Origin of the sequence: Microcoleus sp. PH2017_08_TRC_O_A (genome assembly GCF_020738665.1) — a bacterium.
Lineage (GTDB): Bacteria > Cyanobacteriota > Cyanobacteriia > Cyanobacteriales > Microcoleaceae > Microcoleus.
On sequence record NZ_JAEQCE010000035.1, the window covers coordinates 1 to 47724 of the forward strand.

General features: G+C 45.5%; 39 protein-coding genes. 24 read left to right on the forward strand and 15 right to left on the reverse strand.

The genetic code is table 11. The features are described 5' to 3' along the window. Positions 1-211 precede the first annotated feature (211 nt). Positions 212-859, reverse strand: a complete 648-nt coding sequence (locus JGK22_RS14325) for a response regulator transcription factor (protein WP_293125294.1) — start codon at positions 857-859, stop codon at positions 212-214. Positions 860-1509: 650 nt separating this feature from the next. Further along, on the reverse strand, positions 1510-1947 hold the full coding sequence (locus tag JGK22_RS14330; RefSeq protein WP_293178992.1) for a ferredoxin: 438 nt from the start codon (positions 1945-1947) through the stop codon (positions 1510-1512). A 296-nt stretch (positions 1948-2243) separates the two neighbouring features. Between JGK22_RS14330 and groES the strand changes: the two genes are divergently transcribed. The 5 genes from groES (at position 2244) to JGK22_RS14355 (ending at position 5823) form a co-directional block, all read left to right on the forward strand. Next, the gene (gene groES, locus JGK22_RS14335; protein ID WP_194008182.1) at positions 2244-2555 is read left to right on the forward strand and encodes a co-chaperone GroES; all 312 of its coding nucleotides are present in this window, start codon (positions 2244-2246) and stop codon (positions 2553-2555) included. 143 nt (positions 2556-2698) lie between these two features. Beyond that, positions 2699-4339, forward strand: coding sequence for a chaperonin GroEL (groL, locus tag JGK22_RS14340; RefSeq protein ID WP_293178995.1), 1641 nt, complete (start codon positions 2699-2701; stop codon positions 4337-4339). 152 nt (positions 4340-4491) lie between these two features. Further along, positions 4492-4986, forward strand: a complete 495-nt coding sequence (locus JGK22_RS14345) for a hypothetical protein (protein ID WP_293178998.1) — start codon at positions 4492-4494, stop codon at positions 4984-4986. Next, complete coding sequence (locus JGK22_RS14350) at positions 4940-5440, forward strand: hypothetical protein (protein WP_293179001.1); 501 nt, start codon at positions 4940-4942, stop codon at positions 5438-5440. Before JGK22_RS14345 ends, JGK22_RS14350 begins: the two co-directional genes overlap by 47 nt. Positions 5441-5445: 5 nt before the next feature. Next, positions 5446-5823, forward strand: coding sequence for a hypothetical protein (locus tag JGK22_RS14355; RefSeq protein WP_293179004.1), 378 nt, complete (start codon positions 5446-5448; stop codon positions 5821-5823). A gap of 28 nt (positions 5824-5851) precedes the next feature. On the opposite strand, the gene JGK22_RS14360 is transcribed toward JGK22_RS14355, so the two are convergent. After that, on the reverse strand, positions 5852-6328 hold the full coding sequence (locus JGK22_RS14360) for a GNAT family N-acetyltransferase (protein WP_293179007.1): 477 nt from the start codon (positions 6326-6328) through the stop codon (positions 5852-5854). 237 nt (positions 6329-6565) lie between these two features. Between JGK22_RS14360 and JGK22_RS14365 the strand changes: the two genes are divergently transcribed. Next, on the forward strand, positions 6566-7225 hold the full coding sequence (locus tag JGK22_RS14365; RefSeq protein WP_293179010.1) for a glutathione S-transferase family protein: 660 nt from the start codon (positions 6566-6568) through the stop codon (positions 7223-7225). Positions 7226-7390: 165 nt separating this feature from the next. On the opposite strand, the gene JGK22_RS14370 is transcribed toward JGK22_RS14365, so the two are convergent. Together JGK22_RS14370 and JGK22_RS14375 are read right to left on the reverse strand one after the other, a co-directional pair. Then, entirely contained in the window at positions 7391-8029 is a 639-nt protein-coding gene (locus JGK22_RS14370; RefSeq protein WP_293179013.1) for a GNAT family N-acetyltransferase, read from the reverse strand. Between the two features lie 576 nt (positions 8030-8605). Further along, on the reverse strand, positions 8606-8812 hold the full coding sequence (locus JGK22_RS14375; protein ID WP_293179016.1) for a hypothetical protein: 207 nt from the start codon (positions 8810-8812) through the stop codon (positions 8606-8608). Positions 8813-9636: 824 nt separating this feature from the next. On the opposite strand from JGK22_RS14375, the gene JGK22_RS14380 reads away from it, so the two are divergent. The 5 genes from JGK22_RS14380 (at position 9637) to JGK22_RS14400 (ending at position 14400) form a co-directional block, all read left to right on the forward strand. After that, positions 9637-13155, forward strand: coding sequence for a response regulator (locus tag JGK22_RS14380; RefSeq protein ID WP_293313072.1), 3519 nt, complete (start codon positions 9637-9639; stop codon positions 13153-13155). A gap of 159 nt (positions 13156-13314) precedes the next feature. After that, positions 13315-13455: a hypothetical protein gene (locus JGK22_RS14385; protein ID WP_293313074.1), complete on the forward strand. Its 141-nt coding sequence runs from the start codon at positions 13315-13317 to the stop codon at positions 13453-13455. Between the two features lie 12 nt (positions 13456-13467). Then, positions 13468-13710 (forward strand): type II toxin-antitoxin system prevent-host-death family antitoxin, encoded by a 243-nt coding sequence (locus JGK22_RS14390; RefSeq protein WP_293313076.1) that lies wholly within the window; start codon positions 13468-13470, stop codon positions 13708-13710. 73 nt (positions 13711-13783) lie between these two features. Next, on the forward strand, positions 13784-14014 hold the full coding sequence (locus JGK22_RS14395) for a type II toxin-antitoxin system Phd/YefM family antitoxin (RefSeq protein WP_293179028.1): 231 nt from the start codon (positions 13784-13786) through the stop codon (positions 14012-14014). Then, positions 14011-14400 carry a PIN domain-containing protein gene (locus JGK22_RS14400; protein WP_293313078.1) on the forward strand — a complete coding sequence of 130 codons (390 nt, stop codon included), beginning with the start codon at positions 14011-14013 and terminating at the stop codon, positions 14398-14400. The genes JGK22_RS14395 and JGK22_RS14400 overlap by 4 nt, the downstream gene beginning before the upstream one ends. Positions 14401-14563: 163 nt before the next feature. Here JGK22_RS14400 and JGK22_RS14405 read toward each other — a convergent pair whose 3' ends face one another. Together JGK22_RS14405 and JGK22_RS14410 are read right to left on the reverse strand one after the other, a co-directional pair. Continuing rightward, a complete protein-coding gene (locus JGK22_RS14405) occupies positions 14564-14857 on the reverse strand; it encodes a hypothetical protein (RefSeq protein WP_293313080.1) in 294 nt (97 codons plus the stop codon). Between the two features lie 13 nt (positions 14858-14870). Then, the gene (locus tag JGK22_RS14410; RefSeq protein ID WP_293313081.1) at positions 14871-15200 is read right to left on the reverse strand and encodes a flavoredoxin; all 330 of its coding nucleotides are present in this window, start codon (positions 15198-15200) and stop codon (positions 14871-14873) included. Positions 15201-15610: 410 nt separating this feature from the next. Here JGK22_RS14410 and JGK22_RS14415 point away from each other — a divergent pair, with 410 nt between their 5' ends. Continuing rightward, entirely contained in the window at positions 15611-15877 is a 267-nt protein-coding gene (locus tag JGK22_RS14415; RefSeq protein WP_293313082.1) for a hypothetical protein, read from the forward strand. A 201-nt stretch (positions 15878-16078) separates the two neighbouring features. Here the strand turns inward: JGK22_RS14415 and JGK22_RS14420 are convergent, their stop codons facing one another. Next, complete coding sequence (locus JGK22_RS14420) at positions 16079-17080, reverse strand: hypothetical protein (RefSeq protein ID WP_293313083.1); 1002 nt, start codon at positions 17078-17080, stop codon at positions 16079-16081. A gap of 244 nt (positions 17081-17324) precedes the next feature. Here JGK22_RS14420 and JGK22_RS14425 point away from each other — a divergent pair, with 244 nt between their 5' ends. Further along, positions 17325-18680 (forward strand): NB-ARC domain-containing protein, encoded by a 1356-nt coding sequence (locus JGK22_RS14425; RefSeq protein ID WP_293313085.1) that lies wholly within the window; start codon positions 17325-17327, stop codon positions 18678-18680. 207 nt (positions 18681-18887) lie between these two features. Further along, entirely contained in the window at positions 18888-19742 is an 855-nt protein-coding gene (locus tag JGK22_RS14430) for a glycerol acyltransferase (RefSeq protein WP_293313087.1), read from the forward strand. A 16-nt stretch (positions 19743-19758) separates the two neighbouring features. Here the strand turns inward: JGK22_RS14430 and JGK22_RS14435 are convergent, their stop codons facing one another. Then, a complete protein-coding gene (locus tag JGK22_RS14435) occupies positions 19759-21132 on the reverse strand; it encodes a 2-polyprenyl-6-methoxyphenol hydroxylase-like oxidoreductase (RefSeq protein ID WP_293190486.1) in 1374 nt (457 codons plus the stop codon). Between the two features lie 440 nt (positions 21133-21572). Between JGK22_RS14435 and JGK22_RS14440 the strand changes: the two genes are divergently transcribed. From JGK22_RS14440 to JGK22_RS14450, 3 genes are all read left to right on the forward strand, one after another. Next, positions 21573-24674, forward strand: coding sequence for an MFS transporter (locus JGK22_RS14440; RefSeq protein WP_293313089.1), 3102 nt, complete (start codon positions 21573-21575; stop codon positions 24672-24674). 340 nt (positions 24675-25014) lie between these two features. Next, complete coding sequence (locus tag JGK22_RS14445; protein ID WP_293271203.1) at positions 25015-25272, forward strand: hypothetical protein; 258 nt, start codon at positions 25015-25017, stop codon at positions 25270-25272. A 246-nt stretch (positions 25273-25518) separates the two neighbouring features. Beyond that, positions 25519-30078 (forward strand): response regulator, encoded by a 4560-nt coding sequence (locus JGK22_RS14450; RefSeq protein ID WP_293196916.1) that lies wholly within the window; start codon positions 25519-25521, stop codon positions 30076-30078. A gap of 396 nt (positions 30079-30474) precedes the next feature. Here JGK22_RS14450 and JGK22_RS14455 read toward each other — a convergent pair whose 3' ends face one another. Then, positions 30475-32085, reverse strand: a complete 1611-nt coding sequence (locus JGK22_RS14455) for an NB-ARC domain-containing protein (protein ID WP_293313091.1) — start codon at positions 32083-32085, stop codon at positions 30475-30477. A gap of 376 nt (positions 32086-32461) precedes the next feature. On the opposite strand from JGK22_RS14455, the gene JGK22_RS14460 reads away from it, so the two are divergent. The 3 genes from JGK22_RS14460 (at position 32462) to JGK22_RS14470 (ending at position 37763) form a co-directional block, all read left to right on the forward strand. Continuing rightward, positions 32462-36364 (forward strand): VWA domain-containing protein, encoded by a 3903-nt coding sequence (locus JGK22_RS14460; protein WP_293179067.1) that lies wholly within the window; start codon positions 32462-32464, stop codon positions 36362-36364. Between the two features lie 692 nt (positions 36365-37056). Continuing rightward, on the forward strand, positions 37057-37467 hold the full coding sequence (locus JGK22_RS14465) for a hypothetical protein (RefSeq protein WP_293313093.1): 411 nt from the start codon (positions 37057-37059) through the stop codon (positions 37465-37467). Beyond that, on the forward strand, positions 37467-37763 hold the full coding sequence (locus JGK22_RS14470; RefSeq protein ID WP_293179073.1) for a hypothetical protein: 297 nt from the start codon (positions 37467-37469) through the stop codon (positions 37761-37763). The genes JGK22_RS14465 and JGK22_RS14470 overlap by 1 nt, the downstream gene beginning before the upstream one ends. A 91-nt stretch (positions 37764-37854) precedes the next feature. On the opposite strand, the gene JGK22_RS14475 is transcribed toward JGK22_RS14470, so the two are convergent. From JGK22_RS14475 to JGK22_RS14495, 5 genes are all read right to left on the reverse strand, one after another. Then, the gene (locus JGK22_RS14475) at positions 37855-38259 is read right to left on the reverse strand and encodes a transcriptional regulator (protein WP_293179086.1); all 405 of its coding nucleotides are present in this window, start codon (positions 38257-38259) and stop codon (positions 37855-37857) included. Next, positions 38243-38518 (reverse strand): type II toxin-antitoxin system HigB family toxin, encoded by a 276-nt coding sequence (locus JGK22_RS14480; RefSeq protein WP_293211741.1) that lies wholly within the window; start codon positions 38516-38518, stop codon positions 38243-38245. Before JGK22_RS14480 ends, JGK22_RS14475 begins: the two co-directional genes overlap by 17 nt. Before the next feature lie 102 nt (positions 38519-38620). Further along, positions 38621-38821: a hypothetical protein gene (locus tag JGK22_RS14485; RefSeq protein ID WP_106148181.1), complete on the reverse strand. Its 201-nt coding sequence runs from the start codon at positions 38819-38821 to the stop codon at positions 38621-38623. Between the two features lie 170 nt (positions 38822-38991). Continuing rightward, positions 38992-39603: a Uma2 family endonuclease gene (locus tag JGK22_RS14490; RefSeq protein ID WP_293179094.1), complete on the reverse strand. Its 612-nt coding sequence runs from the start codon at positions 39601-39603 to the stop codon at positions 38992-38994. A gap of 516 nt (positions 39604-40119) precedes the next feature. Further along, positions 40120-41781 (reverse strand): glycosyltransferase family 39 protein, encoded by a 1662-nt coding sequence (locus tag JGK22_RS14495; RefSeq protein WP_293224560.1) that lies wholly within the window; start codon positions 41779-41781, stop codon positions 40120-40122. Positions 41782-41855: 74 nt separating this feature from the next. Between JGK22_RS14495 and JGK22_RS14500 the strand changes: the two genes are divergently transcribed. The 4 genes from JGK22_RS14500 to JGK22_RS14515 form a co-directional block, all read left to right on the forward strand. Next, positions 41856-43352 (forward strand): hypothetical protein, encoded by a 1497-nt coding sequence (locus JGK22_RS14500; RefSeq protein ID WP_293224562.1) that lies wholly within the window; start codon positions 41856-41858, stop codon positions 43350-43352. A 216-nt stretch (positions 43353-43568) separates the two neighbouring features. Beyond that, positions 43569-43739 carry a hypothetical protein gene (locus JGK22_RS14505; protein WP_293179102.1) on the forward strand — a complete coding sequence of 57 codons (171 nt, stop codon included), beginning with the start codon at positions 43569-43571 and terminating at the stop codon, positions 43737-43739. Positions 43740-43752: 13 nt separating this feature from the next. Then, positions 43753-44292, forward strand: coding sequence for a hypothetical protein (locus tag JGK22_RS14510; protein ID WP_293190475.1), 540 nt, complete (start codon positions 43753-43755; stop codon positions 44290-44292). A 999-nt stretch (positions 44293-45291) separates the two neighbouring features. Beyond that, positions 45292-47724 (forward strand): DUF4347 domain-containing protein (locus tag JGK22_RS14515; RefSeq protein WP_293313095.1); only part of this gene is annotated, 2433 nt, incomplete at its 3' end.

The window sequence follows — 47724 nt, forward strand, 5'->3', positions numbered from 1 at the left end:
TGTGGCTGAAGCCGCGCACTCGCTCCAAGGCGACTGAAGTCGCTAATCGGCTAGACCCCAGCCTTAAAAGGACGGGGCTTGCGCCTCGTTTTTCGGTCAAGCTTAATGGGGATCGAAACTACCACGCCAACCACCCTATCGCCCAGCAAGCATACCGAATCGGATTGCAGTATCTTTTTCTCCCCTAATTTCACAGCGCTAGAGCCTAAACTCAAGCCTTTTTGCTTTCCAGGGCCCAGCGAGCTAGCTCTGTCCGGTTGTGCAGACCTGTTTTGCCCAGCATATTGCTAACGTGGCTCTCTATAGTGCGCTGGCTGACATTCATCACGTCTGCGATCTGGCGGTTTGCCATACCCTGCGCTAGCAACTGTACCACCTTTAACTCAGTAGGAGTCAATTCGACATTGCGGCGCGCCTTAATTTTGGGGCCGCTCTCTATACCTGGATTTGAGTGACGAATCAAGCGGGATGCTGCTTTTAGAGAAGATTCTACTTGGGCTACCAGTTCTTCGGGCTCAAAAGGCTTAACTATATAAACATCAGCTCCAGTGCTCAAGCCTTTTACTCGATCGGAACTTTGACCTTTGGCGGACAAGAAAAGAACCGGAATCCAGCTCGTGCGCGGGTCTTCTCTGATGTGTTTGACTAAAGTGTACCCGTCCATTTCTGGCATCATCACATCACAGATGATCAAATCGGGGACTTCTTGTTCGAGTTTTTCTAGAGCGTGTCTGCCGTTTTCTGCTGTGATGACGTTGTAGCCCCGAAACTCTAAGTAATCCTTGACTAGCAAGATCAAGTTCGGGTCGTCGTCAACCAGCATCAGCCGTTTTTGCTCTCCTGAATTATTGTCCTTCATGTTTCTTCCCGCTAGAGTATCCCGCACAATTCCTTGTTTTTCACTCCTGTTTTTTCCGTCAGTCCAGTGTCAGCCCGGGAAAGTTGGGGGTTGAGGACGGCGGTGGGGTGAAGGGATGGCGGTGAGGGGAAAGCGGGGCGGGTATTACCGCTTCCTCTCCCAGTGTTCGATGCCCGTTTGTGAATGTCTTGCGACGTGGAACGGAGCCAAAACCTGTAATGGACGATCGCCTGTCACGATCGGCCTTGATTGATGGAAGACTCACGCTCCCTAGCCCAAGTTAAATATTTAATCTCGATCGGTTCAATTGCAAGTTGATGCCCCGGTTTTAAATGATACTTCTGATATAGAGAAATTTAAGCAGGCTCCCTACTTACGTATTTAACTATTTCTAGTGTAGTTTGGCAAACTGCCGGATGTCTGCTACTGAGAAACTTTTCGGCAAACTCTCGCCAGAGGGCGATCGAACTGCTTCGATACACCTCTTAAAAAAACACACAGCGACAAGCAAGACTACCAGAAACAGGTAGGAGAGTACAGTTGTTCGATCGATCCGCAGGTGCGATCGCCCAACGCGCTCACGCTCTCTACTTTACCGTCTTAAACCTAACACCTTACTTATCCTGCTGTGCTTTTTCACCGCGCTATAGTTAAATATCTGCTTTCGCCTCAGCAGGCTCCGGCAAAGGATGAGTCAAAAAAGCGTATTCTTCAACCACCTGTGAGCCGATCAGATGTTCCTGAATAATTCTCTCCATGACGAGGGGAGTAACATCGCGATACCACACTCCGTCTGGGTAGACTACCATAATCGGGCCAGACGCGCACACTTGCAGGCAGTTAGCTTTAGTCCGAAAAATGCAGGTTTGCCGATCGGCTTTTGGCTTGTCCAACCCCAATTCTTGCAAGCGTTTTTTTAAGTAATTCCAAGCCACCAGACTGCTTTCTCGATCGCAACACTTGGGCACGGTTTGGTCGGCACAGATAAAAATATGCCGTTCAATTCGCTCTATTCCCAGGCTTTGGACGCAAGCGCTCAAGCCTTGGCTGCAAGATTCATCGTTGTTATTTTCAGATATTTTATTCATTCGTTAATAATAATTAATTAGCGATCGAAACTCATCACCACTCTCCCACTCTCCCACTCTCCCACTCTCCCACTCTCCCACTCTCCCACTCTCCCACTCTCCCACTCTCCCATTCCCCCACTCATCCTCGGTTCGGGAACCCGTACAGACAGATAAGTTGCGATCGCCCCTTACTAAAGCTAAATTAGCACTCAGGAGTCGAGAGTGCTAATATGTCAGTGTAAGCAGTCAGCCGTTGCTTTCATCGCGACCACTGACGGCTAACTGACTAGGATCTGTAATCTGGAGATTTATTTATGGCAGCAGTATCACTGAGTGTTTCTACCGTTAAACCGCTAGGCGAGCGCGTGTTCGTGAAAGTAAGCGCTAGCGAAGAAAAAACCGCCGGCGGCATCCTTCTACCCGACACAGCTAAGGAAAAGCCCCAAGTAGGCGAAGTCGCGGCCGTGGGCCCCGGCAAGCGCAACGACGACGGCAAGCGCGTTGAAATGGAAGTCAAAGTCGGCGACAAAGTTCTCTACTCGAAGTATGCCGGTACCGACATCAAACTCGGCACTGACGAATACGTCTTGTTGGCCGAAAAAGATATTCTGGCGATCGTCAACTAATTAATCATTAGTCATCAGTCATCAGTCATCAGTCATTAGTCATTAGTTTAAAGCGAACGCCGCCAAAAAACTAATGACACAAGACAAATGACTCGCCATCCATCCCCAATCTAAAATCTCAAACCCTCTCATCCCCAAAAACTATGGCTAAGCGTATAATCTACAACGAAAATGCACGTCGCGCCCTCGAACGCGGTATGGACATTCTCGCCGAAGCAGTCGCCGTTACCCTCGGCCCCAAAGGTCGTAACGTCGTTCTCGAAAAGAAATTCGGAGCTCCTCAAATCGTCAATGACGGCGTAACCATCGCCAAAGAAATCGAACTCGAAGACCACGTAGAAAATACAGGCGTTGCCTTGATCCGTCAAGCTGCTTCCAAAACCAACGACGCAGCAGGCGACGGCACCACAACTGCTACCGTTCTGGCTCACGCAATGGTCAAAGAAGGTCTGCGTAACGTAGCTGCTGGTGCAAATGCGATCGCCCTCAAGCGCGGTGTTGACAAAGCAACCGGCTTCTTGGTCGAAAAGATTGCCGAACACGCCAAACAAGTAGAAGATTCCAAATCCATCGCTCAAGTCGGCTCAATCTCTGCTGGTAACGACGATGAAGTCGGCCAAATGATTGCCAATGCAATGGACAAAGTGGGCAAGGAAGGCGTAATTTCCCTGGAAGAAGGGAAGTCTATGACCACCGAACTCGAAATCACCGAAGGGATGCGCTTCGACAAAGGCTACATTTCTCCCTACTTCGTCACCGACACCGAACGGATGGAAGCGATTCTAGAAGAACCCTTCATCTTGCTGACAGACAAGAAAATCGGCTTGGTACAAGACTTAGTACCAGTGCTCGAACAAGTAGCTCGTTCCGGCCGCCCGCTGTTGATCATTGCAGAAGACATTGAGAAAGAAGCTTTAGCTACTCTCGTTGTCAACAAACTGCGCGGTGTGTTGAATGTAACTGCTGTTAAAGCACCTGGTTTTGGCGATCGACGCAAAGCCATGTTAGAAGATATCGCCGTATTGACCGGCGGTCAACTAATCACCGAAGACGCCGGTTTGAAACTGGAAAACACCAAGCTGGACATGATCGGCAAAGCCCGCCGCATCACCATCACCAAAGACAGCACGACAATTGTTGCCGAAGGTAACGAAGTCGCAGTCAAATCTCGCTGCGAACAAATTCGCCGTCAAATGGACGAAACCGAATCTTCCTACGACAAAGAAAAGCTGCAAGAACGTTTGGCTAAATTGGCCGGCGGCGTCGCAGTCATCAAAGTCGGCGCTGCGACTGAAACCGAAATGAAGGATCGCAAACTGCGTCTTGAAGATGCGATCAACGCAACCAAAGCTGCTGTCGAAGAAGGCATCGTTCCTGGTGGCGGTACAACTTTGGCTCACCTAACTCCTCAATTGGAAGAGTGGGCGAATGCCAATCTGAAGGGCGAAGAGTTAACCGGTGCTTTGATTGTGGCACGGGCTCTGGCTGCTCCCCTGAAGCGGATTGCTGAAAATGCTGGTTTGAATGGCGCTGTCATCGCTGAGCGCGTCAAAGAAAAGCCGTTTAACGTTGGTTTCAATGCAGCGACAAATGAGTTTGTCGATATGTTTGAAGCTGGTATCGTTGACCCTGCGAAGGTAACTCGTTCTGCTCTGCAAAATGCCGCATCTATTGCCGGCATGGTGCTGACAACCGAGTGCATCGTCGTTGACAAGCCTGAACCCAAAGAAGGCGCTGCTTCTGGCGGCGGCGGCGGCATGGGCGGCGGCGACTTCGATTATTAATCGATAGTTTGAGAGGGCGGGCTTTCGGGTCCGCCTTTTTCATAGAAATAGCTGTCGCTCCCAGGGGACAGCTAAATTTTTGTATGGCCTGACTGATATACTAAGAATGATTGAGTATCCGTAAAGCGATCGCATCGCAAGAGGTCAGGCCAATGTCAGCCACTATTACAATTAGCCCCAGCGAAATTCGGCAGATATTTCAGCCGCGCACATCCAGCGCTTCAAGGTTTTGGGAACTGGCTCAAAAAGCAAACAATTTAGCTGTCATAATTGACGCTCGTTGGGAGCAGATTCCCCCTGAGACTAGAGAATTACTCAAAATTTTTGCCTATGCCTTAATTGAACCCCCTCAAGGAATTAAGGGAGTTTTTAGTGAATTTTTAGGGCGTTTTTATTTGGCTTTTTCTTTATTTTCAATTGCAATCAAAGGTGAGCAAGACGCTTTTATAGCTTACGGTGCAGCATTTCAACGTCTTCTTAATGCGATCTTGAGTGGAGTAGAACGGGAAGATATTGCTTATCAAAAAGCACTATCTGAAGCCCTGGAACAGACTTTTGAAGAGTTAGAAACTATCGAGGCGATGACAGCGGAGGAGGCCTGTGAACGAATCAGAGCAATTTCATATCAAGCTCTCGAAGAACTTTGATAAAACTCAGCAAAAACTAATCCGCGATCACTATCGTAAAAATCAGGTAGGATTAGTGAAATTTGTCGAATTAATCCAAAAATTCCTCAGAATTTTGAGTGTTGACCCCCGTCCCCGTCCACCGTTGGGACATTTAGAACCTTGGCCCAAAGGCTGTAGCCGTGAGGGGTTGGAATTTTGGAAGCTTGAGTTTAAAATGCCTCAGCTTCGGGGAGCCGCTGAACAGGGGCGACTTATCTATTTGTTAGATATTACAAAAAAAGAAGTTGTGTTAATTTGGATTTACACACACGCAGAATTTGAGAAACGACCACCGGATAAGAATTTAAAGCATTTATTGCTTGAAATTATGGATAATTATGAAGTTTCAGATGAAAGTAACAATTTAGCCGATAGTGGAGACGGTGAAACGGTCGAGGATAAACTTGGAGAAAATAAATCAAATGACAGCTAAGCAATATGAATTTATCATTTAAAGATTTAAGGTTTATTATAGAAGCGATCGAACATCAAATCAATGCCTATCAAGAACGTTTGCAGGTAATTGAAGATATAGAAGAGGATGAGGCTGCGGATCTAGGGAACGATATTAAATTTTTAGAGCTTCTACTCGCAGATATGAAGAAAAGTTTAGAGCATAATACTTCAGTCAAGCCTTTAAGTTCTGATGAGGTTTTTTCGCCAGATCGGAATGATAATTCTTCCGAATATGCAAAAGAAGAATTATCTTTTCAAGAATTAATGAAATTAACGCTTAATTTGTCACTTAGCGAGCGATTATTTCTAGTAGAGGCGATTACCTCGTCTGTGCGCCAGGAAGTCACTATCAATCAATAATCAGCCCATCAAGAGTGTGAGAACATTCTTAATTGCCCAAATCCTTGTCTTCAGAGACTGCCAAATTTTTAGTCATCAGAAAACGGTTATGACTTTGATAACCTACTCTGTGATAAAGACGCTGTGCATCGGGATTTTCAAAATCTACTTCCAGATGAAGAGCTTGGACTCCCAAAACTCGGCAGGTATCCTCTGCAAATGCTAAAGTCTGAGTTCCAATGCCTTGTCCGCGATAGTTGGGTCGGATATAAAACTCGTCAATAAAGGCATCCCTGCCTCGGTATTCTAAACTGTAACCCAGCGTCAAAATAATATAGCCGATCGCCTCATCTTCTTGCTGAATCAGCCACACTTGTCCCAAAGACGCATCAGCCAAAAGATTTGCTAAAACATCACGATCGACTTTTTCGTCGAATTCCAATTGTTCTTTTTTATGAAACTCTTTAACAAGTTCTAAAAGAAGCGTAATATCAGCGATCGCTGCAACTCGGTAGTTAACGGTCATAATACAGCCTCGAAACTTGACAAGCGATCAACCGCTGTGTGCTGTACCAGTTTAGCAGCGTAAGTTATCAAATGCTATCCAAGCTCGATCGCACTACAGGTAATGATGTCCGATTGTGCCAGAAGTACGATCGCCCCCTGTGCGTGTAAAATTGACTAAAATCTAAATATTTTCAGTAGCCCGATCGGCAACTCAATCCTCAAAAGCTGACTCTCTCAACAAACAGGCACAAAATTTATGAAACTTTACCATACTCCCATTTCCACCAACTCCAGCCGCGTGTGGGTTGCCCTCATCGAAAAAAACCTCGACTTTGAATTAATAACAATCTACTTGGACGGCGATCATTTAGAGCCTGAATTTGTCGCAATGAATCCTTTTCATCGCGTCCCTGTTTTGGTCGATGATGGTTTCACCGTCGTCGAGTCTCTGGCAATTCTTGACTATCTAGAAGCGAAGTATCCCGAACCGGCCATGCTACCCAAAGATGCGAAAGATTTGGCAATTGTGAAAATGGTACAATTGGTCACGATTAACGAACTTGGGCCGGCACTTTACCCCCTCAGCAGTGAAAAAATGGGCTGGGGAATTCCTGAAGCGCAGGTAATCGCAAAGGCTAAGGAAAAAGTCGATACTGTGCTGACATTTTTTGAAGGTTTGTTGGACGATCGCCCTTTTTTCGGTAGCAACACCTTAACATATGCTGAATGCGTTGCTGGTACGGTCGTCCCTCTGCTATCTTGGGTTGATGTATCCACAGACGGATATCCCAAAATTCAAGCTTGGTGCGATCGGCTAATGTCTCGTCCCTCATGGCAAAAAACCCGATTCACCGAGGCAGATTTGGCAGTTTACGCCTCTCGGAGACAAAAATTTCTCGAACAATCTCAAGCCTGATGAACCAATTCATTATCAAGGAATCGCTATTTGTTGAGGCTCAAGTTCAACTAGAAGTGAAGCAGGAGGTAGAAATTGGGTAGTGCTGCTTTCTTGAATGATGCAATTGATACAAGCCTTTCTCCATAACGATTGAGCGTGCGAAAAGCAGGCGCTTATGCACCACTACCCATACTTAGTTGATGAGAGGGAAATCTGCTTGCGTAAAAATAGCCGGCGCGGCTGGCCGAACAGCCAATAAGTCCAATGCCAATCCACTTGTTGCAAGCGGTAGCCTGCTTGATAGTACAATTGTCGCGCCCCGTGATTGTTTTCCAAAACGTGGAGGTAAATCTCCGAAAATCCCCATTCTCGGGCTGTATTCTCGCAGTTGTCGAGCAGTTGTTGAGCAATTCCCTGCCGCCGATACTCCGGGTGAACTGCTAAATTTGACAAGTAAGGATAGTCGGAATTCGGTATTTGCCAAGGGAATCGAGAACGCAGAGCCATTTCTATTGTTCCTGCTATAGACTGAGTTTGGTGCGATCGATAATTCTGCATTCCTGACTCCCGCGAGACTAGCTCAGCAACGAGACAAATATAGTGTTCTGCTTTAGAACGGAGTCGATTTTTTAAATCTTCGTAAATGCCTAAACGCAACACTGGATACACCCATTCTACAAACCCCTCGCGGGAGTGAAAGCTCATGGCCAAAATATCCGCTAGTTGCGTCAAGTCATTTGATGCAGCCACCCGGATCGAAAAGCCAGAAAGTCCGGGAGTTTGTTGTTGGTGAGAAGCTGAGGAAAAAAAGGAAGGATTCACAATTCCAGGTCACTATATTAATTTTTCTACGCGGGTTACCGATCTGCCCATCTGAGAAATTTCACTTCTGGTGATAATGTAATATCACTTTTAAAAAAAGAATGTAACTTTAGACCAACTCCCAATCATAATATTTGTCATCGAGAATCTTAAATTTAAGAGATTAAATTGTATGACTTATACTCAGAGTTTATGAATGCGATTCAGTCACATTCTTTTTGTACTTTCCTCTAACTATTATCTGATGTAAATTGGAGATATTCAGTATTTTAGACTAAATTTATTTCCAATGAAAACCCATCCCTTAATACTAGATTTGTGGGTAGCGGGAAAGTTATTAAAAACAATCAAAAAGGTTTTAACGTCTGGTTCCCGGAAGCGTACCGCTCTCTGCTTGCAGAAATACCCGATCGAATATAATTTATCCGTCTAGCGGTAATTGACAATATCAAGTATCTACTAGACTAATACCGGGCGCGATCGCAAGTCGGATGTTGGCTGCCTGTCCCAGAACCCGACAACCCAGCTTTCAGCAGTGCTGGGCAATCAGGAAGCCCGTCCCCTCGCGAACAGGCCTTACCTGTTGCGCCGGAGGGCTAGATATTGTCCAGCGATATTGTGCTGCGATACTGTGCTGCGGGCGATCGAGAGCTTCAAAACTTCGATCGAGCGGCTCGATCGGTTTCCACAGAGTACATCCCTAGCTAAGATTAACAGATGGATGCTCAAGATAGCGGTGTTTCGCCGCAGTAATTGCCTTGGGCGTTGGTCTGGACGAGGCATAAAAAATGCCGCGCTCTGCCCAAAAAGTGCCAGTCTCACTAAAATGGTACAGCAATTGCGTCACTCGCACTTCCCCGCCTGTGTTGTCTGTCTGTCTCCCCCCCCGAATATCAGTCAGGGACACAGGGGCCGGAGAGGAAAGCCATATCCTTGGCAGAATGTGAAAGTTGCTGTCACCTAGGCAGCAAAAACACAGGGGAAGATGTTGGTTGTCTATTGTATCCTGCTACAGACAGTTTTTACACACCAAATAAAACAGGAAGATGAGCGATAATAACACATAAAGAAAGGCAAATCCACTCACAATCAGGACGATTATTCCTATGTATTATGAGATATCCAGAGGGCAGTTAAAAGTTGCGGATTCCTATTTTCACGCTCAACATAGAGGTGAGGGGTTAAGGACACTTCCCGCAAGACGAGATTTTTGTGAATATCATTAAATAATAAAATTGGGGTGCACTACAGGCAACTGTGGCGATCGAAGAATTCGGAATTGAAAACCCATAAATTAAAAATCAAGGTTGATTCTTGCCTCGACCCACTCACAACAACTTCAGATTCACGAATTTGTGTGACACCAGTTTCAAAAAATAATGCAACTGCCGGCAAACTCCAAACCCTTATGTCATCAGTCATCAGTCATCAGTCATCAGTCATCAGTCATCAGTCATCAGTCATTAGTAGTAGGTAACAACTGTCAACTGTCAACTGTCAACTGTCAACTGTCAACTGTCGTATGACTCGTGCAATTGAAACCTGCGAATTCTTTTTTTCAACAGACTTATTAAATCGAACTGCCCCGGGGCACAGGAGAACGGTGCATGAATTCCCAATCAAATCCTAAGCTCAAACTTCTAATCGTCGATGACGAACCGGATAACCTCGATTTGCTTTACCGCACCTTCCATCGAGACTATAAAGTGCTCAGAGCCGAATCTGGCCCCGCCGCCCTCGAAATTTTGGCAAAAGAGGGAGAAGTTGCTGTGATTATTTCCGATCAGCGAATGCCAAAAATGAGCGGTACGGAGTTTCTCAGCCTGACTGCGGCTCAATATCCCGATGTGATCCGAATTATTTTAACTGGCTATACGGATGTTGAAGATTTAGTTGAAGCTATTAATGCTGGCAAAGTATTCAAATTCGTTACCAAGCCTTGGGATGCTGAAGAACTCAGAGCTCTTGTCAGTCAAGCTGTTGATACTCACAATGTCCTGAAAGCCCGCACGAATGAACTGCGTAGGGCTCTCTCGCAAGAATCGCTGCTTTATGCCGTTACCAATACTATTCGATCGGCTCCCAATTACCAGCAAATGCTGCAAAGAATTGTGGAAACTGTCGGGCAGATGTTTGAGGTGAGTTGCTGTTTGCTGCGGCCTTTCCAAGACGGCCGGGTGGCTGATGAGTGGTTCGTTTACCAGAAGGCCGAAAGTAAAGGGTTGCGGGGCGATTCTGAAGCTAGACGAGATGCTTCTAGCGCCCGACTTTCGCCGGATTTGCTGCCGGATTTGGTTTGGGAAACTCTGGATGTGGAGGTGATTCAAGATGCTCAAACTGACGATCGAGTTTTAAGCTGGGACAATGAGCAGCGATTGCAGGCTTACCAAGCTGCGAATATTCGATCGAGCTTAATCGTACCGCTGTTTTACCAAATGGAACTGATGGCAGTCTTGGCGCTGCACCAGTTCGATCGACCGCGCCAGTGGGAAGACCACGAGGTACAGTTAGTAATTACGGTGGCCGACCAAGCGGCTTTGGCGCTTTCTCAAGCCCGGGCTTACGAACAGGTGCGGGCGCTGGCAAAGCGCGAGACCTTAGTCAATACTATTACTACGGCAATTCGATCGAGCCTCGACCCCCAAAATATTTTTGCAGCGATTACTCAACAACTCGGCCAAGCTTTGCAAGTTGACGGCTGCGCCCTATCTCTGTGGACAGAAGATGATGAATATGTCCAGTGCGTTGGTCTCTACGACACAAATAGGGATACGGTGGCTGTAAAACAGGGTTTTAACAATTCAGAGGTAGTTGCGAATCCTCCAAGCCCTCAAACTGCTGCTGAGAGTGCTGCTGCGAACCCTCCCGGCTGGGTTTTTGCCCATCCTTCCCTGCCGCAGTCTTTGGTGCCGATTCGCGGCAATCCGGTGTTGCTGCAAGTTATGGTATCAAAAGAGCCCGTGGCGATTGAAGACCTCAACGAACGCCCCGATTTAAATGTTACAGAACTGCAAGTGCGATCGCCAGCCCGCGCCCTGTTAGTCGTGCCCTTAATCTCCGAAGGCAAAATCATCGGCAGCATTTCGCTGCGCCAAAATTGCAGCACCCGCCGCTGGAACCTCTCAGACATTGACCTGGCTCAAATAGTGGCAACTCAAGCTGCTTTGGCGGTGCAGCAGTCGCGCCTCTACCAGACTACCAGACAGCAGGCGGAACGGCTTTTGGAAGCCGATCGGCTCAAAACCGAATTTTTCCAAAATATCTCCCACGAATTCCGCACCCCTCTCACCCTAACTATCGGCCCTCTAGAATCAGCTTGCGGCCGCAAAGAAGACTTACCCTACGAACAAGCCGTCATCGCCTTGCGTAATTCCCGCCGCCTCCTGCGGTTGGTAAATCAACTGCTGGACTTGCAGCGCCTCGATGCAGGACGGATGCAGCCGAGTTTTCGCCCGTGCGATTTAGTCGGTTTTTGTTACTCTACGGCAGAGTCTTTCCGCGCCTACTGCGACAAAAAAGGACTGCACTTAATTACCCAACTGCAAGACTGTCCTTTACTTTATTTAGATATTGAAAGATTTGACAAAGTTATTTACAACCTGCTATCAAATGCTGTCAAATTCACCCCAGAAGGGGGAACAATCACCCTGACAGTTGAACCAGCCGGCGCTCACTGTTTGTTGCAAGTAAAAGACACCGGCATCGGCATTCGCACCGAACAAATTCCCTATTTATTCGAGCGCTTTCACCAAGCCGAAGGTTCCGCCAGCCGTTCCTACGAAGGCAGCGGTTTAGGTTTGGCACTTGTCAAAGAATTAGTCGAACTCCACGGCGGTCAAATTTCCGTCGATTCTGTTTACGGCGAAGGTACTACTTTTACCGTTTGGCTGCACTTCGGTTCGACTCATTTGCCCCCAGAACGGGTACTGGAAATCCCCGCCGAGTTTCACGCATCCAAAGCTGCGGTGGAACTGGCAGATGTGGAAGCTGACTTGTCGGAAGATGAAGCAGAAAATCATAACTTTGAGGCTCTAGAACCGATAAATTCCGAAACAGTAGCTGGCACGGTTTTGGTGGTTGACGACAATCCAGATTTGCGTTTTTATGTGTCGGAAATTCTGCGAGAGTCAGGCTTTGCAGTTTTGCTAGCCCGCAACGGAGAAGAAGGATTTGCTGTGGCAAAAAACCGCCGTCCGGATTTAATTGTCACGGATTTGATGATGCCTGTGATCTCGGGTTTGGATTTGATTCGGATGATTCGACAGGATGAAGACTTGCGGGGAACTCCGGCAATTTTGCTAACTGCTAAAGCCGATGCAGATACTCGGATTGAAGGAGTAGAACGGGGTGCTGATGCTTATTTATCGAAGCCTTTTAACGATCGCGAATTGTTGGCAGAAGTGCGGAATTTAATCGCCCTCAAGCAAAACGAGCGGCGAGTGCAGCAGTTGAACAATTATTTAACTGAGTCGGTGCTGCGCCGATTTTTGCCGCCGTCGATGGTGAAAGCCGCAGCGGCTGGAGATTTAGCCTTGGATTTGCGCCCGGAACCGCGATTGATTACTATTTTGTTTAGCGATATTGTCGGTTTTACTCAAATGGCAAATACGCTGCGATCGCGCCGGGTAGCTGAGCTGTTGAATGAATATTTGGCGACAATGACTAAGGCTATTTTTGACAGCGGCGGTACGGTGGATAAGTTTGTGGGAGATGCGGTAATGGCTCTCTTTGGCGCGCCGGAGGAACTAACGCCAAACGAGCAAGTACGCCGCGCTATAGCTGCTGCAAGGCTTATGCTGCGAGCTCTGAACCAACTTAACGAGCGCTGGTTGGAGCAGGGAATTGTGGGGGAAAATGGGGTGCCTCCGGTGCGGTTTCGCTGCGGTATTCACCAGGGTACTGCGGTGGTGGGGATGTTTGGCGGGCCCGATCGATCGGATTATACTGCGATCGGGCCGAGCGTGAATATTGCCGCCCGCTTGCAAGAAGTGGCGGAACCAAACTCTGTGCTGATTTCGGCGGCGGTTGCAGATTATGTTGAGGAGAATCGAATTGTTAAATATAAGCCGCTGCAACTCAAGGGAATTGATGAAACTGTGTTGACTTTTATGCTGAATTGTGATTAGTTGTTGGTTGTTTGTTATTGGTTATTAGTTGTTGGTTATTAGTTATTGGTTATTTGTTGTTTGTTGTTTGCGACCAACGCTCAATATCTAATAGCCATCTCTAATAATTATTGTGGAACAGGCAGGATGCCTGTTCAATACGAGTCTCGATCGCTATGAATGAGTAGGGAATTGGCGATCGCTCCGAGCGGAAAGAATAAGAAGGGCGATGGCCCTTTTTTGCTAGGGCGATCGCTGAAGGGGAAAGCTACCAACTTGCACAACTATCACAAGCGGAGTAAACTTAGTTTATGGACTTAGTTTTTTAAGATTATGGAAACTGTAAATATCGATCGAGCTAAGACAAATCTCTCAGAACTATTGTTGCGCGTGGAGCTTGGAGAAGAAATTATTATTTCAAACGGATCTATCCCAATAGCGAAGTTAGTTCCGTTTCGTAATTCATCGAATCGACGAGCTAGTTTAGGGCAAGATCGAGGGAGATTTATTGTACCAGAAGACTTTAACGCTCCTTTGCCAAAAGAGATTTTGGCAGCATTCGAGATCGGAGATTGAAATGCTTTATAAAAACGCTTGCTGATTGCTCAGGCTCAGATATCAACTATCAAAAACTATTTACGGTCGAAAAATGATACAAATTACCACGACTGAATTACCCCAAACCCTCCAGACTCTATTTATAGAGGTTGAACGTACCAAAACCCCCCTCACCATCATCCATGAAGGGAAACCATTAGTGATTATCTATCCTGCCACTACCCAAACCCCACGCCCCACGTTTGGCACAATGAAAGGAAGCGGTGAAATATTAGGAGATTTAATTGCTCCTGTCGCCCAACCCTGGGAAGTTTTAGAATGAAACTTTTACTCGATACCCACATTTGGCTTTGGTATTTACTTGGTAATGAACGACTATCGCTTCAACTTCAAACGGTAATCGCCGATCCTAATACTGAACTTTGGCTTAGTCCAATTAGCATTTGGGAGACGCTCATCCTTGCAGAAAAAGGACGGATATCTTTACAGCCAGATCCGGTTACATGGGTTAACTTAGCTTTAAAAACCCTGGAAACTCATGAAGCCCCAATGAATCACGCCATTGCCATTTTAAGTCGCGAGATTGCACTACCCCATCAAGACCCCGGAGACCGATTTATTGCAGCCACAGCCATTTACTATGGGTTAAGATTAGCTACAGTTGATGCCCACCTTACAGGTAATTCGGTGGTACAAACACTCAGTTAGGCAATATTCTATATTTCTGTGGGCGATCGCCCTTTTGTTTGCTGGGGCGATCGCCTGCAATACGGCTACGCTTCACGCTCTTTGTGCAATCATGGCACTATTTGGTAGTTGTCAGAAGTGCGATCGCTGCCCCCTTTCTCTACACCTATATTGCTTGTCAGGGTCAGGATATTGGTAGAGCTATGCCACTCTCAGGTAAACTAGAATTGCTCAGAATAATATCGTCTACCTGTCTAATCTGTTTCCAATCAATTACTGCAACCCAAAGACTTTCCTCTTCAGAATATTGCACGGCGCCATCTACTTCTAATTCTTCGCTATAGATGGTGAGCAATTTACCATTTTGCAACTTAATATTTTGGCAACTCAAATCTTCGATAGTCCCAACACAATTCAGACGAATGCGACCTTGTTCATCGGCATTATGAAAGTCGGCAAAAATTCTAGGGTGACTCATAATTTTACTCTCATCAAGATGGTTGCTGTGCTGGATTGGGAATTGTTGGTGTCAGCAGAAGGCTTGCTTGCTCTGCTGTTAATCCAGTTAGAGTTGCATGATTTGAACTTCTGCCATTCGTACGGATGACATCTCCATCTTCCGAGCGAACCTCGCCGACTGTCGTCACACCAACTTGTCCGTGCGGGATTGTTGCTGCTAACTCTGCTACGGACAATCCTACTGCACATTCTACAGAAATTCCCGTGATACCGCTAGGGTGGGTTCCTGTGGCACGTTGAATATCTTCTGGGCGATTACGGCCGCCACGAATTACTAAGGCTTCGTTTGGAATCTTTTCCACAATGCAGGCTATTTGATTGAGGTACGCGCTAGATTTTATCAGAAATCTCGGCTATTCTTCTGGGAACTTTTATATTAGCCTCTTTGGTGAAGGTAATAATAATCAGGAGTGTTTTTAGGTGGTAGTCTGAAACCCTTGATTTTCCCTTGGAAACTCGATCGCTCAATCTCGATTAAATCCTTATTCTACTGTTGGCAATCAAAAACAGTCCGAAGTGTTAAAAAGTGCGATCGGCTTTTTTTTTGCTAGGGCCCTCTTTCCCAAAATCACACTAAATGACGATGAATCTTGGGTTTCATGGCTCAAACCAAGAATAAATTCTATCTCGATCAAATTTGCAAAGAAATGTCCGGCTTCCGAGATTGATTGTTGGAAGAAGGAAACATAACCAACACAGCAGGACGATTATCATGACGAACTACTCAGACATAACCCGTAAAACATGGGTGGAAACTTTGTTTAAAATTTTACAAGATATGGTAAAAAAAGCTAAAAATCAGTATAATGACCTCACCATTACTTCTGAATTATCAGATATTGAATCAACTTTAGATACGCTTAAAGAGAACTTTATCAAAGAGGATTCTCTTATTCTTGATAAAATAGACGACGTTACACTAATGTCTTACATAGCACGGATTAGTGAGCTTGACGATGATCGACCGGATGCAGGTTAATGGACTGATTAAAATCTCAAGAAGAACCAACATTTAACAATTATTGTTAAATGTTGGTTGACTAACGTGGGTCGCGCGCACCTACTGAGATAATCTTGCCTTGTGAATCATATAATTATTGCTCATCAAAAATTATATGATTGCGTTTTCTATAAACCTATGAAAAAATACAGATCGTCTCGAAATGTACAGGATCTCTCATCAGGTCAAAGAAATCTTATAATCATTCAGAAGTGTGATTAATTGATTCAAATATGGTGAAATTTCTTTGTATGTCTCCAGGTCTTCTTGAGGAATTTGGATATCACCTACATGATTAGCAAAATCACCACTATCAAATTGTTCTATCAGCCAATCCAATGCTTTTTTGTATTCTTTGATTTCTGGGTGTCCTTGATTGGGATAGTTAAGTCCAATATACTTAACAGGCATATATGTAACATCATCTTCAATATTATCAATACTACAAACTAACCAAGCATATAAATAAGCTTTTATGTCTCTGTACAAAAATCTTTCAGGCCCACTCTCTAACTTGTCCAACTGCGTTCGATCTAGATTGAACGTATGTAATACAGAATTTGTAGCTAATCTAATCCAAAAAAGTTTCTCTATGGTAGTTACTAGCGCACGCAATCTTCTCTTACCCTTGCTTTTAGAATATGTGTTTTCATAATAAGCTTTAGCCTCTCCAGGAGTATCAAACATATTAATGTATTCTAGTGGAAAAGAGCCAGTAGAAGTCATCCCCTTAATTGCTTCGTCTTTCTTGTTGTCAATGTATGCACGAGTAGCATAGTAACGCTGCTGTTCTTTCCTGAAATTACTAATAGGATTTTGTTCCAATTGCTTGACGCGAGTTTGTGAAGGATATACATATTCCTCTGAAAATTTTGTTTCAAATTTATTTATTTCTTTAACAATTCTATTTTTGATCCTTTCATTGAGAAAAAGGAATTGAAATAACAAAGCTACAATTGCTGTGCCTCCTTGAATTAACCCAGAAACGACATTTATATCTACTTTTGTTGGCGAATTTAGGAATAAAACAACTAAATAAATTATCAAAGCTAATCCAAAGATCACTACAGTGAAAAATATAGATTCAATAAACAACTCAAGTAAACTAGATATAGTATCATTTTTAAACTGAGAAAAATTTGCATCCTGATATTTCCAAATCTTTTTAACTTTAGGAATCATTTTTAATCTCCGATTTTTAGAATTATTGTATGCAGTAACTTTAACGACACTTTAAAGCATTATTAACCCTGATATTCTCGCATGATAATTAAAAATCTCAGCTTTGCCTAGCTAAAAAATGCTCAATTTTGTTGGCAATTTTGTCTGCCATTCAAACTCGCTACTTAAAAAATGTTGGCAAATGCCATAAAATGTTGGAAAATGTTAGGTATAATACGGAAAATCACAACATCTGCGATGCTGCATGAATCTTGAGGAAGTGTTACAAATGGCTGATGAGATGGTATTTGCCAAAACTGGTAAGCATCTTGATGACTTACAAGAGGCGATTCTGCGGGGAACTATGCAAGGTGAGAAATACACCAAAATTGCCGACGAGATTCACTGTAACGAAAGTTATGTTAGGGATGTTGGCTCAAAGTTATGGCAAATACTTTCAGAAGAGTTGGGAGAAGATGTTAGTAAATCGAATGTTCGATCGGCAATTAAGAGATTCCAAGTCTCTAATTATTCAAATTTTGCACAAGGCGACGTTATAACCATTGGTAATTTCAACACCTGTGGAGAATCTAGACACGCGCCAAACATACCAAACTCACACCCACCAAATCAAGAAACATCGCATCAAGAGTTAAGCGAGATGCCGGAATTAGGTGCTTTCTACGATCGCACTTCCGAACTCAAAACCCTCACAACCTCGATTCTACAACAAAACAGCCGCCTCATAACCATCACCGGCGGACTCGGTATCGGCAAAACATCCCTAGCAATACAACTCGTACAACAAATAAAAGACGAATTTGAATACGTCATTTGGTGCAATCTCGACACATCCCCCACCCTCGGTGAATTTGAAGCTAACCTAATCCAGTTTTTCTCGCAGTCAGACAAGCAAGATTCACCCACAACCAACCAGAAAGCATTACCCCTAATTAAATATTTACAAAAACATCGGTGTTTAGTAGTCTTAGATGATATTCACAACCTGTTCAGCAGCGGCGAATTAGCAGGAAAATATAAACCAGGATACGAAGAATATCGCTCTTTATTTAAACAAATAGAAAAATTATCCCATCAAAGTTGCTTCCTGCTAGTCGGTTGGGAACCACCCAAAGAAGTTCCTCAACTCACCAGCGAAAATACTCCCATTCGTATTTTACAACTCACAGGCTTAGACACTGCGGCCGCACGGGAAATACTCCGAGATAAAGGATTAGCAGAAATCGATTACTGCGAAACACTCATTCACCGCTACCAAGGCAATCCGTTATGGTTAAAAAGCGTGGCGACTCTGATGCAAGAGTTAGGAATTGGCGCGGCAGAGTTATTATTAAATGATACCGTATTGTTGCCCGAAGATTTGAAAGATGTTTTACACCAGCAGTTTAGTCGCTTATCGGAAATAGAAAAACAAGTCCTCTGTTTGTTTTGTCGGGAAAGTGAACCAGTTAACCTGGCAAAATTACTCGAATATGGCACTGTGCGATCGCCAGATTTGCTCAATGCCCTGCAATCTTTATCGCGGCGTTGCTTCATTGACAAAACAGGAAGTTTTTATACTTTGCCACCTGTCTTGAGGCAGTATGTCCAAGAATTATGATTTAACTGTTAAAAATTGCCTGATCTGGTGTTGACTTTTCTCGGTCTTTTACTGTACTATGAGAATGTATATAAAATAATGGAAATAGTGACTTTTTTATTTTTGATACTCCAATTCCGATTATAAATTGAGTATATGTCAATTCCCCAAAATTTGCAATACTAAAACAATACTTTTTTACCGCCGATCGCACTTAAGCACCAATCAATGAAATATTCTGCATCCAGCCCCAGAAACAACAGCCAAACATCTCGCTTTGACGGATTATCTTTGGACGATCGCAATCCCGACTTCATAAAACTAATGCTGCCACTCTGGGAATGGCTGTACCGCTACTATTTTCGCGTCCAAAGCGACGGCTGGCACCACGTCCCCGCACGCGGAAAAATGCTCGTTGTCGGCTCTCACAACGGGGGAATCGCCGCTCCTGATATGTTTATGTTCCTATACGAATGGTTCCACAGATACGGTACGGAACGCTTGGCCTACGGATTGATGCACCCGACGGTTTGGGAAGTTTCTGCTGATATTGCTGGCATGGCGGTGCGGTGTGGCGCGATCAAAGCGCATCCAAAAATGGCGATCGCAGCTTTGCGAAAAAATGCCCCGGTTCTAGTCTATCCTGGTGGTGCCGAAGATACTTTTCGTCCCTATCACTTACGCAATAAAATCTACTTTGCCGGACGCAAGGGATTTATTAAGTTAGCATTGCGAGAAGAAGTGCCAATTGTACCAATTATATCCCACGGTGCCCACGATACTTTGATAGTTTTGGCAGATTTGTACGAAGAAGTTAAGCAATTGCATGAATTGGGGATGCCGTGGTTGTTGGGCATCGATCCGGTAGTATTTCCGGTGTATTTGGGATTGCCTTGGGGGTTGAGTATTGGGCCTTTGCCAAATCTGCCTTTTCCCGTGCAAATTCGGACTCGCGTGTGCGAACCGATCGTATTTGAGAGGTACGGTAAGGAAGCTGCGGGCGATCGCGATTATGTCGATGCTTGTTTCGATCTAGTTACAACTCAAATGCAACGGGAATTAGATTGTTTGATTGGCAATTGAGCATTGCACAAGTTTATTAATTCGGCCGACTGGTGACTAATTGCCCGATCGCCTTTACCGCAATTTTAGGATGAAAAAGTAAAGTCGGTGGTTCAATCATGTGCAGAACTTCCAAAAAAGCTTGACAAACTTTCGCATCTGTGGTCAACGCTTTTAACACCAGATCCATGTAATTAATTGTCAGTCGCGTAGCCAGGTTTGGTTTCGCACCCTCACTTCCCCGATAGCGCGAATCCTGGCTGATAGCAAACGTCCAAGGAATAGTATGTAATTTTGCGAGTTTTTGTTGAAAATGTCGCCCAAAGCCTGTTAAATCGCCTTCAGGATAGCGCTGCCGCTGTTTTTGCAGACATTCATCCAGCATCTGAGCATCCAATCCAGCAACCGTCATTCCTTGGCCGTAAACAGGGTTGAAAGCGCAAACTGCATGGCCGACAATTACCAAATTTTCAGGATAATGGGAGAGGCGTTCGTAGTGGCGCAAACGGTTTTCTGTACCTCGATAACTATACACAGGTGCGATCGCCTTTGCATCTTTAATCGCATCATAAATCATCGGAGTTGGCAGACTGCGCGCAAATTCTACAAAACCTGCTGCGTCTGCGGGCGGATAATCGCGATCGCCCCCACCGAGAGTCACCAGCCAGCGATTCCCCTCGATCGGGAAAATTGCACCGCCGCGAGTGCGAAATGGCGGTGCAGTTGACACAAATACAGGCGCTGTATCTGACAATTTACCGCTGCATTCATAGATGCGCGTCGCATAGCCGACAAAAGCATTGATAACCGTTTCAGGTGGCGGTTCATAGCCGAGTTTTTTCAACCATTTAGGCGTTTGAGAAACTTTGCCGCTAGCATCGACTACTAAATCTGCATTCAAATTCTCTTCATTAATGTTACCTGGGTTTTGGCGATCGCAAAAACGCACCGACACACCAGCAATCGCCGTGCCCTGAGTATTCGCCAGCAACCCCGTTACAGTCCCTCCTTCCAGGAAATGCACGTTCGTATTTTCAGTCAAGCGGTGGCGAATTTGGCGATCGAGTAAATCCCGACTGAACATAATTAAATCATCTGGATCGGGGGTAAAATGTGTCGCCCAACCAGCCGGACTAAACCAGGCGATCGACTTCGGATCTAACCTCGGAGCACCCGCAGCTATCAGTTCGTTTTCTAAGCCGGCAAACAACTGTTCTAAGATGATTTTTCCACGAGTCAAAAGGATGTGCAGGTGTCGGGATTGAGGAATACCGGGGCGAGGCGCAGCTTGTTCGGGAAAAAAATCTCGTTCAACAATACTTACGCGATCGAAGTGTTTCGCTAATACTCTAGCGGCCAACAGTCCTGCTAAACTCCCGCCCATAATAATCGCGTGACTTTCTCGCTGCATAATCAATTTTTTTGAAGGTTAATAACTAATACCATGTTTACAAAGTTTTCGACCAAACAAGTGTGGCGTTTGTTTACAGTCTACAAGCGATTAAATAGGTGCGTCGCGATCGGATTGTCGATATTTATTTAGGGATTTTTGATGTATCCGCACCCTACGACTCACAATTTTTTTCTCTCTCTTCTCTTCCTCAGCGTTCTCTGCGTCCTCTGCGGTTCGTTAAACAAAGTCTATTTGACAACGGACAGAAAACTGACATAGCACAATTATCCCTGAATCAACAGCAGGCCGCAGACATATTTATACACTTCCGACTGTAGGGGGATGCTTTAGCTCGTCAATAAAGCGATGCTTGCCATTGGGGGCATGAGTTTAACACTATACATTGGTCAAGTCGCGCCAATGAACGCGCGCACCCACCCTTTAACGAGGAATATACTATGTATCAAAATTTGCCAATAAATCCACAACTGTATAACATCGGGTTCTGGCTGGCCCAAGTGCCTGTAGAACAGACTACAACAACAACAAGCAGAGTAGAAGACGCAGCACTCCTCTATTCCGGGCCGCAATTTTTTATTGCATTAATATCTGGAGTCGTGCTCGCCTGCGCTTTCCAACTCTTGCTGACAAATTTATCAGTAGCCGCAGGCCTTTCCTACATCGGACAATCCCACGACGATGGACACAAATCTGATAGCAGTAGTCCCGTCCGCCACATCGGCCGCAAAGTCGGTACTTGGACTCTAATCACCGTCACTGTCGCCCTATTCTTCGCTTGCTTGCTAGCAGTTAAGCTTAGTTTGATTAGCAGTCCTGGTTTAGGTGCGATCGTCGGTTTAGTCGTGTGGGCGGCCTATTTCTCACTCCTCGTCTGGGTGAGCTCCACCACCGTCGGTTCCCTGATCGGTTCCGTGGTTAACACCGCAACATCTGGCGTTCAAGCTATTTTCGGCACCGCAGCCGCAGCCCTCGGCGCCAAAGCAGCTAGCAATCAAGTAGTCGCCACGGCGAAAGCAGCAGCAGCAGCGGTGGGCCACGAACTCGGTAGCGCGATCGACCCTACAAGCTTGCGGGAAAACGTCGAAGACTACATCCAAGCCCTCAAACCGCCGGAATTAGACATCAAAGCGATGCGTAGCGAGTTTGAAAAATTGCTCAACGATCCGCAACTCAAAAGCATTGCGGGCGAAAATTTGCCGAATCTCGATCGACAAACTCTCGTAGATTTAGTCAGTTCGCGATCGTCCTGGTCAAAACGCGATGTCAACCGGATTGTAGACCAACTCCAAGATGCTTGGAAACAAGTAGGAAAACAAGACCAGAAATCAGACGGCATCGCCCAATTGATAGATTATCTCAAATCAGCAAAATCGGGAGATTTGCTCTCAGATACGCTGACAAGTAGGGTAGAAAAAGTTCTCGGCAATCTGGGCGGGCAAAATTCTGGACAAAACTCCACAATGATGTCCCAAGCAACGTCAATGGCAGTCAATGCTTTAATGGGAGTAGTTTTGGGTCGCACGGATATTTCCGACTTAGATGTCGAAAAAGTAATGGGTCAGCTTAAAACAGCTAAGGACAAAGTTAGCCAACAAGCTGATAAAATTACCGCTCAAGTCAAAGGCGAACCAGAAACTTACAGCCCAATTCGTGCTGACGTAGAAAACTACTTGCTCAACACTTATTCGTGGCAGATGAACCCTACCGCGATCGAGCGCGAATTTCGTGACGTGCTCTACGATCCAACGGCAGATCCGGGAACTGTGCGCCACGAATTGGAAAAACTAAATCAGTCCAAGTTTGCGGAAATCCTGGCAAGTCGAGGCGTTTTTACCCAAGACAAAATTAAAGAAATTTCCCAGGAATTAGAAGGAATCAGACAGCGAGTTTTACAAACTGCGATCTTTGCCGAGGAGCAAGAAAAAGCTCGCGATTTGCAGTGGCGCGTGGAAACTTATTTGAAGCTGACGCCCAAAGCAGAACTGACAGCAGCAGGTATCGGGAGCGATTTTAAGAAAATCTTAGAGGATTCTGATGTTACTTACGAACAGTTGCGCGATCGGCTTTCTCCTTTCACCAGCGATAGTTTCGTGCAAATTCTCAGAGGCCGCGAAAACTTCGGCTTCCAGGAAGTAGACCAGATTGTTAAAGAGTTGGAAAGGACGCGAGATGTAGTTTTAGCAGATGCTAAAGGTCTGCAAGAAGCAGCGCAAGTCCGACTAGACAATCAGTGGCAAAAAGTACAAGAATACTTGAAGTCTACGGGCAAAGAAGAACTCAATCCCGAAGGGCTCAAGCGCGATTTCAAAACGCTGCTGGACAACCCGGAAGCGGGAATGTGGGCGCTCAGAGCTAGAGCTTCTCGGTTCGATCGCGAAACTTTGGTAAAATTGCTATCTCAGCGCAAAGACCTCAGCGAAGACCAAGTAAACCAGCTTCTCGACAGTGCCGAAGAAACTTGGCACAGCGCGCTGGAAGCACCGCAAAAGTTGGCTGAAAAAGCCAAGGATCAGTACGACCAAACTACTACCGCCCTGGCAGATTACCTGCGGAAGACTGGCAAGGAAGAACTCAATCCTGAAGGGATTAAGCGGGATTTGACCAAATTGATGGAAAATCCCAAGGAAGGGGCTTTAGCGCTGCGCGGAAGGCTATCTCAGGTCGATCGCGATACTTTGGTCAAGCTGCTTTCTCAGAGAGAAGATTTGACCGAGGAACAAGTCAATCAAATTATCGACCAAGTGCAGGAAACTCTAGGATCGATCGTGAAAGCGCCGCGCCGTTTGGCGAAGCGGGTGCAAACTCAAGTCCAGGATTTTCAGAGCATTTTAGAGGATTATTTGCGAAATACGGGCAAGGATGAATTAAATCCCGAAGCCATCAAGCGGGACTTGCAACTGCTGCTACACGATCCAAAAGTCGGCGCTTACAGCTTGGGCGAACGACTGTCGCATATCGATCGAGCGACTATGATTTCTCTGCTGTCTCAGCGCCCGGATATTTCGGAAGCAGAAGCTGCTCGGATTGTCGATCAAATTTTGTCGGTGCGCGACCAATTCGCACTGCAAATCCAGAAAATTCAGGAGGGCATTCAATCGGTAATTGACGGAATTCTCGGAAAAGTTCGGGATTACCTCAATTCGCTCGATCGCCCGGAACTCAATTATGAAGGTATCACGCGGGATGTGCGGAAGTTATTTGACGATCCGCAAGCCGGATTTGATGCTTTGCGCGATCGCCTCGGTCATTTCAACCGCGATACTTTAGTGGCTTTAATTAGTTCGCGCGAGGACATTTCTGAAGCAGATGCGAACCGTTTGATCGACCAAATCGAAAGAAGCCGCAACAGCGTCTTGCAAAGAGCAGAACGCTTGCAGCAAGAAGCGCAGCTTCGCCTCGAAAACATCAGATTGCAAGCTGAAAAACAAGCTGAAGAAACTCGGAAAGCAGCGGAAGTTGCCTCTTGGTGGCTGTTTTTCACGGCTCTTACCTCGGCGGCTGCGGCTGCGGGTGCTGGTGCTTTAGCTGTTATCCGATAAACAAGAGTCAATTTGTGCGCTCGGATTTCTAATAGTGCCTGATGTTAGTAGAAACTCACATCAGGCACTATTTTTATCGACCTTCTTAAAAGCGGTGAGGTATTTCTGCTTAAGAGCATTTCGCCTCGATTCACCATTGTAAAACAGGTTCGTAGTGAGGACTTTAGTCCGCATTCAAGAAGGACTAAAGTCCTCACTACGAACCGTAAAGCAAATCGATTCACCATTGTAAAACAGGTTTGTAGTGAGGACTTTAGTCCGCATTTAGGAAGGACTAAAGTCCTCACTACGAACCGTAAAGCAAAACAAAATTGTTATCAGGATTCTCAAGGGCGGTGAGGTGTTTCTGGTAAGTTCGTGTCGCCTCGATTCACTATTATACAACTGGTTCGATCGTTCGGAATGCAAGTCCTCCAGAAGAAGGACTTGCATTCCGAACGATCGAACCGTAAAGCAAAACAGAATTGCGATCGGGCGAATCAAAAGCGGTTCTCAATCCAGCACGCCTGTTGTGTCAACCGCCACCGGCACCCCGCCCAGGGCGGGGCGAGTATCAAACGCGAAGTTTTTTCGTGGCGCGATCGCCCGTTTCTTTTGAAAATCGCGGTTAGCTCATGACTCGCAGGCGATCGGTTGTGCATAATGAAGGGAACTAAAGATGTGAAAATACTACACTGACTGTGGGGGGCTAGATACCCGATACCTTGGAAATACCGAGGGCTTTTGCAAATGAGCCCACAACAGTCAAAACACGCAGGCCAGGCTCGATCGCCAATGCTAAACAACCTACGTCTCCAACCTCCCCAGGCTACTTGCTTAGTAACACCGTGAGGAGGCCGACGCCATGCAACTCCGAAAAAAAACACTATTAATTATCGGTGCAGCTCTGATCAGCCTGATTGTGGTTCTCTATGCCACTGCATCAACCATTTTGCTGCACGATTTTAACAACCTGGAGGCACAGTACGTCCGCCAGGATGTCGCGCGGGCTTTGGATGCCTTAGATGATGACTTGTCGAATTTAGACACCAGCGCTCAAGATTACGCCGAGTGGGATGATACGTACTCTTTTGTCGATACACGGAACCAAGAATTTGTCAAGTCAAATTTTGTAAATTCGACATTTGTTTACTTGAGATTAAACTTATTGGTGCTGCTGGACTCCGACGGTAAGACCATCTTCAGCAAAGGTTTTGACCTGAAATCCAAAACCGAAATCCCAATTCCGGCAAGCTTGCAACAGCACTTGACCGAGGCGCTGATCGAGTCCCAGACAAGTTCTGAGGAGGGGTACCCCGCCAAAACAGGCGTCGTCACCCTGCCAGAAGCCACGCTGCTGATAGCCTCAAAACCGATCGTCAACAGCAACGCTCAAGGCCCGCCGCGGGGGACGCTGATCCTGGCACGCTACCTCGACAACACCGAAATTGGTTTGCTTTCGGAACTGACTCACCTGTCAGTGGATTTTAGATTGCCGAGTTTAGATTTTAAAGTGGGAGCCACGAACTACTCCGGACAAGGTGCTAAGGTGCTGGCTCGCTCCAGGCAGGATTTGGACAATCTCAAACTCAAAATTTCCAACCTCAAATCAGTAGAAATTTTAATCGAGCCGCTCAGCGACAGCGTAGTCGCAGGATACGCCCTGATTCGGGACATCCGGGGCAAGCTAGCGCTGCTGCTGCGAGTAGAAGTAGACCGAGTAATCTCTAGGCAAGGTCAGGCTACCCTAGAACTCTTTACTTTCTCGATATTGGCAGTAGGTTTAATATTTAGCGCGATCGCCATGCTGTTGTTAGAAAACTTAGTCTTGGCGAGATTGGCCGACTTGAGCACTAGCGTCAGCAACATCGCAGCCAACGGCGATCCAGACTTGCGCGTTCAAATAATGCCAGGAGGCGATGAACTCGCCAGCTTGGCCGACACCATCAACCAAATGTTAGAAGCATTGGGCAATTCTCAAGTCGAACGCAAGGAGAGCGAATACCGCTATCGGTTGATCGCCGAAAACTCAACCGACATGATTACCAGACACGACCCCAAAGGCGTGTTTATCTACGTCTCGCCCGCCAGCCACGCTTTGCTGGGATACGAACCTTCGGAACTGATTGGGCGCCTTCCCAACGATTATTTTCACCCCGACGATTTAGAAACCGTCGCCAAAGCTCACTCGAAAGTCCTGGCGCTGCCAGTTACTTACACCGTCAGCTACCGCATCCGCCACAAAGACGGCAAATACATTTGGTTTGAAACCACCAGCCGCACGATCCGCGATCCCGAAACCGGTGGAGTGCAAGAAATTATCGGCGTTTCGCGCGACATTAGCGTACGCAAGCAAACAGAACAAGAACTGCGAGAAAGCGAAGCTGCAATTAAAGCTTTGTACCAAGTGACTTCTGCTCCCCGTACAGACCCGCAGGGCCGCCTTTCTACCTTTGATTTGCGCCTCGAAGAACTGCTGGCAATGGGATGCCGGCATTTAGGCCTTTCCGTGGGAATTTTGTCGCACATTCAAGGCGACAACTATCAAATAATTGCTGTTGAATGTCCCGATGAGTCGATCGTCAAATCACAAATCTACGATCTGGAAAAAACCTTTTGCGTAGCTACAGCAATGGCAAAAGAACCGATGTACTTTGAGTCGGTGAGGTTTTCGGGTTTGTGTTTCAATACTCCCAATCCTGCCTTCAACATCGAAGCTTACATGGGCACTGCCGTCACGGTGGCAGGTGAAGTTTACGGCACTCTATGCTTCTTTGCTCCGACTCCTCTGACAGAACCGTTCCGAGCTGTAGATAGAGAGTTGGTGAAACTGATGGCTCAGTGGGTGGGCAGCGAACTAGAACGCCAGCAAACAGGCGTAGATTTGGCAAAAGCTCGCGACGAAGCACTGGCAGCTACGAAAGCCAAAAGCGAATTTTTAGCCACCATGAGCCACGAAATTCGCACTCCGATGAATGGAGTCATCGGCATGACAGGTTTGCTGCTGGATACCCACTTAAGTCGGGAACAGCGCGATTTTGTAGAAACTATCCGCAGCAGTGGCGATGCTTTGCTGACGCTGATCAACGATATTCTGGATTTCTCGAAAATTGAGTCGGGCAAATTGGACTTGGAGGAACATCCGTTTGACATCCGCACTTGCATTGAGGAATCTCTCGATTTGGTAGCTGCTAAGGCGGCACAAAAAAAACTGGAATTGGGTTACTTGATCGATCGCTCCGTACCACCAACGGCGATCGGTGACAGTGCCCGCTTGAGGCAAATTTTAATCAACTTGCTCAGCAATGCTGTTAAATTTACTGAAAGGGGAGAAGTGGTGGTTTCGGTGACTGCCAAAAAGCTTGCAGTGTCCACGATCGGCGCTCAAGAACTGCCAGCAATTAATGGCGAACCACGAGCAATTCACAAAGTATACGAAATACAATTTGCGGTTAAAGATACTGGTATCGGCATTCCGTGCGATCGCATGGATCGGTTGTTTAAATCTTTCAGCCAGGTTGATTCTTCAACGAGCAGGCAGTACGGCGGTACGGGATTGGGCTTAGCAATTAGCAAGCGTTTAGCCGAAATGATGGGCGGCAGGATGTGGGTGCAAAGTATGGGTTGTCTGGCTGGCAATCCTCCGGGAGATTTTAAAGTGGCAGTTTTTGAGATCGCAGGTGAAGAATCTTGCGAAATTGCCGAAAAATATGGCTCTAGCAAATCTTTACTCAGCAGCGAGCCGATCGACCAAAATCCCAAATCCGCAGGCTCTACTTTTTATTTCAGCACGATCGTTTCAGGCTGCAACAGTTCCTTACCAGTTAATTTGAGCACTACTCAACCTGAATTAACTGGGAAGCGAGTCTTAATTGTCGATGACAATGCAACCAACCGCCAAATTTTGACTCTCCAAGCTCAGTCTTGGGGAATGGTGCCTAGGGCTTCAGCTTCGGCTCGTTTGGCTTTAGATTGGATCGCGGCTAAAGAGGTGTTTGACTTGGCAATTTTGGATATGCAAATGCCACAAATGGACGGGTTGGCTTTAGCTGCGGAAATTCGCCTGTATCCCGAGTGCCAAAAGTTGCCGTTAGTGATGCTAACTTCGATCGGCAGACAAGAAATTAACACCCCTACGATTGAGGTGGATTTTGCTGCTTTTTTGAACAAGCCGATCAAACAATCTCAGCTTTACAATGTTTTAATCAATATTTTTGGGAAACAGACTGCTGAAATTAGAGTGCAGCGAACCAGCGGGCCTTTATTGCAAAGCATACCCGTGCTGGCCGAGAATTTGCCGCTGCGGATTCTGTTGGCTGACGATCATTTGGTGAATCAGAAGGTGGCTTTGCAAATTTTGCAGCGGATGGGGTATCGGGCGGATGTGGCAGGAAATGGTATCGAAGTGCTCGAAGCTTTGCACCGCCAGCCTTACGATGTTGTGCTGATGGACGTGCAAATGCCGGAAATGGACGGTTTGGAAGCTACCCGTCGCATCCGGGAGGGATTTTCAGCGGCTTTGAACTTAGAAAATGCCAGGGAAGAATCAGAAGTTTCAATAAGTGAGGAGGAATTTAACAATGGAAAATCCCAAATCGAAAATCCCGAATTTAGTGATGAGCAATCTAACAATCCAAAATCCAAAATCCCCAATCCCGAATTTAGTGATGAGCAATCTAACAATCCAAAATCCAAAATGCAAAATCTAAAATGGACGAGGCCTTGGATTGTGGCGATGACGGCAAATGCGATGCAGGGCGATCGCGAAGAGTGCATGGCTGCGGGGATGGACGACTATTTGAGTAAGCCGATCGCCATTGAGGAGTTGGTGCGAGCTTTGAGCGCGTGTAAATCTCGCTCAAATGGGGAATTCGATTGCCCGCAGCCGATTTTTTGTGTGAGCTCGCAGATTGAACCGACAGTAGGAACAAGTGAATTAGAAGTGCGATCCTCTTCGAGGGCTGCGCTAACGAATGCTGCTGTTGGGGAAAATCAACAAGTGACTATGCCCAATTCGTCCTCCGCCGTCAGGTGGGGTGCATCAAATGTCGATCGGGCTTTGTCACAAAACGGCGATTGTCTGAGTGCCAAGATTATAGAGGGACTGCGAGATGTCGAAGCTTTGGAAGAGGCGATCGACCTTTACCTCGAAACAGCCCCCGAACTGCTGCAAGGCATCTCCGTGGCTCTGTGCAACGCCGATCCGCTAGCTTTGCGGCGAACTGCTCACTCTTTGAAATCAATTAGCGGTACTCTCGGTGCTTTTCACTTGTTTGAGTTGTGCGAGGAACTCGAAATCATGGGCCGGATGGGGACAGAGGCAAATAAGCCTTTATCTGGGATGGAATCCGGGCTTTTAGAACAGGTTGAGGCCGAGTATCAAAGAGTCGAAACGGCCTTGAAAATAGAACGGGAATACAGCTAGACAGTCACAGAATAATAATTAACCTGAATCGGGCAAATCCACGCGATAAACATGATGAGGTACGTTGTTGTGCTTCAGCCCTCTTATACCATTTTTTAAAAGTTATACCATTTTTATAAAATTGTGCAACAGCCTTCGACCCCCCCTAGCCCCCCCCCTTGTAAAGGGGGGACAAGAATACTGTTATTTCATTTAAAACTGGTATTATCACAGACTTTAGCAAACAGGGAAAGTCGATAAATTGCAATCTCTTGTCGTCCTCGAACTCTATCGGATATTTGAAAAATGCTATTATACAAGCTGTCAGTCATACCTCATCTCTTTGAGAAAAGCTATAATTGCTTTGACGGTAAAGTTCGATCGACTGGTCTTGAACTATGGCTGTTTCTACGATGTCTAGTTTGTGAAATAAGGTTTTTCGATTAGCAATGGCAACTCTATATTTCCACACACTAATCCTGCACAATTCCACTGTCGCAGATACTCACAAACTTCAGAAATAATCGCATTTGCTGCATCTAAATCTTGTGCTTGAGAAGCATGATAGTGCGCTCTGATTAAGGGCTGAATATCCTCGATATCTTGCCATTCCGATTCCGGCTTGAGGGGAATGCTGATATAATAATTATAAGCTTGGCTGTGCGCTGTACGGACATTTTCGGAATTTTGATTTAAGAGATGCTCGCCCTTTTCTTGAATTAGCGGATGCAACTGATAGGATTTGAGATGGCGATCGTAATATAGCAATTGTCGCCGCTTGAGAGCAAGGATAATATTTTCTTTGAGTTCATACTTGCTAACTTCTGGCATTTGAGCACTAATTCCTGCAAAAGATAGGGGATATTCTGAGCTTTGATAGACGGAAATTCGGCCCAGACAAGTTTGCTCGCCGTCGCCCAGACGCGCGATGATTTCATCAATTAATCTCTCAATATCTCGAATCAGCAACCAGTCTCTCTGGTGTAAAAAATTCCCGACATTTCCTTGAAACTCCGTATCATCTCGAATTAAGGCTGCGACGAGTTGTAAGGCTTTGGGATGTCCAGAATAGCGATCGCCCATTTCCGCTAATTCCTCTGCATTTGCTGTCAGATTAAAAGATTGCAATAGGGAAATTGCCGCATCTCGATCCAATCCGTTGAGCTGGATTTCGCGGGTGACTGTGGGCGACAATTCGGCTAAGCTTTCGCGACTGGTAAATATAATTTTGCTTTGATGTTCTGTTTCTAATAGTTGTTTGAATAACCAAGCATATTCTGCACAATCTTCGGCGAAATAACCAGCCGCTTTTGCCTCTCCTGCTTTCAAAAGTGTGTCGGCGCGATCGAATACGAGCAAGCAAGGTTTTTCTCTGAGGATTTTGAGCAGATTTTCGGTTTTTTTGCCGCAGTCATTTTCAGCGTTGGTGGTGGCGGTAATCTCGCCGTTGGAGAGGGTGAATAGCAGGGAGTCAATTGTGCGATCGCAGGGGGGTGCTTTGCCTGTTGCGGATTGCAAGGATTGCCAAGCGGCGCAGGTGAAGGGGGTATTTTCTGTGTGGAGTTGGCGAATTAGTTGGCTGATGAGGGTGGTTTTTCCGATTCCCGGTAATCCGACTATTGAGATGGCGGTGATATCTGAGTTAACGATAGTAGTTTTTAAGATTTCGAGTTCTTTGGTGCGCTGTACCCAATTTCTGACGGGGGGTAAGTTTTCGGGGAGGGGGAAAGTGCGATCGTTTTGGTTGTCTTGGGGAATATCTGCGATCGCGGCAGCTAAAAGTAATTCTGTTTGTTTTATATCATTGCGCTCAATAATATCTTCCCAGTTATTGATTCCTACAGCTTTACAAATATCGATAAATGTTTCGCGTCGAATTCGGTTTTGCGCCCAAAATCTCCTTAAAGTGGCTTTTGAAGTTAGAGCGACTTTGCACCAGGTATCCTCACTTTTATTCCATTCGAGATTGCGTCGCACCATATCAATGATTTTCAATCCTTCCTCGGATGCTCTGAGCAAGCCTGCCATTGGTACTCCTCTACGGAAACTCTGCCTTAGTAAAGAATGTTACACGATTTAGTGAGCCGAGAAGTGAGCCAAATGAGACAAATGAGCTAAATGAGCCTTTTTTGCTGAGCCAAATGGTGAGCCGTTTAGCCTTTGCGGATTCAGGATTGTGGAGTAATGTGAAATGATGTGTCTGGCTATCAGCTAGGTTTGACGGTGCATTTGAGGGGCGATCGGGGATACAGCTTATCTGCGATCGGGAGCAATGTAAAGTTTTGTTACAAAAACAGGGCGATCGGCATAAAAAGCAGATGAAGGCCCTGATAAGTATTTAGGAAAGCTTGCTAGGCGGGCTTTGCTGGTTTTTACGCAACTATATTTGTGAGGAGATGGGATTATGAAGTTACTGACAGATGATGTGTTGTTGGGTAGTGGAGTGGATGTAAGTGCGATCGGGCTTCTGGATGAAGAGGTTAAGGGCGATCGAATCTTGTCCTATGGTTTGGATACCCGCAGTGCTAGCCAGTTAGGGGCCAGTTCGTCTTTCATTTCGACCTTCGACGGACTAAGCGGACAAGTTGGGACGATCGATCCGTCAGCCAAATTTACCCAAATTGCCAGTACCTTCAGTTTCTCCGACATCGCTGTTGCTAAAGACGGGACGATTTTCGGAATTACGCCTACTCAGTTATTCAAAATCGATCCAGTATCGGGTTTAACTTCATTTGTTGGCGGCCTCCCTGCGGGTGTCAACATTAATGCTTTAGAATTTGCCAATGATATCCTCTATGGGGCTGGGGATTCTAACTTATACGCGATTAATACCACTAATGCGGGAGTATCTTTAATCGCTAACTTGGAATCTACTGGATTCAATAGCAGTGGGGACTTGGCATTTGATGCTCCGAACACTCGATTTTTAGCGACATCGAAGGGGGCGACAAGCGATAGTTTGTATGCGGTGTCTCTAACTGGTGAAGCAGCGAAAATTGGCGACATTGGCTTTAGTAATATTTTAGGCTTGATGTTTGAGGGCGAGAAGCTTTTTGGTTTCACGGCGGATGGATCGCGAATTGCGATAAATCCTGGAACGGGAGTGGGGGTTTTTGATACCCTTGTCAAGGGTATTAGCGATCGAATTGGGGGAGCATCTGGTATTCAAATTAAGAAAGGAGAGGTACTGTCGAGCACTCCCGGAACAATTCTGTCAGCGGATACGATCGATGTATTTTTGCCACCAGGGAGCGAAATTACTTTAGAAATAACAGTCACGGTGCCTGGGGATGGTTCAGAGCCTATTAGATCGGTTCGCAGTATAGAAAATGGCGATCGGAGTGCTTCAGCCACTACTAATCAGTTACCGCTTGATGTATTTCTACTCCAAGACCTTTCAGGCTCGTTTGATGACGATTTGCCTGTTCTAAAGCGCCTAGTGCCAAATTTTTTAGATGAACTGAGGAAGATTCAACCGGATACTAAATTTGGTGTTGGTTCATTTATTGATAAGCCTGTCAGACCTTTTGGCGATCCAAATAATGCTTATGTTTATCAATTGGAGCAACCGCTAACAAATGATAAAGAGGTAGTTCGATCGACGGTAAATAATTTAACCACAAGCACAGGTGGAGATCTCTCTGAAGGACAACTGGAAGCACTGCTGCAAGTAGCGCGTCGCACTATTCAAACAAATCCAATTGGTTTTCGTGATAATGCCCGTCGCGTGGTTGTAGTATCAACAGATGATACTTATCATAAAGCCGGGGATGGTGTGGATGCTAAACCACGTCCTATTACAAAGCCTAACAATGGAGATTCTGTCGTCGATCCTGATGAAGACTACCCATCAATCGCACAAGCTAAGCAGGCATTGAGTGATGCGAATATCTTTCCTGTTTTTACCATAGCAAAAAATAATGTTGGGTCTAATAATAGACCGTTTTATCAAGATTTGGTTGACAACAAGCTTGGCTTTGGAAAAGTGGTGGAACTAGAGTCAGATAGTTCTAATTTAGTACAGGCTATTACCGATGGTTTAGTACAGGCAAATAGTCAAGTTCCACTAAATAAAAGTAGTGATGACTTTGGCTATGTGAAGGATATTTCGCCCAATAAGTATGAAAATGCTAAACCTGGTGACAAGCTGACTTTTAAAGTCAAGTTACAGAATGATGGCACAGGCCGCGATGATAATTTGAGCTTGCGGATACCTGGATTATTTGGCGCAGCAGCGGAGACCAAGGTTAATATCAAAACATTGAATTTTAATCAGAAAATCCCAGATGCTGATACGAGTAAAAAATCCCAAGAAGTTCGTTTTGTTACGAATAAAAACCTTCTAAATATCCCAATTATTCCTGTTAGTTATCCGGTAATCATGAGGGTATTTGAAGATAAAGACAATGACAACAATCCTGATTTTGAACCAACCACCCCATTAACAAACAAAGAAACATATGTTTTGGTTCATGGACATCAAGACACTTTAAATAAAGGCAAAATGGCGGCCTTAGCAAAAACAATTAGCGACCAAAATAAACAAGTAATAGTTCTTGACTGGAGTGTATCCGCTGATAATCCAACACCTAATATGTCAGCAGGATGGATTCATGATGTTGCTAATGTTGCAGTTGACATACTCAAAAATCAATGGAAAATAGATAGTAAAAATTTGAACCTTATTGGGCATAGTTTGGGGAGTTACGTCGCATCTGAGATTGGATTTATTCTGTCTAATAAGGAACCTGATAAAGAACTCAATCCTCAATATCGTCAAAATCCAAATATTGATCAAGGACAATGGGTTAACAGTCTGACTGCTCTAGACCCAGCGGCTCTTTTTGGTGGTAACTCGCCGGCATCTGGTTTATATGATTTAGATGCTGATACCACTGGCGATCAGAACCCCATTAAGTTTAGTTTTGTCTCTAAGTTCTCTAGGGCATTTTGGGGGGATACTTTTTCAGGCGATGGAACTGGCTCATCAGATTATGCCAAAAGCGCTAATGAATCAATTTATGTTGATGTCAAAAAACCTAACACTGCATTTAAAGATTTGACAAACCCTACTGACAGTCATGGTGATATTGTATATCTTTTTAGAAATCTACTGAAAGAATCAGGAGAAATCGCCAAGCTTTTAAAATTAGGCGAAGGTAAACACAGTGAGTGGAGGGAAAATACATTTGGAGGTGATGAAGCAATTCTTGTAGCAAACAGGAGCAACAATGAGGGTAACGATCCTAATATTTCACCATCATTGTTGTTTCTAAAAGACAAAAATACTCAGAATGATGACATAGCTTACGGTAGCACTGGAAATGACAATATAGATGGGGGTTTATTTGAGAGAAACTCAATTATTGTAATTCCAAGTCCTACAGGATTTTCAATTCAGGAAACAGATGATGCGACATTTAACGACGCTGGCAATGATAAGTTATACGGTGATTCTGGAAATGATAGTATCTTCAGCGGTTCAGGCAATGATACCCTCTACGGTGGTTCAGGCAACGATTTCATCAGGGGTGAAGAAGATAACGATCTCATTTTCGGTGGCGATGACAAGGACACTATCTTGGGTGACAAAGGAGACGACACAGTTGAAGGAGGTAAGGGCAACGATAGTTTAGAAGGGAACGATGGTAAAGACACTCTCATCGGTGGAGACAATGACGATACCCTATGGGGTGGTGGTGATGATTCACCCGATAGCCTTGTAGGAGGTGGGGGAAATGATCATATCAGAGGAGAAAGAGGAGACGACACACTTGATGGAGGTAAAAACAACGATAGTTTAGAAGGCAATGATGGAAAAGATACTCTCATCGGTGGAGACAATGACGATACCCTATGGGGTGGTGGTGATAGCTCGGCTGATAGCCTGGAGGGTGGTGATGGAAATGACTCTCTTCTGGGAGAAGGTGGCGATGATATCCTGATTGGTGGAAAAGGTAAAGACACTTTAATAGGTGGCGATGGCAGTGATATATTTGTTTTTTCACCCGGCGATGGTGCTACCAGTATCAATGAAGCTGATATCATTACAGACTTTGGATTTGGTAATTTATTTGGAGGAGGAGGTGTTGATAGAATAAGCTTATTTGGTAAATTGTGGGATGAGAATAATAACATTAAATTCTTGCCAATCTCTGAACCATTAAATACTCCCATTGGTAGCTTTGGCAATCGTCCCGTAGCAACTGCGATGGTGTTAGGGGATGAATATTTAGCGAAATTTAATCGTACTTTCAGCGATGGCGAGATCCAAAAGATTAAGGATGGGTTTTTTCAAAGAAGCTAAAGTGATTCGGCTAACAACTATGATTTGAGCGCGATCGCCCTTACGACAAAAAGTGCGATCGCCCTCTAAAACAATCCCCACAACCACCGTCCTTAAATCCCAACCCTCTCACAGACCTTGAATCATGATTAAACTAAAATTCAAGATATTAGGAGCACTAGCCCTAATCAGTGCAATTGGCATAGATTGTACCATTCTAGTAAAACCAGCCACGGCACAAACCGCCGCATCTCTAGCCTATCATCTCAAACAAGAATGTTGGGTCGAAAAATTTCTAGTTCTCAATCTAGTTTAGCTAATGAATGGTCAGGAATTAGAAGGAATATTCGGGGATGTCAGTAACGCACTAAAGCCCTAGAATAAATATTCTAGGGTTTATGCGCTCCGACAAAGAAACCGGGTTTTTACCGAATCTGTTGGCTGCGGCGAAGTATTTTCGCAAAAACCCGGTTTCTGGGCCCTATGCGTAAGTCATAATACGGATAAATCGCGTTTTTATCTATCCGCATCCATTCCGTTTAGGGGCTTGCAGCTTAATACTATACCAATCATTTGGCTACTCCTTCGACAATACAATTGCATGGCTGGGATTTTATTTCTACGCAAGTCCCTTATCTGCGCTTGCTAAAAAGAGCGATCGCCCTTAATCCATGATAGGGTTAAATCAAAGCAGTGAAAGCTAATTCATATAAATGACGGACGAAACTCGACGAGAAATAGCAAGACGACTAGCTAGAGAACTAGCATCAAGGACAGTCATCTCACCCATAACAGCCGGACAAGGCTTTCAAACATTTGGTGAATTTAAAAGAACGATGGGGGTGGCAGGATCGGGGTTAGCGTGGCATCATATAGTTGGGCAAACAACATCAAATTTACAGAGATTCGGGGCTCAAGCAATACACAATACAGGCAATCTCGTCCGGTTAGAACACGGTACGGGGTCAATTCATCAGGAAATTACCAATTTCTACAACTCCCTCCAACCTGAACTCACAGGTACGATCACTCTAACCGTGAGAGGATGGCTCAGCACTCAATCTTTTGCAGAACAACAAGACTTTGGCATTAGAGTTATTATAGCTTTCGGAGGAACAGTTTAATGCTGACTCTAGATATCCAATCAATTCTCAATTCTATTCCCAATGAAATTAGCTGGCAAGATATCGTACAGTTTGAAAAACTAGACGATCGCGTTAGCATTGCTAATGACCTTTGTGCTAACATTATTGGTGTCAATGAAAGTACGATCGAATGGTGTCCTAATGAAGATTCTGCCGATCGTTTAGAACAACTGGTTTGGTGGTGGGTTGTGCGTCCCGATTTAGGAGCGGCGATTGCCAAAGAAGCTCCTCAAGAACTCAAAAATATTATCAGTCAATACATTCTGCAATCTTGACAAAAACCAGCGCTCGTCTGTGGTTCAAAAAAATGCGATCGCCCTTAACGACAAAAAGTGCGATCGCCCTTAATCCCACTACATCCATCAGCTAATTAGTAAATAAACTCGGCTCTACATGAAACAAACTACCCAGAATCAACGCCTGCTCTTTGCTGAAATATCCCTCACCGTTAACCAATTGATATACTCCTTCTTCAGAGCCAATAATTCCCACTAAATCCGCAGGTTTTAGCGATCGCTGTTCCATCAAAAACAACAACAGTGAACGACGTGTAGCCGTTGCTCCCGGTGCGTAGTATTCTTGCTCAAATTTTTCAATCAATGCAATCAACAACTCATATAACTCATCTTCTTCAGGAGTGCGATCGCGACGGTGCATCAACTCTTCCACCATCACCAAAGCTTTTTCATTCTCAGCTTCATTTCTAATTATTTTTGGCTGATACTGAGACAATAACTCTTTGTATTTATCTGGATTAAAAATAAGGGTCATTTTTCCATTTTTCCTTATCATATTCAGCATGAGTAAAAATGTATTTGATATAAATTAACTGGCTTTCATAATCGATACTAACTATCAATCGGTAGTTGTTCCCTTTGATATTGAAAACCGTAAAACCTCCCACGGCTTCAGCTTTAGGGAAAACAGATTGCACTTCAACTAAATTTGACCATTTAGCTTTGTTAGCAATTTTAAACCAGTTATCCAGGGCTTCCAGACAATCAGCATGACTTTCGCTATATTCACGCATCTGCCGGTAGCTGATTATGTGCATATGTTATAGGCAATTTCAACTAAACTTTATCTTAGCTAAGCTAATTTTTTTTGTCAAGTATGCGCGAAATGAGGTAGCTTATTCCCATTGTTCCAGTTCCTCGAATGGTAGCGGTTCAAAAAAAGCATCACCGAGTTTTCCCGTCAGTAAACCAGGGGTGCGCGGCTGTGGCTGTTCTCGTCCTAATCCAAGGCGAAAATAGTGAATCAAGTCATAGATTTCTGCGAGTTTGTCTTCGGGGATGTCTTGTAATTCTTGAACGATCTTCTCAATTAGCATAAATCAAACTCTCCAATAGTTGCTGGTTAATCGATCGCACTACAAGAGTTGCGGTCTTGTCTATTATGGCTCATCGTATAATGACACAAGTTGGCTACGGGCTACGGCGATCGCCCTTTACGACAAAAAGTGCGATCGCCCGCCAATAAATCTGCCACAAATTCACCGAATCAAACTTCTCCAATTTCCGGTGCGATTTCTGCATCTACCTCTTCAAAATTCACCTTATTATAGATATCTGCCACAGAAATTTCAAAGGATACTGAAGCAAGCGCGATCGACTCATCCGATTCATTGTACTCAGCAAACGACCATCGCTTATTATCCGTCTTAGAAAAATGTTCGATATATTTCCGATTTTGATCCAGCAACAAATATTCCTCAACCGTGGGAATCGTGCGGTATCCCTCAAACTTTTTGCCGCGATCGTATCCTTTAGTTGACTCTGACAAAACCTCAATAATAACTCTGGGATTAGTAATCATATCCGTGCGGTTATTATAATATTCCGGCTTGCCACATACTACCATCACATCGGGATAGGTATAGATGCGCCTCTTGGGCATCCACAAGCGGACATCACTCATGAAAACTTCATAATCTTCAGTCTTGAAAGCAAAATTTAACGCCGCGTAGAAATTGCCAGCAATCCGATTGTGATTTGTAGAGCCACCGGCTATAGGAAATATTTCACCGTCAATATATTCGCTTTTGCACTCAGCAGCCTCCTCTAGTGCTAGATATTCCTCGGTCGAGTAGTATCGCTGTTCGGTAAGTTGCATAGTTCGATCGCAGATCATTTAACTAATACTTTTGTTTAGTATAACATTTTTCTGGAAACTCTACTACTTCTAAAATATTTTCAAAAATGAACATTCCATTCCTCTAAAAGGCGATCGATATTTTTTTTCGGGCGAAGCGGGTTAATGATTCCTGTTCACCAAAATCCTGTAGGGGCGGGTTCACCAACCAAATTTAAAATTGACAGACTATCTCTATAAACCCGCCCTAAACAGACGAATAATCTTCATTAACCGAGAGCGGAATTAGCGCATTTAAATCGCAGAAAAATGATGTCGATCGAGGTTATTTGTTGGGCAGGGCTGGTTTATTGTTTTTGTCTGTTAGCGGCACAGATGGTTGGTGAGCTCGCCCCTACAATAATTGTGGAAAATCAAATAAAAATGATGTCGGTCGAGGTTATTTGTCGGGCGGGGCGGGTTTATTTATTCTATCAATTAATGGTACATATGGTTGGTGAAACCCGCTCCTACGGTATCTTTTGGCAACACGATCGCTTATTTTTTAGTTACTAAAATCCAATCATCGGCTGTTTTGACAACCTCAGCATTCTTCAAATCTAGATGTTTTAAAACAGGTTTCTCTAACAAAAAATAAGGTTGAGGAAGAGTTTGCCATTTCTGTTGTAGCGTCGGGCTGTCGGCGACAATAACTTGTCTCTCGCTATAAAAATTCAGCGACGGACGAGGTAATTTATGAGATGTAAAGACTTGCTGGCCGGCTGGGGTTCCTTGGCGGACAATTTCGGCGATCGGCTTCACTGGATAATCCTCCGCGAGTTCCCAAACCCAGTTATCGGAAGCGACAAATACTAACAGCGTAACGTAAGTTCCCCAAATTAAAACTAACAGAAACTGTCGGTCTTTGCGGTGGAGCAATACGGCGGCTTGCGCCATTGTCAAAGCTACAAACATCAGCATTAACTGCAAATCGCCCTGGGGGGACACAATTTGTCCGCCCAGCCGTATCCAGCCACTGAAGTACGCGCAGCCGACGACACCAACTACGGCTATTACTACCAAAATTGCCGGATGAGGCAACAAAGATATAGCATTAAAATATTCTTCTGTTTCATCTTTTGCGGATTCTTCCGGGACTGACATTTGTTCCCAAACTTCAGCGAGATAGCTACCAACTGCCAAAGCAAAAGCTGGATAAACTGGCAAAACATACCAAGGTAATTTGGTATTCATCACAGAAATAGCCAGCAGATATACTCCCGTCCAAACTAATACTAATTTTGCACCGGGAAAATTGCGATTTTCCCAACTCAAGCGCAGCCCTTGCAGCCAAAATAACTGCCACGGCCATGCTGATTCTAAAATTTCTAACAGATAATACCAGGGCGGGCCTTTGTGATTGCCTACGGGTTCCCAAATGCGCCGGAAAGATTGGTTAAATAAATTAGCGTTGATGAAATCTTGGCCGTAGTGCAGCCATTGGGCAAAATACCAAGCCGCTACTGGCAAAGTTCCGATCGCCAATCCGCCCCAAAGATACCCAGAAGTTAGCAGTCGCGGGGTATCCCAAACCAGGAAAACAAAGCCGATCGCGCACAGTAGCAGCCCCAACATCACGCCTTTAGTCAAGCAAATGAGTCCGAAGCCAATCCCCGCGCCCAAAGCGTAGCGCAAGTCGCGGCGCGATCGCAGCAAACACCACATCGATGCCAGCAAAAAACACAAAACTGCTCCGTCTAACATCGCCAAACGTCCGTGCCGCAGTACCGGGAGCAGCGTCAGATAAACGAGAGCCGAAAAAATGGCGATCGACCTTCTGGGAAACAACTCGCGCCCAATGGCGTAAAGAAGCGGCACTGAAGAAGCTGTCAGCATGGCGGGTACCAACCTCGCCGTCAATTCGCTGACACCACCGACGCGAAAACACAGCCCGATCAGCCAGTGTACCAGCGGCGGCTTGTTTAAATAAGGCATAGAGCCGATCGTCGGATACAGCCAATTTAAATTACCGCGCCAAATTTCGCGGCTTACCTGGGCTGCAATCCCTTCATCCCAATCCCGCAACGCCACGCCGCCCAGATTCAGCGCGAAAATCAGCACCGCAGCCAACAGAAAAGCCAGCATCCACAGTTTGTCTGTCAAGCTGTCATTGAAGCGAGTTTTCGGTTTGCGGCTTAGGAATCGAAAGATTTCTGACATAACTTAAGAGAGTTTTTAGCGTCCCAAAGAGAAGGTAAACTTATACAGCAGTTATTTGCGATCGGGGAAATACCATGAACTTACCTGTAATCATAGATATTATAATTGGCTTAGTGTTTATCTACCTGACTTTAAGCTTGCTAGCTTCCGAAATTCAGGAACTGATTGCTACTGTTTTGCAGTGGCGGGCGGAACATTTAAAGAAGTCGATCGAAGTGCTGATTTCTGGAGGCAGCGAAGGCACCAAAGATCCGCTGCAATTGCAGCGAGTCGGACTGTTGGCAAATTCAATTTATGCCAATCCGATTATCAAGGATTTGAATCAAGGAGCGAAAGGTCTTCTATCACAGGGATTTCGTTCGTTTACCCACCGCATGGGAGATTTATACCGCCGAATGACTGGTACTAAGAATGTTTTTGGCAATAAATCAACAGGGCCGTCTTATATTCCAGCCGATAGTTTTGCTGCGAGTCTTTTGGATACTTTAAAAATTTCTCCTTTGGTGGAATCGCTGTCTAAAAGCAGACTGGAAAGATTTAAAGATTTACAGTTGGCACAAATTCAAGTGATTGGAGAGGGTCTGAATCTGCCGGAGTCTACTAAACCAATTATTGAGCAAGAATTTGGCTGGCTGACTGCGGAGTTCAATCGAGTTGTTGAAGATTATAAAAACGATTTGGGAAGTTTGAACAACAGTTTGGATCGAATGTCGGAAAAATTGGGATTTTATATTAATGATTCTCAGGTTTATCTGCCGGAAACCGAGCAGGGAGGAAGAGAATTTCAGAGACAGATGGCTTTTATTAAGGCGAGTTTTGATAGCGAGTTTGAGCGGGCAGCGTTGCGGGCGCAACTGCAACCGAGTTTGAGCAATTTGTTAAATACGGTGAGGAAAGTTAGGAAAAGTCAGGATACGGTAGCACAAATTATGGATGAGAAAGAGGAGAGTCCGATTTACAAACAAATTCAAGAAACCTTGGACAGTATGCCAGAATCTTTGAAACGCAGTCTTTATATTTTGGCGCAGCGCGCTGAAACAGGCGGTGGAGATACTCAAGAGCAGTTGCAGCGGTTTCAGAAAGAAATTGAAGGTTGGTTCGATCGATCGATGGAGCGTGCTTCGGGGGTTTACAAGCGGAATTCTAGAGGGGTGGCGATTTTGCTCGGAACTACGATCGCCCTGGCTGCTAACGCTGATAGCATTAATATTGTTAATCGGTTGTCGAAGGATTCGATGTTGCGATCGACTGTTAATTTGTACGCTAAGCAGTTGGTTGAAAAAAATGCTAACACAAAATTGGATAATTTAACCAATCTCACAAAAGTTCAAAATCAGGTCGATCGAGCTTTGGATAATGTAGCTCTACCTTTTGGCTGGAGCGAACCGAACAGGTTAGAACTAGACGCCCAGGGGAATGTATTGTTGCCGGCTTTGATGGCAAAATTGTTTGGTTGGATGTTGAGTGGCGTAGCGATTTCTATGGGAGCTGGTTTTTGGTTCGAGGCGCTCAACAAGATTATTAACATCCGGAATGCTGGGAAGAAACCGCCCTCTACTACAGACTCGTGAACGGTGGTGTTGTCGGGCCGGAGGCAACTTTGACATTAAATATAAGGTACTTCATAAGGTACGTAGTTGCGCTTGGGCGCTCTTATATATTGAAAGAGCGCTGAAGCGCAACTACGTAATTAAGGTATGTAGTTGCGCTTGGGCGCTCTTATATATTGAAAGAGCGCTGAAGCGCAACTACGTACCTAACTTGCGAGCGAGCATTTGAGGTTTGAGATGTTAGATGGGGTCGATCGATCGGAATCGGGGGGTTTGGAGGACTCTTTGTTGAAGCGGTCACCTACAGGATACTCGATTAGATCGGTAATTACTGACCGATCGCCAATTGGGGAAAATACAGAAAATATAAATTCCGTGCGATCGCGGATGGCAGCACCAGAGAAATAGGCGAAACTGATAGATGAGTGCAATAGCCGCGAGCCAAACCAACCTAGTTCCTGCCTGTTTCCAACGCTCTGACTCCAAGGGTACATCTACCAGCCAACACCCTTTTGGAGGAAGGAATATGTTCACTTCTTTGACGGAAACCAATCCCGCCTCGGAATACCAAAATCCCGGATCCAGAAGTTTTGCATTTAATGACTCCAGCATCATTGACGGCGGATATTTTGTCTCTGGGATTTTCGCGACGCTTGCAGTAATTTTAGTCAAGTCTATGTCTGACGGGATCCAGCAAGTTATCTCGGCACTTCAAAAATATGCCTCTATCCTGATTAGAGAGATTGACAAAGTTTGCACAATTTTTGGCGGCAGTTCAGATTGCCTCGAACCAGATGACAGCCAATTGCTAAAATGGCACAGTTCCCTGAGTGACAAAAACGGACTGGGTTCGTGTTATGCCGATCGAGATAGCGACACACTCAGCAACGGCCGCGCGCGCGATCGGTTGTTTGCTAAGGAGAGTAATGTAATTGAGGCTGTGGAGCGTAAAACACGGTGATTGGCCACAATGGAATTGTCATTAACCGCCTGACGGGGCGCGAGGATGCGATCTGACTGAATCTGCGATCGATCGTATCAACTCCCGTTGAATAATTCTCATAGCCTTTGTAGTGTAGTGACGGCCCAACTCCGCAAAGTTCCTGTGCCCGCGCGCAAACAACTTAAGTGCGATGATTAATCGGCACTTAATCTCAGACTGTTTTGATGCTTAGTAAATGCCACCAAACCTACTTGGTATCAGTATTCTGGTGTCTCAAAAATCTAGCCAGCCACGCAGCCTATCTCGTACAATTTTAGATTTTCAAAGTGGGGATGACTGAGGTCGCTCTTCAGTTGACAGTTGACAGTTGACAGTTGACAGTTGACAGCTTGCCCGAAAAGCCGGTCGTTGGGTTGAGGGCGACCTCTACCGGGAAGTCCGAGGATTGGAGTAATGAATAGTCTTCTTTTAATTACTCCCGGGACTCCGGCTTTCAACCAATTCTTTCTGGTAATTTCGATCGCGCCTAAAGTTGCATTCTTTGTTTTAATTGGCTGAATTATTCAAAATGTATTATATAATTCATTTTAAAATTTGACCTAATACAGGTATGGACACGACTAAACCGTGTCTATCTACGCAAATTATCTGAGTAAAATCAACAATAGTAAATCTAATTTAGAGGGGTTACTCAGTAAGTAATTACCGTTGCACCCATTTTTTAATGCCTATAATTATCGGTATTTGCAGCCAATAATGCTGAAAAAGTCCGGCTTCAAAAAAGCTGGATTTTTTTGAATATGCGCCACATATTTGTTAGATATTTCAACAATTCTCACCAAAAAATTGAGTAACTACAAGCGGAAGTAAGTACAATCCGGAAAATAAAACATTTAAATAATTGATTAGTAAATGTTGCACTATTTTCAAAATAGGTGTTAATATGAATTCAAATAAGACTGATAAGAACACTCCTGGGCTGTATCTACCAATAACGCCCTTAATGGAGTATCACAAATGAGTTCTACATTCGCTCAAACTAACTCACAATCTTCTTTGGAGAAATTGCACCCACGTTCCTTAGTATTCATTGATTCCGGGGTGGAAGATTACGAGTCAATTGCAGCGGGAGTGCTACCTGGGCAGCAGGTAGTAATCCTCGATAGCACCAAAAATGGCATCCAACAAATTACGTCTGAAATTGAAAACTACGCCTCTACCAACGGGGCGATCGACTCGGTACACATTATTTCTCACGGCAGTTCTGGCAGCCTGCAACTCGGTAATACCGCTCTGGGTTCAGATAACATCGATCAATACAAAAGCCAGTTGGAAAAGTGGCAGACTTCACTAGCTCCAGAAGCCGACATCATGCTGTACGGCTGCGATGTAGCAGCAGGTACAGGCGCTAATTTCGTTGACAAGTTAAGCCAATTAACGGGGGCTGACGTTGCCGCATCCACCAACATTACTGGTAAAGACGGCGACTGGAATTTAGAATTTTCTAAGGGTCAAATTGAATCGGACTTAGCCTTGAACTCCGATGTGATGGCAAATTACCAAGGTGATTTAGCTACTATCGTCGTCACGAGTAATAGCGATAGCGGAGCAGGTTCCTTGAGAGCTGCGATCGCCTCCGCTGTTGCCGGGGACACAATTACCTTCGCTCCTGGTCTAGCTGGTCAAACCATCGCCCTTACCAGCGGTCAAATCGATATTCCCGTTGGCAAAAACCTCACCATTGACGGCGCCGGTGCAGCGGGTTTAACCATCAGCGGTAACAACTCATCCCGTGCCTTTTTTGTCAATGCAAACGTTGTGACTGCGACGAATTTTGCGGTCAAAAATCTCACTCTTGCCAACGGTAAAACGACTGGGACAGGTGGGGCGATCGGCACAACGGACGAAGTAAGGCTCACAGTAGACAACGTTCAGTTTAATAACAACGTTGCCGATAAAGGTGGTGGGGCAATTTTCGGCAATTTCAACAATACCCTGACAGTATCGAACAGTAAATTCAACGGCAACATCGCGACGGGGGGTAATGACGAACGCGGTGCAGGTGCGATCGGCTTTTTGAGCTCCAAAGCTTTTACTGTCACCAACAGCGACTTCACCAACAACAAGGGAATTAACGGTGGGGCAATTAACAGCCTTCAGGGCAAGTTAACAATTGACAATTCGCGATTCATCGGCAACGACACCAGCGCAGCCTCTTACGCAACAGGTCAAGGTAATCCTGGTTTAAGGGGTAACGGTGGCGCTATTTACACAGACAGAGCCAGCGGTCTAAATGAAGCTTCCGGCACAATCAAGATTACCAATAGCGTATTTCAGAACAATAAAGGTCGAGGTGAAGGAGGTGCAGCTTATCTGTTCACGGGCAGCCAAGACAATGTAATTTTGGAAAACACCACCTTCCAAAATAACGAAGTTATGGCGCTAACAGGCAGTCCCGGCGGTGGAAATCCTGGAAACGGTGGTGCGGTAACGGTTTTGAGCGACAGCACCAACCAGGGATTGACTATTACCAACACTAGCTTTGCTGGCAACAAAGCCAACAATCAAGGTGGTGGCCTGTGGATGCGAAATGCCCCTGCTACGATTACTAACAGCACGTTTTCTGGCAACTCCACCGCGTTTGCTGCTGGTGATTTCAACAAACTGGGCGGTGCCATGACTCTTGGTGCACGCACAACTATTGTCAACACGACGATCGCCGATAATAGTGCCGGTTGGGTTGGTGGAGGTATCTTCGCCGATGCCAATAATGTCACCCTCAAAAACACGGTTCTTTCCAACAATACAGCGGCTAACGGAGGAAACCCTTGGGGAATTCAGCAACACGTCACCGCCCAATATAGCGATCAAGGAGGGAATTTTCAGTGGCCGCCCAAAAACCCCAATGACGGCAGCGATGTCAATGCTACGGCAAGTGTGACTCTCGCAGATCCCAAACTCGGCCCCCTGCAAAACATCAACGGCGCTTTCGTAAGGCCTCTGCTATTAGGAAGTCCAGCAATTGATAAAGGGGTTGCAAGTGGCGCACCCGCTTTGGATCAACGCGGCGTGACTCGCCCTCAAGATGGCGATACTATTCCAGGGGCGATCGTTGACAGCGGCTCTTTTGAATACACCAATGGAGTCGTGCCAACTCCAACTCCCACACCAACTCCGGCGCCGACACCAACACCCGCGCCAACTCCAACTCCCACACCAACTCCGGCGCCGACACCAACGCCCGCGCCAACTCCCACTCCCACACCAACTCCGGCGCCGACACCAACACCCGCGCCGACTCCCACTCCCACACCAACTCCGGCGCCGACACCAACACCCGCGCCAACTCCAACTCCGACACCAACTCCGGCGCCGACACCAACACCCGCGCCGACTCCCACTCCGACACCAACTCCGGCGCCGACACCAACACCCGCGCCGACTCCCACT

What these genes read in the sequence shown, in the direction of transcription:
- JGK22_RS14510 (WP_293190475.1), top strand. Translation starts at nt 43,753, where the DNA reads ATGAGTGCAATAGCCGCGAGCCAAACCAACCTAGTTCCTGCCTGTTTC.
- JGK22_RS14380 (WP_293313072.1), top strand. Translation starts at nt 9,637, where the DNA reads ATGAATTCCCAATCAAATCCTAAGCTCAAACTTCTAATCGTCGATGAC.
- JGK22_RS14395 (WP_293179028.1), top strand. Translation starts at nt 13,784, where the DNA reads ATGATACAAATTACCACGACTGAATTACCCCAAACCCTCCAGACTCTA.
- JGK22_RS14430 (WP_293313087.1), top strand. Translation starts at nt 18,888, where the DNA reads ATGAAATATTCTGCATCCAGCCCCAGAAACAACAGCCAAACATCTCGC.
- JGK22_RS14470 (WP_293179073.1), top strand. Translation starts at nt 37,467, where the DNA reads ATGCTGACTCTAGATATCCAATCAATTCTCAATTCTATTCCCAATGAA.
- JGK22_RS14375 (WP_293179016.1), bottom strand. Translation starts at nt 8,812, where the DNA reads ATGCCTCGTCCAGACCAACGCCCAAGGCAATTACTGCGGCGAAACACC.
- JGK22_RS14420 (WP_293313083.1), bottom strand. Translation starts at nt 17,080, where the DNA reads ATGATTCCTAAAGTTAAAAAGATTTGGAAATATCAGGATGCAAATTTT.
- JGK22_RS14355 (WP_293179004.1), top strand. Translation starts at nt 5,446, where the DNA reads ATGAATTTATCATTTAAAGATTTAAGGTTTATTATAGAAGCGATCGAA.
- JGK22_RS14400 (WP_293313078.1), top strand. Translation starts at nt 14,011, where the DNA reads ATGAAACTTTTACTCGATACCCACATTTGGCTTTGGTATTTACTTGGT.
- groES (WP_194008182.1), top strand. Translation starts at nt 2,244, where the DNA reads ATGGCAGCAGTATCACTGAGTGTTTCTACCGTTAAACCGCTAGGCGAG.
- groL (WP_293178995.1), top strand. Translation starts at nt 2,699, where the DNA reads ATGGCTAAGCGTATAATCTACAACGAAAATGCACGTCGCGCCCTCGAA.
- JGK22_RS14475 (WP_293179086.1), bottom strand. Translation starts at nt 38,259, where the DNA reads ATGACCCTTATTTTTAATCCAGATAAATACAAAGAGTTATTGTCTCAG.
- JGK22_RS14460 (WP_293179067.1), top strand. Translation starts at nt 32,462, where the DNA reads ATGAAGTTACTGACAGATGATGTGTTGTTGGGTAGTGGAGTGGATGTA.
- JGK22_RS14455 (WP_293313091.1), bottom strand. Translation starts at nt 32,085, where the DNA reads ATGGCAGGCTTGCTCAGAGCATCCGAGGAAGGATTGAAAATCATTGAT.
- JGK22_RS14330 (WP_293178992.1), bottom strand. Translation starts at nt 1,947, where the DNA reads ATGAATAAAATATCTGAAAATAACAACGATGAATCTTGCAGCCAAGGC.
- JGK22_RS14465 (WP_293313093.1), top strand. Translation starts at nt 37,057, where the DNA reads ATGACGGACGAAACTCGACGAGAAATAGCAAGACGACTAGCTAGAGAA.
- JGK22_RS14425 (WP_293313085.1), top strand. Translation starts at nt 17,325, where the DNA reads ATGAATCTTGAGGAAGTGTTACAAATGGCTGATGAGATGGTATTTGCC.
- JGK22_RS14435 (WP_293190486.1), bottom strand. Translation starts at nt 21,132, where the DNA reads ATGCAGCGAGAAAGTCACGCGATTATTATGGGCGGGAGTTTAGCAGGA.
- JGK22_RS14415 (WP_293313082.1), top strand. Translation starts at nt 15,611, where the DNA reads ATGACGAACTACTCAGACATAACCCGTAAAACATGGGTGGAAACTTTG.
- JGK22_RS14495 (WP_293224560.1), bottom strand. Translation starts at nt 41,781, where the DNA reads ATGTCAGAAATCTTTCGATTCCTAAGCCGCAAACCGAAAACTCGCTTC.
- JGK22_RS14505 (WP_293179102.1), top strand. Translation starts at nt 43,569, where the DNA reads ATGTTAGATGGGGTCGATCGATCGGAATCGGGGGGTTTGGAGGACTCT.
- JGK22_RS14365 (WP_293179010.1), top strand. Translation starts at nt 6,566, where the DNA reads ATGAAACTTTACCATACTCCCATTTCCACCAACTCCAGCCGCGTGTGG.
- JGK22_RS14480 (WP_293211741.1), bottom strand. Translation starts at nt 38,518, where the DNA reads ATGCGTGAATATAGCGAAAGTCATGCTGATTGTCTGGAAGCCCTGGAT.
- JGK22_RS14325 (WP_293125294.1), bottom strand. Translation starts at nt 859, where the DNA reads ATGAAGGACAATAATTCAGGAGAGCAAAAACGGCTGATGCTGGTTGAC.
- JGK22_RS14450 (WP_293196916.1), top strand. Translation starts at nt 25,519, where the DNA reads ATGCAACTCCGAAAAAAAACACTATTAATTATCGGTGCAGCTCTGATC.
- JGK22_RS14345 (WP_293178998.1), top strand. Translation starts at nt 4,492, where the DNA reads ATGTCAGCCACTATTACAATTAGCCCCAGCGAAATTCGGCAGATATTT.
- JGK22_RS14385 (WP_293313074.1), top strand. Translation starts at nt 13,315, where the DNA reads ATGAGTAGGGAATTGGCGATCGCTCCGAGCGGAAAGAATAAGAAGGGC.
- JGK22_RS14360 (WP_293179007.1), bottom strand. Translation starts at nt 6,328, where the DNA reads ATGACCGTTAACTACCGAGTTGCAGCGATCGCTGATATTACGCTTCTT.
- JGK22_RS14485 (WP_106148181.1), bottom strand. Translation starts at nt 38,821, where the DNA reads ATGCTAATTGAGAAGATCGTTCAAGAATTACAAGACATCCCCGAAGAC.
- JGK22_RS14490 (WP_293179094.1), bottom strand. Translation starts at nt 39,603, where the DNA reads ATGCAACTTACCGAACAGCGATACTACTCGACCGAGGAATATCTAGCA.
- JGK22_RS14440 (WP_293313089.1), top strand. Translation starts at nt 21,573, where the DNA reads ATGTATCAAAATTTGCCAATAAATCCACAACTGTATAACATCGGGTTC.
- JGK22_RS14405 (WP_293313080.1), bottom strand. Translation starts at nt 14,857, where the DNA reads ATGAGTCACCCTAGAATTTTTGCCGACTTTCATAATGCCGATGAACAA.
- JGK22_RS14390 (WP_293313076.1), top strand. Translation starts at nt 13,468, where the DNA reads ATGGAAACTGTAAATATCGATCGAGCTAAGACAAATCTCTCAGAACTA.
- JGK22_RS14500 (WP_293224562.1), top strand. Translation starts at nt 41,856, where the DNA reads ATGAACTTACCTGTAATCATAGATATTATAATTGGCTTAGTGTTTATC.